The sequence below is a fragment of the Mycobacterium sp. 852002-30065_SCH5024008 genome (genome assembly GCF_001665645.1).
Taxonomy (GTDB): Bacteria; Actinomycetota; Actinomycetes; order Mycobacteriales; family Mycobacteriaceae; genus Mycobacterium; species Mycobacterium paraffinicum.
Map to the genome: position 1 here is coordinate 57672 of NZ_LZSZ01000087.1, position 57671 is coordinate 115342.

Annotated in this window: 55 protein-coding genes (2 of these 55 cut by a window edge); 40 read left to right on the plus strand and 15 right to left on the minus strand. The window is 69.3% G+C overall.

All coding sequences use genetic code 11. The annotated features are described in order from the left end of the window. Positions 1-81 carry the start of an acyl-CoA carboxylase subunit beta gene (locus A5781_RS11510; RefSeq protein WP_067205248.1) on the minus strand. Its footprint begins 1560 nt before the window's first position, so 81 of the gene's 1641 nt are visible here — the first part of the coding sequence; it begins with the start codon at positions 79-81; its stop codon lies beyond the left edge, outside the window. A 35-nt stretch (positions 82-116) separates the two neighbouring features. Here A5781_RS11510 and A5781_RS11515 point away from each other — a divergent pair, with 35 nt between their 5' ends. From A5781_RS11515 to A5781_RS11525, 3 genes are read left to right on the plus strand one after another with little or no spacing between them, the layout of a single operon-like run. Continuing rightward, entirely contained in the window at positions 117-1682 is a 1566-nt protein-coding gene (locus A5781_RS11515) for an FAD-binding protein (RefSeq protein WP_067205253.1), read from the plus strand. 17 nt (positions 1683-1699) lie between these two features. Further along, a complete protein-coding gene (locus A5781_RS11520; RefSeq protein ID WP_067205258.1) occupies positions 1700-2512 on the plus strand; it encodes a biotin--[acetyl-CoA-carboxylase] ligase in 813 nt (270 codons plus the stop codon). 33 nt (positions 2513-2545) lie between these two features. After that, a complete protein-coding gene (locus A5781_RS11525; RefSeq protein ID WP_066949936.1) occupies positions 2546-3064 on the plus strand; it encodes a PH domain-containing protein in 519 nt (172 codons plus the stop codon). Here A5781_RS11525 and A5781_RS11530 read toward each other — a convergent pair. Continuing rightward, positions 3019-3678 carry a GtrA family protein gene (locus A5781_RS11530; RefSeq protein ID WP_067205262.1) on the minus strand — a complete coding sequence of 220 codons (660 nt, stop codon included), beginning with the start codon at positions 3676-3678 and terminating at the stop codon, positions 3019-3021. The two genes, A5781_RS11525 and A5781_RS11530, sit on opposite strands and share 46 nt — an antisense overlap. Positions 3679-3775: 97 nt before the next feature. On the opposite strand from A5781_RS11530, the gene A5781_RS11535 reads away from it, so the two are divergent. The 6 genes from A5781_RS11535 to A5781_RS11560 all read left to right on the plus strand — a co-directional run bounded on the left by A5781_RS11535 (position 3776) and on the right by A5781_RS11560 (position 10125). Continuing rightward, the gene (locus tag A5781_RS11535; protein WP_082939305.1) at positions 3776-5068 is read left to right on the plus strand and encodes a 5-(carboxyamino)imidazole ribonucleotide synthase; all 1293 of its coding nucleotides are present in this window, start codon (positions 3776-3778) and stop codon (positions 5066-5068) included. Further along, positions 5055-5576, plus strand: coding sequence for a 5-(carboxyamino)imidazole ribonucleotide mutase (gene purE / locus A5781_RS11540; protein ID WP_067205273.1), 522 nt, complete (start codon positions 5055-5057; stop codon positions 5574-5576). Before A5781_RS11535 ends, purE begins: the two co-directional genes overlap by 14 nt. Before the next feature lie 14 nt (positions 5577-5590). Then, positions 5591-6760, plus strand: coding sequence for an acyl-CoA dehydrogenase (locus tag A5781_RS11545; RefSeq protein WP_067205276.1), 1170 nt, complete (start codon positions 5591-5593; stop codon positions 6758-6760). A 136-nt stretch (positions 6761-6896) separates the two neighbouring features. Then, positions 6897-8090, plus strand: a complete 1194-nt coding sequence (locus A5781_RS11550; RefSeq protein ID WP_067205280.1) for a PP2C family protein-serine/threonine phosphatase — start codon at positions 6897-6899, stop codon at positions 8088-8090. Between the two features lie 71 nt (positions 8091-8161). Continuing rightward, complete coding sequence (locus A5781_RS11555; protein ID WP_082939311.1) at positions 8162-9688, plus strand: CHASE3 domain-containing protein; 1527 nt, start codon at positions 8162-8164, stop codon at positions 9686-9688. Then, complete coding sequence (locus A5781_RS11560) at positions 9685-10125, plus strand: response regulator (protein ID WP_067205287.1); 441 nt, start codon at positions 9685-9687, stop codon at positions 10123-10125. Before A5781_RS11555 ends, A5781_RS11560 begins: the two co-directional genes overlap by 4 nt. Before the next feature lie 2 nt (positions 10126-10127). On the opposite strand, the gene A5781_RS11565 is transcribed toward A5781_RS11560, so the two are convergent. Both A5781_RS11565 and A5781_RS11570 read right to left on the minus strand, forming a co-directional pair. Beyond that, positions 10128-11309: a CoA transferase gene (locus A5781_RS11565; RefSeq protein WP_067205290.1), complete on the minus strand. Its 1182-nt coding sequence runs from the start codon at positions 11307-11309 to the stop codon at positions 10128-10130. Positions 11310-11322: 13 nt separating this feature from the next. Further along, positions 11323-12237, minus strand: coding sequence for a class I SAM-dependent methyltransferase (locus A5781_RS11570; RefSeq protein ID WP_067205599.1), 915 nt, complete (start codon positions 12235-12237; stop codon positions 11323-11325). Positions 12238-12351: 114 nt separating this feature from the next. Between A5781_RS11570 and A5781_RS11575 the strand changes: the two genes are divergently transcribed. After that, on the plus strand, positions 12352-13956 hold the full coding sequence (locus A5781_RS11575) for an AMP-binding protein (protein WP_067205293.1): 1605 nt from the start codon (positions 12352-12354) through the stop codon (positions 13954-13956). 65 nt (positions 13957-14021) lie between these two features. Further along, positions 14022-14681, plus strand: a complete 660-nt coding sequence (locus tag A5781_RS11580; protein WP_067205296.1) for a cation transporter — start codon at positions 14022-14024, stop codon at positions 14679-14681. Positions 14682-14868: 187 nt separating this feature from the next. Here A5781_RS11580 and ctpC read toward each other — a convergent pair whose 3' ends face one another. The 4 genes from ctpC to A5781_RS11600 form a co-directional block, all read right to left on the minus strand. Next, positions 14869-17043, minus strand: coding sequence for a manganese-exporting P-type ATPase CtpC (gene ctpC, locus A5781_RS11585; protein WP_067205299.1), 2175 nt, complete (start codon positions 17041-17043; stop codon positions 14869-14871). An 11-nt stretch (positions 17044-17054) separates the two neighbouring features. Next, the gene (locus A5781_RS11590) at positions 17055-17336 is read right to left on the minus strand and encodes a DUF1490 family protein (RefSeq protein ID WP_066949897.1); all 282 of its coding nucleotides are present in this window, start codon (positions 17334-17336) and stop codon (positions 17055-17057) included. Between the two features lie 90 nt (positions 17337-17426). Further along, positions 17427-18152, minus strand: a complete 726-nt coding sequence (locus tag A5781_RS11595) for a TIGR03089 family protein (protein WP_197503795.1) — start codon at positions 18150-18152, stop codon at positions 17427-17429. Beyond that, positions 18140-19612 (minus strand): LCP family protein, encoded by a 1473-nt coding sequence (locus tag A5781_RS11600; RefSeq protein ID WP_067205302.1) that lies wholly within the window; start codon positions 19610-19612, stop codon positions 18140-18142. The genes A5781_RS11595 and A5781_RS11600 overlap by 13 nt, the downstream gene beginning before the upstream one ends. Before the next feature lie 99 nt (positions 19613-19711). On the opposite strand from A5781_RS11600, the gene rfbD reads away from it, so the two are divergent. Genes rfbD through A5781_RS11615 form a run of 3 tightly spaced genes read left to right on the plus strand, consistent with a single transcriptional unit; the run spans position 19712 to position 22569 of the window. Next, positions 19712-20596: a dTDP-4-dehydrorhamnose reductase gene (rfbD, locus tag A5781_RS11605; protein WP_067205306.1), complete on the plus strand. Its 885-nt coding sequence runs from the start codon at positions 19712-19714 to the stop codon at positions 20594-20596. After that, positions 20589-21488, plus strand: coding sequence for a glycosyltransferase family 2 protein (locus A5781_RS11610; protein ID WP_067205309.1), 900 nt, complete (start codon positions 20589-20591; stop codon positions 21486-21488). Before rfbD ends, A5781_RS11610 begins: the two co-directional genes overlap by 8 nt. A gap of 1 nt (position 21489) precedes the next feature. After that, positions 21490-22569, plus strand: coding sequence for a sugar phosphate nucleotidyltransferase (locus tag A5781_RS11615; protein ID WP_067205312.1), 1080 nt, complete (start codon positions 21490-21492; stop codon positions 22567-22569). A 19-nt stretch (positions 22570-22588) separates the two neighbouring features. Here the strand turns inward: A5781_RS11615 and A5781_RS11620 are convergent, their stop codons facing one another. From A5781_RS11620 to cofD, 4 genes are read right to left on the minus strand one after another with little or no spacing between them, the layout of a single operon-like run. After that, the gene (locus A5781_RS11620; RefSeq protein WP_067205316.1) at positions 22589-23125 is read right to left on the minus strand and encodes an NUDIX hydrolase; all 537 of its coding nucleotides are present in this window, start codon (positions 23123-23125) and stop codon (positions 22589-22591) included. Beyond that, a complete protein-coding gene (locus tag A5781_RS11625; RefSeq protein WP_067205319.1) occupies positions 23122-24699 on the minus strand; it encodes a class I SAM-dependent methyltransferase in 1578 nt (525 codons plus the stop codon). The genes A5781_RS11620 and A5781_RS11625 overlap by 4 nt, the downstream gene beginning before the upstream one ends. A 10-nt stretch (positions 24700-24709) precedes the next feature. After that, positions 24710-26050, minus strand: a complete 1341-nt coding sequence (locus tag A5781_RS11630) for a coenzyme F420-0:L-glutamate ligase (protein ID WP_067205323.1) — start codon at positions 26048-26050, stop codon at positions 24710-24712. Beyond that, positions 26047-27048, minus strand: coding sequence for a 2-phospho-L-lactate transferase (gene cofD, locus A5781_RS11635; protein ID WP_067205327.1), 1002 nt, complete (start codon positions 27046-27048; stop codon positions 26047-26049). The genes A5781_RS11630 and cofD overlap by 4 nt, the downstream gene beginning before the upstream one ends. 352 nt (positions 27049-27400) lie before the next feature. Here cofD and A5781_RS11640 point away from each other — a divergent pair, with 352 nt between their 5' ends. Continuing rightward, a complete protein-coding gene (locus tag A5781_RS11640) occupies positions 27401-27739 on the plus strand; it encodes a WhiB family transcriptional regulator (RefSeq protein ID WP_067205331.1) in 339 nt (112 codons plus the stop codon). A 27-nt stretch (positions 27740-27766) separates the two neighbouring features. Here the strand turns inward: A5781_RS11640 and A5781_RS11645 are convergent, their stop codons facing one another. Beyond that, the gene (locus A5781_RS11645; protein WP_007168084.1) at positions 27767-28189 is read right to left on the minus strand and encodes a metallopeptidase family protein; all 423 of its coding nucleotides are present in this window, start codon (positions 28187-28189) and stop codon (positions 27767-27769) included. A 172-nt stretch (positions 28190-28361) separates the two neighbouring features. Here A5781_RS11645 and A5781_RS11650 point away from each other — a divergent pair, with 172 nt between their 5' ends. The 4 genes from A5781_RS11650 to manA all read left to right on the plus strand — a co-directional run bounded on the left by A5781_RS11650 (position 28362) and on the right by manA (position 32656). Continuing rightward, positions 28362-28805, plus strand: a complete 444-nt coding sequence (locus A5781_RS11650; RefSeq protein ID WP_082939306.1) for a DUF3499 domain-containing protein — start codon at positions 28362-28364, stop codon at positions 28803-28805. A gap of 121 nt (positions 28806-28926) precedes the next feature. Next, positions 28927-30324 carry a phosphomannomutase/phosphoglucomutase gene (locus A5781_RS11655; RefSeq protein WP_067205337.1) on the plus strand — a complete coding sequence of 466 codons (1398 nt, stop codon included), beginning with the start codon at positions 28927-28929 and terminating at the stop codon, positions 30322-30324. Next, on the plus strand, positions 30321-31421 hold the full coding sequence (locus A5781_RS11660) for a TobH protein (protein ID WP_067205340.1): 1101 nt from the start codon (positions 30321-30323) through the stop codon (positions 31419-31421). Before A5781_RS11655 ends, A5781_RS11660 begins: the two co-directional genes overlap by 4 nt. A gap of 8 nt (positions 31422-31429) precedes the next feature. After that, the gene (gene manA, locus A5781_RS11665) at positions 31430-32656 is read left to right on the plus strand and encodes a mannose-6-phosphate isomerase, class I (RefSeq protein ID WP_067205343.1); all 1227 of its coding nucleotides are present in this window, start codon (positions 31430-31432) and stop codon (positions 32654-32656) included. Here manA and A5781_RS11670 read toward each other — a convergent pair. Further along, positions 32634-34010, minus strand: a complete 1377-nt coding sequence (locus A5781_RS11670; protein ID WP_156624573.1) for an NAD(P)/FAD-dependent oxidoreductase — start codon at positions 34008-34010, stop codon at positions 32634-32636. The genes manA and A5781_RS11670 overlap by 23 nt on opposite strands. Positions 34011-34109: 99 nt before the next feature. On the opposite strand from A5781_RS11670, the gene A5781_RS11675 reads away from it, so the two are divergent. The 18 genes from A5781_RS11675 to A5781_RS11760 all read left to right on the plus strand — a co-directional run bounded on the left by A5781_RS11675 (position 34110) and on the right by A5781_RS11760 (position 54265). Next, positions 34110-35618 (plus strand): APC family permease, encoded by a 1509-nt coding sequence (locus A5781_RS11675; protein WP_067205349.1) that lies wholly within the window; start codon positions 34110-34112, stop codon positions 35616-35618. 101 nt (positions 35619-35719) lie between these two features. Continuing rightward, positions 35720-36961, plus strand: coding sequence for an alkane 1-monooxygenase (locus A5781_RS11680; RefSeq protein ID WP_067205352.1), 1242 nt, complete (start codon positions 35720-35722; stop codon positions 36959-36961). After that, on the plus strand, positions 36958-37131 hold the full coding sequence (locus A5781_RS11685; protein WP_067205356.1) for a rubredoxin: 174 nt from the start codon (positions 36958-36960) through the stop codon (positions 37129-37131). Before A5781_RS11680 ends, A5781_RS11685 begins: the two co-directional genes overlap by 4 nt. Next, positions 37128-37310 (plus strand): rubredoxin, encoded by a 183-nt coding sequence (locus A5781_RS11690; RefSeq protein WP_066956259.1) that lies wholly within the window; start codon positions 37128-37130, stop codon positions 37308-37310. The genes A5781_RS11685 and A5781_RS11690 overlap by 4 nt, the downstream gene beginning before the upstream one ends. A gap of 68 nt (positions 37311-37378) precedes the next feature. Further along, positions 37379-37975, plus strand: coding sequence for a TetR family transcriptional regulator (locus A5781_RS11695; RefSeq protein ID WP_156622693.1), 597 nt, complete (start codon positions 37379-37381; stop codon positions 37973-37975). 99 nt (positions 37976-38074) lie between these two features. Further along, positions 38075-39547, plus strand: coding sequence for an adenosylhomocysteinase (ahcY, locus tag A5781_RS11700; RefSeq protein WP_067205360.1), 1473 nt, complete (start codon positions 38075-38077; stop codon positions 39545-39547). A 92-nt stretch (positions 39548-39639) separates the two neighbouring features. Beyond that, a complete protein-coding gene (locus A5781_RS11705) occupies positions 39640-40329 on the plus strand; it encodes a dTMP kinase (protein ID WP_067205363.1) in 690 nt (229 codons plus the stop codon). A gap of 80 nt (positions 40330-40409) precedes the next feature. Next, positions 40410-41096, plus strand: coding sequence for a two-component system response regulator MtrA (gene mtrA / locus A5781_RS11710; RefSeq protein ID WP_067205366.1), 687 nt, complete (start codon positions 40410-40412; stop codon positions 41094-41096). Positions 41097-41142: 46 nt separating this feature from the next. Next, the gene (mtrB, locus tag A5781_RS11715) at positions 41143-42828 is read left to right on the plus strand and encodes an MtrAB system histidine kinase MtrB (protein ID WP_082939307.1); all 1686 of its coding nucleotides are present in this window, start codon (positions 41143-41145) and stop codon (positions 42826-42828) included. Beyond that, on the plus strand, positions 42828-44585 hold the full coding sequence (gene lpqB, locus A5781_RS11720; protein ID WP_197503797.1) for an MtrAB system accessory lipoprotein LpqB: 1758 nt from the start codon (positions 42828-42830) through the stop codon (positions 44583-44585). Before mtrB ends, lpqB begins: the two co-directional genes overlap by 1 nt. 65 nt (positions 44586-44650) lie before the next feature. Next, the gene (locus A5781_RS11725) at positions 44651-45283 is read left to right on the plus strand and encodes a ComF family protein (protein ID WP_067205376.1); all 633 of its coding nucleotides are present in this window, start codon (positions 44651-44653) and stop codon (positions 45281-45283) included. A 323-nt stretch (positions 45284-45606) separates the two neighbouring features. After that, complete coding sequence (hpf, locus tag A5781_RS11730; protein ID WP_067205379.1) at positions 45607-46275, plus strand: ribosome hibernation-promoting factor, HPF/YfiA family; 669 nt, start codon at positions 45607-45609, stop codon at positions 46273-46275. 192 nt (positions 46276-46467) lie between these two features. After that, a complete protein-coding gene (gene secA / locus A5781_RS11735; protein ID WP_067205383.1) occupies positions 46468-49290 on the plus strand; it encodes a preprotein translocase subunit SecA in 2823 nt (940 codons plus the stop codon). A 103-nt stretch (positions 49291-49393) separates the two neighbouring features. After that, positions 49394-50140, plus strand: coding sequence for a hypothetical protein (locus A5781_RS11740; RefSeq protein ID WP_067205386.1), 747 nt, complete (start codon positions 49394-49396; stop codon positions 50138-50140). A gap of 32 nt (positions 50141-50172) precedes the next feature. Continuing rightward, the gene (locus A5781_RS11745; RefSeq protein WP_067205388.1) at positions 50173-51723 is read left to right on the plus strand and encodes an HD domain-containing phosphohydrolase; all 1551 of its coding nucleotides are present in this window, start codon (positions 50173-50175) and stop codon (positions 51721-51723) included. Between the two features lie 70 nt (positions 51724-51793). Further along, complete coding sequence (mddA, locus tag A5781_RS11750; RefSeq protein ID WP_067205391.1) at positions 51794-52549, plus strand: methanethiol S-methyltransferase; 756 nt, start codon at positions 51794-51796, stop codon at positions 52547-52549. A 71-nt stretch (positions 52550-52620) separates the two neighbouring features. Next, positions 52621-53103 (plus strand): cation:proton antiporter regulatory subunit, encoded by a 483-nt coding sequence (locus A5781_RS11755; protein WP_067205395.1) that lies wholly within the window; start codon positions 52621-52623, stop codon positions 53101-53103. A gap of 4 nt (positions 53104-53107) precedes the next feature. Then, complete coding sequence (locus A5781_RS11760; RefSeq protein WP_067205397.1) at positions 53108-54265, plus strand: cation:proton antiporter; 1158 nt, start codon at positions 53108-53110, stop codon at positions 54263-54265. A 6-nt stretch (positions 54266-54271) separates the two neighbouring features. On the opposite strand, the gene A5781_RS11765 is transcribed toward A5781_RS11760, so the two are convergent. Next, positions 54272-54820, minus strand: a complete 549-nt coding sequence (locus A5781_RS11765; RefSeq protein ID WP_067205401.1) for an Rv3235 family protein — start codon at positions 54818-54820, stop codon at positions 54272-54274. A 186-nt stretch (positions 54821-55006) separates the two neighbouring features. On the opposite strand from A5781_RS11765, the gene A5781_RS11770 reads away from it, so the two are divergent. The 3 genes in view from A5781_RS11770 to A5781_RS11780 are tightly spaced (at most 41 nt apart) and all read left to right on the plus strand, a layout consistent with a single transcriptional unit that may run on beyond the window. Beyond that, entirely contained in the window at positions 55007-56428 is a 1422-nt protein-coding gene (locus tag A5781_RS11770) for a wax ester/triacylglycerol synthase family O-acyltransferase (protein WP_067205404.1), read from the plus strand. Between the two features lie 41 nt (positions 56429-56469). Next, the gene (gene ppk2, locus A5781_RS11775; protein WP_067205407.1) at positions 56470-57336 is read left to right on the plus strand and encodes a polyphosphate kinase 2; all 867 of its coding nucleotides are present in this window, start codon (positions 56470-56472) and stop codon (positions 57334-57336) included. 33 nt (positions 57337-57369) lie between these two features. Then, on the plus strand, positions 57370-57671 hold the 5' portion of the coding sequence (locus A5781_RS11780; protein ID WP_067205410.1) for a hypothetical protein. The gene runs 178 nt beyond the window's last position; only the first 302 of its 480 coding nucleotides appear in the window; the start codon lies at positions 57370-57372; its stop codon lies off the right edge, out of view.

Below are 57671 nucleotides of genomic sequence, written 5' to 3' on the forward strand. Positions count from 1 at the left end.
GGCCAGCTTGCCTGCGGTGGTGTGGATGTCGATGGTGTGCTCAGCGGCCGGCTCCGCGGTGTGGTCGGTAACGCTTGTCATGGGATCCGAGCTTAGCGGCGGGCTAGTCTCCGCTGATGGACTGGGCGACCGAATGCGATGTGCTGGTCGCGGGATCGGGCGGTGGCGGCGTCACCGGTGCCTACACCGCGGCGCGCGAAGGTCTGGACGTGTTGCTGGTAGAGGCGACGTCTAAATTCGGCGGGACCACCGCCTACTCCGGTGGGGGCGGCGTCTGGTTCCCGTGCAACCCGGTGCTGGTGCGGGCCGGGGGCCCTGGCTCGTTTGACGACACCATCGAGGACGCGCTCACCTACTACCACGCCGTCGTCGGTGACCGCACCCCCCGTGAACTGCAGGAAACCTATGTCCGCGGCGGCGCCCGGCTGATCGAGTACCTGGAAGCCGACCCCCTGCTGAAGTTCGTGCCGTTGCCCTGGCCGGACTACTACGGCAAAGCACCGAAGGCGCGGCTGGACGGCCAGCGCCACATCGCCGCGAAGCCCTGGAAGGTGGCCGCCGCCCCCGAACTGCGGCAGGTGATCCGCGGGCCGCTGGACACCGACCGGCTCGGCGCGGAACCGCCCTCCGACTACTACCTCGGGGGTCGGGCGCTGATCGCGCGGTTCCTCAAGGCGATTGAGCAGTATCCGACGGCCTCGCTACGGCGTAATACCGCCCTGGTCGAGTTGGTGATGTCGGAAGGGGCGGTGACGGGCGCGATCGTCGAGAGCGACGGTGAGCGCCGCGCGATCCGGAGCCGGCTGGGGGTGCTGCTGGCCGCCGGCGGCTTCGAGAACAACGAGGAGTTGCGGCGCGAATACGGGGTGCCGGGCGCGGCCCGGGACACCATGGGCGGCCCGGGGAGTCGGGGGCTGGCGCTGCAGGCCGGCATCGCCGCGGGCGCCGACACCGACCTGCTGGATCAGGCGTGGTGGTCGCCGGGCATGACCCACCCGGACGGCCGGTCCGCGTTCGCGCTGTGGTTCACCGGTGGCATCTTCGTGAACCAGGACGGCAACCGGTTCGTCAACGAGTCCCGCGCGTACGACCGGGCCGGCCGCGAGATCATCGCGCAACTGCAGGACGGGTCAATCACGTTGCCGTACTGGATGATCTACGACGACAGGGAGGGCGAAGTGCCTCCGGTGAAGGCGGCCAACGTCCCCATCGTCGAGACGGAGCGCTACGTCGCCGCCGGCCTGTGGCACTCGGCGGACACCCTGGAGGAACTGGCCGACAAGATCGGTGTCCCGGGCCGCCAGCTGGCGGCAACGGTGGCCCGGTTCAACGGTTTTGCCGCGTCCGGCGTCGACGAGGACTTCGGCAGGGGCGACGAGGCTTTCGACCGCGCGTTCTCGGGGGGCGCTTCGCCACTGGTGCCCATCGATCGCCCGCCGTATCACGCCGCGGCTTTCGGCATTTCGGATCTGGGCACCAAGGGCGGCCTGCGCACCGACACCGCCGCCCGGGTGCTCGACACGTCCGGCAACCCCATTCCCGGTTTGTACGCCGCCGGCAACACGATGGCCGCGCCCAGCGGCACCGCCTACCCCGGGGGCGGCAACCCGATCGGAACCAGCATGCTGTTCAGCCACCTGGCCGTCCTGGACATGCGAGACGCGAGCCGCCGGCGCCGGTGAGTTCTAGGCTGGGTCCAGTGACAGACCGAGATCAGCTCAGGGCACCGCTGGACCAGGCCGCGCTGCGCGCCGAACTGATCGGCACCGGACTGGGCTGGCGCCGACTCGACGTCGTCGAACAGACCGGCTCCACGAACGCCGACCTGCTCGCGCGAGCGGCGTCGGGGACCGACGTGGCCGGGGCGGTGCTGATCGCCGAGCACCAGACGGCGGGCCGCGGGCGGCACGGCCGCACCTGGTCGGCCACCCCGCGGACCCAGATCACGATGTCGGTTGGCATCAGCATCGTCGACGTGCCGACCGCCGGCTGGGGCTGGTTGCCCCTGGCCACCGGGGTGGCGGTGGTCGACACGGTGGCTCCACTGCTCGGCGGGGTTCCGGTGGGGCTCAAGTGGCCCAACGACGTGCTGGCGGGCGCCCCCGAATCCCCCGGCAAGCTGGCCGGCATCCTCGCCGAGGTGGCCCGGCCGGTGGTGGTGATCGGCTTGGGGCTCAACGTGTTTCAGGCGCCCGACGGCGTCGAGGGGGCCACCTCGCTGCTCGACCTCGGTGTGCAGGCTCCCGACCGCACCCTGCTGGTGAGCGGGCTGTTGTCCGAGCTCGGCCGGCGGATCGTGGCGTGGCGCGCCGCGCGCGGGGCGGACTGGGCGCTGGCAGCCGACTACCGGGCGCGCAGCCTGACCATCGGCCACCGGGTGCGGGCCCACCTGCCCGGCGGCAAGGAAGTGGTCGGGGACGCGACCGCCGTCGACGACCAGGGCAGGCTGTGCATCGACACCGGGGGAGAGACCGTCGTCGTCTCGGCGGGCGACGTGGTGCATTTGCGCTAGTTGTCCGGCCCCGCGCGGCTAATGTCGGCGGGCATGAGCTACCCGGATAACGTCCTGGCCGCGGGCGAGCAGGTTATCGTCCACCGCCACCCGCATTGGAAGCGGTTGATCTGGCCCGTCGTGGCCCTGCTGCTGGCGACCGCGCTGGCGGCGTTCGGGTCGGGCTACCTGAACTCGACGCATTGGGGGCAGCTGGCCAAGAACATCATTTACGGCGTCATCTGGGGCATCTGGCTGGTGATCGTCGGCTGGCTGACGCTGTGGCCGTTTCTGAGCTGGCTGACCACTCATTTCGTCGTGACGAACCGGCGGGTGATGTTTCGGCACGGGGTGCTGACCCGCACCGGAATCGATATCCCTCTGGCGCGGATCAACAGCGTGGAATTCCGCGATCGGATCACCGAGCGAATGTTTCGCACCGGCACGCTGATTATTGAATCGGCGTCACAGGATCCGTTGGAGTTCTACGACATTCCGCGCCTGCGCGAGGTGCACGCGCTGCTGTATCACGAAGTTTTCGACACCCTGGGTTCGGAGGAGTCGCCCAGCTGACCCCGCCGGCCGGCCCGGTTGCGCCAGGTGCGCAGCGGAGTGACGTTTCCGCCCTCGATCTCGTCCTCGAGCATCTCGGCGATGCCGCCGGCGGTGAGGGCGGATTCCAGTGCCTTGTCGGGGTTGCGCGCGAACTCGTCGGGGAACACCCAGCGCCGGAACGCCCAGAAGCGGAAGGCCATCTGCAGCAGGTTGCCGATGATGTAGGCCGAGATGAAGTCGGCGATGTTCTCCACGGTCAGCGAGACCATCGGCTCCCGCAGTTGCAGGACGTAGCTGGAGAACCACAGCGGCGCCATGGACAGCAGCACCCCCACACCGCTGAAGGCGAAGAACAGCAGCGCCTCGTGGTGACGTTCCCGGCCGCCGCGATCGCGGAAGCTCCACTCGCGGTTCAACACGTAGGACGCGATCACCGCGACGATGCCGGCGATGACCTTCGCGGTGACCGGCTTGGAGTCCAGAATTGTCAGTTTCAGCGTGTAGAAAATCGCCGAGTCGATCACGAACGTGGTTCCGCCGACGATGGCGAATTTGATCAGTTCGTGGTGGCGCAGCAAATAGGGCTGAATAAACCCGGGCATGCGTTCGATTGCGGCGTCGGCGAAGGGCACAAGTGGTCAGTGTACGGACGGACACAAAATCGACGCAAAATCGTACATAACGATTCGGTGTCACCGCCGGTCAACACGCCGCCCGCGCCGTGACACCATGATGGCCGTGCCGAGTACACGCCCGCCCAGGGCCGCCCCCGCAGTAGCGCCGTTGGTCGCCATGGTCGGCGGCGGCCAGCTCGCCCGGATGACCCATCAGGCCGCGATCGCCCTGGGGCAGACGCTGCGGGTGCTGGCGACCGCCGCCGACGAGCCGGCCGCGCAGGTCACCCCCGACGTCGTGATCGGTTCGCACACCGAGCTGGAAGACCTGCGCCGGGTCGCCGCCGGGGCCCATGTCCTGACGTTCGACCACGAGCATGTGCCGGGCGAGCTGCTGGACAAGCTGGTCGCCGAGGGCGTCAACGTCGCCCCGCCGCCGCAGGCGCTGGTGCACGCCCAGGACAAGCTGGTCATGCGGCGGCGGCTGGAGTCGCTGGGCGTTCCCGTGCCCAGCTACGCCGAAATCCGGAGCGTCGACGAACTCGATGCCTTCGCGCGGCGCATCGCCGGCCCCGTGGTCGTGAAAGCGGTGCGCGGCGGCTACGACGGGCGCGGGGTGCGGATGGCACGCGACCCTCTGCATGCGAGAGAGATCGCGGCCGACTTCCTGGCCGATGAGGTGCCGGTGATGGCCGAGGAGCAGGTGAGTCTGCGCCGCGAACTGTCGGCGCTGGTGGCGCGCTCACCGTTCGGCCAGGGCGCGGCGTGGCCGGTCGTCGAGACGGTGCAACGGGACGGGATCTGCGTCCAGGTGATCGCGCCCGCGCCCGGGCTGCCCGACAACGTCGCCGCCGCGGCCCAGCAGCTGGCGTTGCGCCTGGCCGCCGAGCTGGGCGTGGTCGGGGTGTTCGCGGTCGAGCTGTTCGAGACCACCGACGGAGAGCTGCTCGTCAACGAGCTGGCGATGCGGCCGCACAACTCCGGGCACTGGACCATGGACGGGGCGCGCACCAGTCAATTCGAACAGCACGTGCGCGCGGTACTGGACTATCCGCTGGGCGACACCGACGCCATCGCGCCGGTGACGGTGATGGCCAACGTGCTCGGCGCCGCGGAGCGGCCCGCGATGACGATCGACGAGCGGTTGCACCACCTGTTCGCGCGGATGCCCGACGCCCGGGTGCACCTCTACGGCAAGGAGGAACGGCCCGGTCGCAAGGTCGGCCACGTCAATTTCCTGGGCACCGACATGGCGGAGGTGGCCGCGCTGCGGACGCGCGCCGAGTTGGCGGCACACTGGTTGTCGCACGGGCAGTGGACGGACGGATGGGATCCGCATGCCGGCGACGATAAACAGAGCAGTGCGATAGGAAAAGGCGGGAGAAGCGGCATAAATGGCCATGAGTGAGCAACCCCGCGTCGGGGTCATCATGGGCAGCGACAGCGACTGGTCGGTGATGTCCGACGCCGCGGCGGCGCTGGCCGAGTTCGACGTACCGGCCGAGGTTCGGGTGGTCTCGGCGCATCGCACGCCCCAGGCGATGTTCGACTACGCGCGCGGCGCGGCCGACCGCGGCATCGAGGTGATCATCGCTGGAGCCGGCGGCGCCGCCCACCTGCCCGGGATGGTCGCGTCGGCGACGCCGCTGCCGGTGATCGGGGTGCCGGTGCCGCTGGCGCGGCTGGACGGCCTCGACTCGTTGCTGTCGATCGTGCAGATGCCCGCGGGCGTCCCGGTGGCCACGGTCTCGATCGGCGGCGCGCGCAACGCGGGGCTGCTCGCGGTGCGCATCCTCGGCTCGTCCGATCCGGCGCTGCGTGCCCGCCTCGTCGAGTTCCAAGGCCAGCTGGCCGAGAGCGTGCGCGCCAAGGATGAGGCGCTACAGCAGCTGCACGGTAAAGTTACCGGTGAGTAGCAAGGAGGCTTGAGATGGCTGGTTGGGCCGGAGACCCGTCGTTCGATTTGTTCCAGTTGCCCGAGGAGCACCAGGAGCTGAGGGCGGCGATCCGCGCGCTGGCGGAGAAGGAGATCGCCCCGCACGCCGCCGACGTGGACGAGAATTCGCGCTTTCCGGACGAGGCGCTGGAGGCGCTGAACGCGTCCGGCTTCAACGCGGTCCACGTCCCCGAGGAGTTCGGCGGCCAGGGCGCGGATTCCGTCGCGGCGTGCATCGTGATCGAGGAGGTCGCCCGCGTCGACGCTTCTGCGTCGCTGATCCCCGCGGTGAACAAGCTGGGCACCATGGGGCTGATCCTGCGCGGCTCCGACGAGCTGAAGAAGCAGGTGCTGCCGTCCATCGCCGACGGCACCGCGATGGCGTCCTACGCGTTGAGCGAGCGGGAAGCCGGCAGCGACGCGGCAGCCATGCGCACGCGGGCCAAGGCCGACGGCGACGACTGGATTCTCAACGGCGCCAAGTGCTGGATCACCAACGGCGGCAAGTCGAGCTGGTACACCGTCATGGCCGTCACCGACCCGGACAAGGGCGCCAACGGCATCTCCTCGTTCATGGTGCACGCCGACGACGAGGGGTTCACCGTCGGGCCCAAAGAGAAGAAGCTCGGCATCAAGGGCTCCCCGACCACCGAGCTGTACTTCGAGAACTGCCGCATCCCGGGCGACCGGATCATCGGTGAGCCAGGCACCGGCTTCAAGACCGCGCTGGCGACGCTGGACCACACCCGCCCCACCATCGGCGCCCAGGCGGTCGGCATCGCGCAGGGCGCGCTGGACGCCGCCATCGCCTACACCAAGGACCGCAAGCAGTTCGGCCGCCCCGTCAGCGACAACCAGGGTGTGCAGTTCATGCTCGCCGACATGGCCATGAAGCTGGAGTCGGCCCGGCTGATGGTCTACCACGCGGCCGCCCGCGCGGAACGCGGCGAATCCAACCTGGGCTTCATCTCCGCGGCGTCCAAGTGCTGGGCCTCCGACGTCGCGATGGAGGTGACCACCGACGCGGTGCAGCTCTTCGGCGGCGCCGGCTACACCGTCGACTTCCCGGTCGAGCGGATGATGCGCGACGCCAAGATCACCCAGATCTACGAGGGCACGAATCAGATTCAGCGCGTTGTCATGTCGCGGGCGCTGCTGCGCTGAACGCGACGCTAGGATCTCTCAGGGCAGCCATTCGGGGTGGTGGGGCCACACGTAGAGTCGTGCGAATGGGTCTGACCGTGGGGGTCTCAGTGAACGGCGTGGCGTCGTCTGCGCACGCCGGGATGACCGGCAATTGATGCCCGTGCGCGCTCCAGTGACCCCGGCGGCGAATTGGCAGTCGTTGTCTTTGCTGTTGGTCGAGGACGACCGCGCCGACGCGGTGCTGGTGGAAGACCTGATCGCCGATGCGGTCGCCGATATCCGGGTGGTGTGGGCGCAGTCGATGGCCCACGCCGAGCGTGAGCTCGCCTCCGCCCGGCCCGACTGCGTGCTGCTGGACCTGCACCTGCCCGACGCCAACGGCATCGACGCGCTGGACCGCATCGCCAAGCGCGACGCCACGGTTCCCATCGTCGTGCTGACCGGACTGAACGACGAATACTTCGGCGCCTCGGCGGTCGCCGCGGGCGCCCAGGATTACCTGGTGAAGGGCCGTGTCGAGCCCGAGATGCTGCGGCGCGCGCTGCTGTACGCGATCGAGCGCAAGCGCGCCGAGCTGATCGCCGCCGACCTGCACGCGACCCAGCTGAGAGCCCGTGAGAACGCCCTGCTGGAGCGCGGCCTGCTGCCCTCCCCGCTGCTGCTGGACAACCCGGGCGTAGACATCGTCGCCCGGTACCGGCCGAGCCGCGAGGACGCGCTGCTGTGCGGGGACTTCTACGACGTGGTCCAGACGCCCGACCGGGTCGTTCACGTCCTGATCGGCGACGTCGCGGGGCACGGGCCCCACGAGGCCGCCCTGGGCGCGGCGCTGCGCATCGCCTTCCGCGCGCTCACCTTCGCCGGCGTGCACGGGGTCGAGCTGATGCGGCAGCTCGAGCGGGTGCTGCACTCCGAGCGAACGGGCATAGGCGTTTTCGCGACCGTGCTCAGTCTGGAGATCCCGGCCGACAGTCCGCGCATCACCGTCATCCGCGCCGGTCACCCCGGGATGCTGTTGCAGCGCGACGGCACGGTGGAATGGGTGGAGCCGCCCGGCGGTCCCGCGCTGGGCCTGCGCGCCGACGACGACTGGCCGCGCTATGAGATGGAGTTTCCCGCGGGTCATGGCCTGCTGCTGCTGACCGACGGCCTGTTCGAGGGATATTCGGGACAAGGCACCCAGCGCCTCGGCGAGGACGGTCTGCTCGAGCTGGCCCGGTCGCACGCGAACCGACCGGGTCCGGAGTTCGTCGACGCGCTCATCGACGGCGCCCAGGAACTCGCCCAGTCGCACGGCGGGCTCACCGACGACATCGCCGTGCTGCGGGTCGAAAGGACCACCCCGTGACCCCGAGGTCGCGCCGCCTGCCCCTGTCGCAGCTCACGGTACGTGGCTGGCACGCCCTCGTCCTGGTCAGCATGGGCGTTATGGTGCTCGCCGGCGCACTCGTCGGCGGGCTGTTGCTGGACCGCACCGACCAGATGACGCGCGACCTCCTTGACAACATCCAGCCGGCGCGCGTGGCGGCCTTCCAGCTGCAGGCCGCGCTGCGCGACCAGGAGACGGGCATCCGGGGCTACCTGATCGCCGGGGACCGGCAATTCCTCACGCCGTACTACGACGGGCAGCACGCCGAACACGCTGCGGTGGACGAGATCCGGCGCCGCCTGAGCGAGCGTCCGGACCTCATCGGCGACCTGGACGCGATCGAGAACGCCGCGGCCAAGTGGCGGGCGAGCTATGCCGAACCGGTCATCGGCACCGTGATGCCGAACGGCAAGAACGTCACGAGCAAACCGTCGGCGGAGCGCGGCAAAGCCGAATTCGACCATTTGCGAATGCTTTTCGATAGCCAGAACGCGAATCTGTCGGCCGCGCGGACGACCGCCGCGAACGAACTCAAACGCGTCGATGCCTGGCGCGACAGGGCGTTCGGCGCCATGGTGTTGCTGTTCTTCGTCACGGCCGGGCTGCTGGGGTTCCTGATCCGAGACACGGTCGCGCGCCCACTCGCCGCGCTGGCCGCGGCGTGCCGGCGGATCACCGAGGGCAACTTCGAGCAAAGCATCGCGGCGCCGAAGCGGCCCAAAGACATCCGCGACATGGCGATCAACGTGGAGAACATGCGCAAGCGCATGGTCGACGAGCTCGAGACGTCGCGTACGGCCCAGGTGCAGCTGGACGAGCAGGCGGCCGAATTGCGCCGGTCCAACACCGAACTCGAGCAGTTCGCCTACGTCGCATCGCACGACCTGCAGGAGCCGCTGCGCAAGGTCGCCTCGTTCTGCCAGCTGCTGGAGCGGCGATACGGCGACAAGCTCGACGAGCGCGGTATCGAATACATCGGATTCGCGGTCGACGGGGCCAAACGGATGCAGGCGCTGATCAACGACCTGCTCACCTTCTCGCGCGTCGGCCGGCTGGGCGCCACGGAGACCGACGTGGACCTCGACACGGCGCTGGACTCCGGCCTGGCCAACCTGTCCACCGCCATCGAAGAGTCGGACGCCGAAATCGTGCGCCCCGACGCGCTGCCGCGGATCAAGGGCGACCCCATGTTGCTGACGATGCTGTGGCAGAACCTCATCGGCAACGCGGTGAAGTTCCGGCACAAAGATCGCCGGCCCCGCGTCGTCATCGAGTGCGCGCCGGGCACCGGCATCCATGACGGCGAATGGTTGATCACCTTGTCGGACAACGGTATCGGCATCCCGCCCGAGTTCGCCGACAAGGTCTTCGTCATCTTCCAGCGCCTGCACGGTCGCGACGTGTACGCCGGGACCGGCGTCGGCCTCGCGTTGGTCAAGAAGATCGTCGAGCACCACGGCGGCACCATCCGGATCGACCCGACCCGCACCGAGGGGACGCGGTTCGAGTTCACGCTGCCCATGCCCGAGGCCGTAGCCGAAGCAGACTCAGACGCTTTGGAAGGAGCGCACCAATGACATCAGAAGGCAGAGCGATCGACATCCTGCTCGTCGAGGACGACCCGGGTGACGAGCTCATCACGCGAGAAGCCTTCGAGCACAACAAACTCAAGAACCGGCTCCACGTGGCGCACGACGGGGAGGAAGGCCTCGACTACCTCTACCAGCGCGGCAAGTTCGAGGATGCGCCGCGGCCCGACCTCATCCTGCTGGACCTGAACCTGCCCAAGTACGACGGCCGCCAGCTGCTGGAGAAGATCAAGTCCGACCCGGACCTGGCCCGCATCCCGGTCGTCGTGCTCACCACCTCCTCGGCCGAGGAGGACATCCTGCGCAGCTACAAGCTGCACGCCAACGCCTATGTCACCAAGCCGGTCGACCTGGACCAGTTCATGAAGGCGGTCCGGCAGATCGACGAGTTCTTCGTCCAGGTGGTGCGCCTGCCCAGCCTGTAAGGCTATGGCGCGGTGAGGAACTCGTCGTTGTGCTGTCCGGGCGCGGGCGGGGGATCGGTGACCACAGCGTCGAAGCTCGCGTAGCGCGCCGGCATGCGGACCACCGTGACCGCGTCGCCGCCGGTGCCCACCGGAAGGGCGAGCTCGTTCTCCCCGAAGAGCGGGGTGTCCACCACCTGCTTCCAGGTGTAGGCCAGGCAGGCCATCAGGCCGCCTTCCTGAAGCAGCTCAACCCATTCGGCCGCCGTCTTGGCGGCCAGCGCCGACTCGAGTTCCTCGGTCAACTCGTGGTAATTCATTGCCCGCGAACGCTGATCGACGAACCGCTCGTCGGTCAGCAGGTCCGGCCGCCCGATGATCTGGCACAGCTTCGCCCAATGCTTGGGCACATACGCGCTGATCACCAGGTACCCGTCGGCGGCCTTGAACGCGTCGGACGGTTGGGTGGCGAAGCCAACTCCCTTGCGCTTCTTGGGCTTCGGTGTGGCGTCGGGCTTGGCCGCCGCGCTGGGCTTGTTCAGATGGATCGTGAGCTGGCTGGCCTGCAAGTTGACCGCTACGTCGTACATGGCGACGCGCACCACGTCGGCCACGCCATGGCGCTCCCGGTTGAGCAGGGCGGCCAGCACCGCCTGGGCCAGCACGTGACCGCTGGCGGCGTCGACGAGCTGGAAGGGGATGATCTGCGGTTTGCCGGTCGGCGTCGGCATCCCGGTCGTCATGCCCGACTCGGCCGCAACCATCAGATCGACGCCCGGCCTGCTGCCGTGCGGGCCGTTGCCGCCGTAGGCCGACAGCCGCGCATAGACGAGCCGGGGGTTGCGGGCGCGCAACTCGTCGGGGCCCAGGCCCATCCGCTCCATCACGCCGGGGCGGAACCCTTCCAGCACGACGTCGGCGGTGTCGACCAGCCGCAGGATCTGTTGCTTGGCTTCGTCGTTCGTGAGGTCGACCGCCACCGACTTCTTGCCCCGGTTGTGCGGCAGAAACAGCGTGGGCAGCGGCGGACGCCCGGGCAGGACCGCGGTGATCTGCCGGGCCGCCTCACCCAGGGGCGCCTCGACCTTGATCACCTCGGCGCCCAGGTCGGCCAGCACCTGGCCGGCCAGCGGCCCGGCGATGTTCTGGGTGAAATCGAGTACCCGGAACCCGTCAAGCGGCTTGGCGTGCGTGCTGTCTGCCATGGGTGGCCTTCCGTCAACGGGCCGTGTGCAACTCCGCGATGCAGTAGTAGTTCTCGGCGAACGGCGCACCGGCTTCGGTGCGCTGCAAAGGTAACCCGTTGTCGGCCAACAACTGATTCAGGGGTGTGCGAACCGGACGCCAGCCCCGCCGTTCCAGATACGTCGCCGCGTCGTTGCGTTCGCCGGGGAACCCCAGGTCGCCGAGCGCAATGTCCAGGCCGTTCTCCCGCCACTTCTCGCTGGCGGCGTTCAGGGCGTCCCCGTTGTCGCCGGAGTTGCTGAAGACCTCGGCCACCAGCCGGCTCCCGTCGGCGCTGAGCGCGGTGATGTCGTCGAGCAACCGGTCCTGCGCCTCGGGCGGCAGGAAGCCGAGCAGGCCCTCGGCCGCCCAGGCGGCCGGCCGCTTGGTGTCGAAGCCGGCCTCGCGCAGCGCCGACGGCCAATCGTGGCGCAGGTCGATCGGGACGGCCCGAACCTCGGCGGTGGGTTGGGCGCCCAGCTCGGCGATGGTTGCCGTCTTGAATTCGATGACTTGCGGCTGGTCGATCTCGAACACCGTGGTGCCCGCCGCCCACGGCAGCCGGTAGGCGCGCGCGTCCAGGCCGGAGGCCAGGATGACGACCTGCCGGACGCCCGTTGCACCCGCCTCGGCGAAGAACGCGTCGATGTAGCGCGTGCGGGCGGCCAGCATGTCGGTCATGCGTTGCATGCCCCACGGGGCGCCGGGTTCGTCGACGTCGGCCGAGCTCAATTCGCCGGCGGCCCATCGCGTCATGAAATCGACGCCGACGGCGCGCACCAGCGGCTCGGCGAACGGGTCGTCGATCAGCGCGTCGCGGGTGGCCCGGGCCCGTCCGGCCGCCACCATGGTGGCGGTGGCCCCCACGCTCGTGGCCAGGTCCCAGCTGTCGTTGTCGGTGCGTGTCATCGGCACTGCCCTTTCCGTCTAGTCGTTAACCAGAGTAACGATGGTGACGAAAGACCCCTGTTGGAGTGGCGTTGCGCCCTTATCCGAGGCGAGGGCCGGCGGCAGCATCGAGGTGTGGAACTTTTCCGGCGCGCGGGTTTGGAAGCCCGGTCGCTGTTTCTCTATGCGCGGTCCGGCGGATTGGGGTGGCTACCGCCCGGGCGGATCGTGCCGGTGCTGCGTGCCCTCGATCGCTACGGGCTGCTGGGGGCGGCGCCGGCGATCGCCGCCGGGCGAAACCGTGACGGGGTGGCGCTGATCGACGAGCGCGGGCCCCTGACGTTCGGTGAGCTGGAGGAGCGGACCAACGCGTTGGCCAACGAGTGGCGGCTGCGCGGGCTCGGCCCGGGCGCCGGCGTGGCCATCCTGGCCGGCAATCACCGGGGCTTTCTCGAGGCCGTCTTCGCCGCCGGCAAGTGCGGCGCATTCGTCCTGCTGCTCAACACCGGCTTCGGGCGCACGCAGTTCGCCGAGACGCTGGCCCGCGAGGGCGCGGACCTCCTGGTCTACGACGAGGAGTACAGCGCCGTCGTCGGGGACGTCCGGCCGAGGTTGGGCCGGATCCGGGCCTGGACGGATACGCCCGCTCCCGACACCCTGGACGCGCTGATCGAACGCGGGGATCCCCGTCCGCCGCCCTCGTCGGGTGGGCGACCCAAGATCGTCATCTCGACCAGTGGGACGACGGGAACACCGAAGGGCGCCGCGCGTTCCGAGCCCCACTCGCTGATACCGGTGGGCGGTCTGCTCGGCAAGGTGCCGTTCCGCGGCCGGGAAGTCACGGAATGCTGTGTGCCACTTCTTCATTCGATGGGTTTCAGCCACGCGATGTATGCGATGGTGCTGGGCTCGACCCTGGTGCTGCGCCGCCAATTCGATGCCCGAGAGACGCTGGCCAGCGTGGCCGCGCACCGGGCCAGCGCCATGATCGTCGTGCCGATCATGTTGCGGCGCATTCTTGATCTGGGGCCGGCGGCCCTGGCCGAGCACGACCTGTCGTCCCTGCGCATCGTGTTCATCGGCGGTTCCCAGCTCGGTGGCGCTCTGGCCACCCGGGCGCTCGAGGCGCTCGGCCCCGTGGTCTACAACATGTACGGATCAACCGAGGTCGCCTACGCCACCATCGCCACGCCCGCCGACCTGACCGCCGCGCCCGGCTGCGTGGGTGCGGTGGTCCCGGGCTCGGTCGTCAAGATCTTCGGCGATGACGGCCGCGAGGTCCCGCCGGCGACGCCGGGGCGGATCTTCGTCGGCAACGTGCTGACCTTCGAGGGATACACCGATGGCGGCACCAAGGAGTCGGTTCAGGGACTGATGTCCACCGGCGACATCGGTCATTTCGATTCCGACGGCAGGCTCTTCATCGACGGGCGCGACGACGAGATGATCGTCTCCGGCGGGGAGAACGTCTACCCCGGCGAGGTCGAAGAGGCGCTTGTGCAGCATCCCGGCATCCTCGACGCCGCCGTCGTCGGCGTCGACGACGAGGAGTTCGGGCAGCGGTTGCGCGCCTACCTCGTGCTCCGGCCGGGCGCGACGCTGACCGAGCACGACGTCCGGGAATACGTGCGAAACCGGCTGGCGCGCTTCAAGATTCCGCGCGACGTGGTGTTCGTCGACGAGCTGCCGCGCAACGCCGGCGGCAAGGTGCTCAAGCGGGTGCTGACCAGTCGGGTTTGACACGGTTGTGTTACTAGCGGGTGTCTGGGCCCGCGAGCGTGTGCGATCACCGCTAGCCTCGCGCAATGACCACTTCCTCTGTCATCGCCGATGAGTGCACCATCGCAGCGACGCGGGACGCCGGTTGGCAGCGCGACGCCGAGTGGGCGCGGCGGCTGGCCTGGGTCAGCCTGGCCGCGGTGCTCGTCGAGGGCGGCATCGGCCTGTGGCAGGGGCTGGCCGTCGGGTCTGTGGCCCTCACCGGGTGGGCCCTCGGCGGCGTGTCCGAGGCGCTCGCCAGCGCGATGGTGGTGTGGCGGTTCAGCGGGGCGCGGACGTTTGCCCCGAACGCCGAGCGGCGCGCGCAACGCGGTGTCGCGGTGTCGTTCTGGCTGACCGCCCCCTACGTTGCCGCCGAGTCCCTTCGCGAGCTGATGGGCGAACGCCACGCCGAGGTCTCGCTGATCGGCATCGCGCTGACGGCCACCGGTTTGCTGCTGATGCCGATCCTCGGCCGGGCCAACCGCCGGCTCGGCCTGCGGCTGGACTCGGGAGCCACCGAGGCCGAGGGAATCCAGAACTACCTGTGTGCCGCCCAGGCGGCCGGGGTGCTCGTTGGGCTCGCCGCGACGGCGTCGTGGTCGGGCGGATGGTGGATCGACCCGGCGGTCGGACTCGGGATCGCCGGCGTCGCCGCCTGGCAGGGCGTCCGCGCCTGGCGCGGCCACGACTGCGGCTGCTGCTGAGTTTTTCTGCGGCGCCGACCCGTCCCCCGCAAGCGGGAGGTGCCCCCATCGCCCGGCTTCGCCGCGCTCGCGATCGCCACTATTGTTGCGTGCCGACCCGCTTCGCCCGGCTTCGCCGCGCTCGCGATCGCCACTATTGTTGCGCGCCGACCCGCTTCGCCCGGCTTCGCCGCGCTCGCGATCGCCACTAGTCCAGCCGGTAGCGGATCAGCCGGGAGCTGTTGGCCACCACCGCGACTGACGACGCGTTGTGCAGGATCGCGGCCAGCACGGGGGACAGCGCGCCCCCGGCCCCGATGATCAGCCCGGCGGCGTTGACGGCGATGGACATGCCGTAGTTCTCCCGGATGACGTCGACGGCCCGGGCACCCAGGTCGCGCACGTCGAGCAGCCGGTGCAGGTCGTCGTTGGCCAGTGCCACGTCGGCGGTCTCGACGGCGACGTCGGTTCCGGCCAGGCCCATGGCGATCCCGATGTCGGCGGCCGCCAGCGCCGGGGCGTCGTTGATGCCGTCGCCGACCATGCCGACCACGTAGCCGTCGTTCTGCAGTCCGCGCACTACCTCGAGCTTGTCCTCCGGCATCACCTCGGCGCGCCACTCGTCGATGCCCAGCTCCTCGGCAACCACCTGGGCGATGTCCGGGTGGTCGCCGGTGAGCATGACGATGCGGCGGATGCCGTTGTCCCGCAGCTGCTTCAGCACCTCGACCGCCTCGGTCCGCACCTCGTCGCGCAGGCTGATCAACCCCACCAGCTTGCCGTCGACCGCGAGCAGCAGCGGGGTCTCGGCCTGGCGGCGCAGCCTGTCCACCCACTCCGACGCCTTCTTCGAAACCCGCACCTTTTCGGCGCGCAGCAGCCCGGGGCTGCCCAGCAGCAGGGTGCGGCCGTCGGCCCAGGTGCGCATGCCCAGGCCCACCAGGACCTCGCACTCCTCGTGCGGCGGGATGGTGATGTGGCGTTCCTCGGTAGAGCGGATCACCGCCTCGGCCAGCGGATGGCGGGAGTGGATCTCCGAGCTGGCCGCGTAGGCCAGTACCTGCTCGGGTTCCCAATCCTTGTGCAGAGCAATGATATTGGTGACGACGGGGCGGCCGACGGTGAGCGTTCCGGTCTTGTCGAACACGATCGCGTCGACCCGGCCGGCCTGTTCGAGGTGAGAGCCGCCCTTGATCAGGATGCCGCGGCGCGCGCCGTTGCCGATCGCGGCGCTGATCGCCGTCGGGGTGGACAGGCCCACCGCGCAGGGGCACGCGATCAACAGCATGGTCATCGCGCGGCGCACATCGCCGGTGACCGCCAGGGTGAGGGCCGACACGATGAACGAGGTGGGAACGAAACGGCGGGAGAAGTTTTCGCCCACGGTCTGGATGGGCGCGCGGTCGTGCTGGGCCTCCTCGACCCGGGTGATGATGCGGCCGATCGCCGTCTGGTTGCCGACGGCCTGCGCGCGCACCACCAGGCGCCCGCGCACCACGACCGACCCGGCGTGCACGTGCGCGCCGACCAAGACGGAGACGGGCAGGTTCTCGCCGGTGATCGCGGACTGGTTGACGATCGCCTCGCCGTCGACCACCTCGCCGTCCACCGGTATCGCGACGTGATCGTGGATGATCACCTCGTCGCCGATCTGGACGGTGTCGATGGGGACCTGGACTTCGGCCCCGTCGGTCAGCCGGATCCACGCCGTGTCCTGGCTGCCGCGCAGCAATTCGGAAATGGCCCGGCGGGTCCGGCGCAGGGTGAGGTCTTGGAGGTACTCGCCGATGTTGAGCAGCCACAGCACCGTCAGCGCCACCACGTTCTCGCGCAGCACCAGGCTCGCCACCGTCGCCGCCGACACCAGGGCGTCGGTGCCGGCCCGGCCGGAGCGCAACGAGCGCAGCGCGCCGCGCAGGAACGGGTAGCCGGTGAAGATGGTGACGGCGGTGGCCAGAACCCGGCCGTTCGGGCCGAGCAGCGGCGGCCGGGCGAACACGTAGCGGCGCACGCCGAGCAGGGCCAGCGCGGCACCGCCGACGACCATCCGCAGCACGTCGGTGTTGCGGATCTCCTCCGAATGCGGCGCGCGTGCGGGAATCAGCTCGGCGGCGACATGCGCGGCGGAGCTGATCGCGGCCAGCACCGCGGCGCGGTCACAGCGCCGGGGCGAATACCAGACGACGACGGATCCGGTGCGCGGGTAGGCGTGCACCACGCGCACGCCGTCCTCGTTGGCGACGGCCTCCTCGACCGCCACCGCGCGCCGGGAGTCGCACCGCAGCCAGTCGACGGAAACCCGCATGCGCCCGGCCGCATCCGAAAGGATCTGCAGCGCGGGGTCTTTAGGGCGGACCGGCTCCAGGGCGGTGGCGAGCGCCATCTGCGCGGGGATCAGTGGTCGTGCTGGTGGACGTCGGCGACGGCCGGTGTGGGCGCTTCCTCGCCGATGCGCTCGCGGGCTTCGGCCATGACGTCTGCGATCTTCAGCCGGGCGGACTCGGCGGCTTCCTCGGCCTTGCGCGTCCCGCGCAACCCCAGCTCGGCCGCCGACACCGCGGTCTCGTGCAGCGGCGCCTTGGCCACGGCCTTGCGCACCACCTCGTAGGCCGTCACGCCGACCAGGCCGGTGACCACCGTCGATGCCGCCTTTGCCAAGAGCGCGTACCCCGCCATTACCCGGACCTCCCTGTCGTCGCGGCGCCAGCTGATGCTCGCTCGACGTTAACATTGAAATATTGCGATATCAATATGTATCCGCCGCGCCTAGAGCACCCGGGTGACCTTTTCGGTCTCGATCCTGCGCTGCAGCGCCGACGGGTCGGGATTGGCCACCTGCACCAGCGACCCGCCCACGGCCAGGATCGCCAGCAGGCCGTCCACCAGCTCGCCGGGTTCCGACCACGCGACGGTGGACAGCACCCGGTCGGCATCCGTCAATTCCCTTGCGGCGGCTGCACTTTGGCAGTCGGTGAGGACCTCGTCGACCGATCGGCCGGCGAGGGCCGGACCGGGATGGGATTCGGCGACGATCTGGTCGCCGTGCACCCGCACGGCGGTCGCGTAGTCGGTAACGCCGATCGGCAGGTCGGGCGCCGGGCGGCCGAACGGGTCCAGCGACAGCACCGCCACCTCACTAGCCCCGGTCTCGTCCGCCTCGTCCAGCCGCTCGGCGGTGCACATGGCTACGTCTATTGCGGCCCCTGGGCCCGACGCGAGCACGGCCTCGGCGCCGATCCACCAAACCCCGAACAGCACGGCCGCGGTCTGCCAGTGCGCCGGCAGCAGGATCGCGACCCGGCTGCCCGGTCCGGCGCCGAGCTCGTCGCGTAACAGGTTGCCGGTCTTGGCCGCCCAGTTGGCCAGTGTCGCCGCCGACAACTCGATGCGCTCGCCGGTCGCGTCGTCGTAGTAGGTGATGCGCGGGCCGACCGGATCGGTCCGCAGCATCGGGTCGAGGATGGCGCCGGAGAGCGTGCTCAGTTGATGCACTCGGGTTTGTCGGAACCGGCGGTCAGGATCGGCGAGGGCGCCGGGACGTTCGGGTCGGCCGCCACCGCACCGACGTTGGACACCCGGGCGGGCATCACCGACGCGGTGCCGGAAAGTCCGGAGCCGGGGCCGGTGTAGTCGTTGCCCAGCACCACCTTGACCGAGCCCGCCGCGACGGATGGATCGGCGACCACCGGCAGCCCGCCGAGCTCCTTGGCCACCTCCTGGGCCCCCAGGTCGTCGCTCTTGGCGGCCCGGACCTGGCTGCCCTTGACGTGGCCACCGTCGTTGTTGCCGACCGCACCAGCGCCAAATCCCTTGGCGGTCAACACCTGTGAGACCGCCGATGCTAGGCCGTTGATGTCGGTGTCGTTGACCACGCTGGCGGTGGTCTTCGCCGGGGTGTAGGCGATCTCCTCGGTCTTGCCCTGCTCCTGCTCGTGCAGCAGCCCGTTGACCCAGTCCTGTACCTGATGCGGGTCCACCCGCACCACGCTCTGCATGCCGTCGTCACTCCAGCCGGCCCCGTCCAGCACCGGGATGGTGGCGAACGCGACATTGCCGCCGGCGAGCTTCTGCATCTGCTGGACGAAATCCATTACGTCCCAACCCTGCGAGATCACCACCGAGCGTTGCACCGCGGCCTCCAGCCGTCGCACGGTGGCGGGGCTGGACAGCGTCTTGCCGGAGATGACCCGGTGGGCAAGTGAGGCCATCACCACCTGCTGACGCACCACCCGGTCCAGGTCGCCGCGCGGCAACTCGTGGCGCTGACGGACGAAGCTGAGCGCCTCCGACCCGTCCAGGCTTTGCGGGCCGGCCGGGAAGTCGGCGCCCGAAAGGGGTTCGAACACCGGCTCTTTGAGGCAGACGTCCACGCCACCGAGCGCGTCGGTGATCAACGAGAAGCCGAGCAGCCCGATCTCGGCGTAGTGGTCGACGGTGACGCCGGTGAGGTCGGCGACGGTCTTGATCAGGGCCTCGCGCCCGGCCTCGGTGCCCTGCGCCGCGGCGTCCTCGGCCGAATCGCCGGCCTTGACCAGGCTGGTGCGCTTGGCCTCGCGCGTCTGGCCGTAGACGCCGTTGATCTTCGTCTTGCCCAGGCCGGGGGCCGCGACGTAGGAGTCGCGGGGGATCGAGATGGCGGTCGCCGACTTCCCGTTGTTGGGGATCCGGATCAGGATGATCGTGTCGGTGTTGGTCGCTTCCTCGTCGCCGGCCCGCAGGCTGGCCAGCTCCTCTTGGGACAGCGGGTTGCCGTGCGCGTCCGTGCGGCTGTCGAGGCCGACCAGCAGGATGTCGATCGCGCCGTCGTCGCCACCCTTGCCGAGCGAGGGTGCGGACATGTGGAAGATGCCGTCCTCGAAGGACCGGACGTTGCTCCACGCGAGCCCGGTGCCGAGGACCACCACGAGCGTGAGCGCAGTGGCAATCACACGAACCACACGTTGCACAGGCATCCCACTAGGTTACTTGCGGCACACCCGCTTCGCGGGTAGCGAGCCCCCGCGCGCCCCGGGCGTTCGCCCGGGCTTTCCCGGGCATGCCAGACTCAAACCATGTCGAGCAGGATCGTGATCGCCGGTGCCGGGGGGCAGCTGGGCAGCTATTTGCGCTCGCTGGCGGCCAGTCAGGGCCGCGACGTGGTGGCGCTGACCTCGTCGGAATGGGACATCACCGACCCCGCCGCCGCCGAACGGATCATCGAGCGCGGCGACGTTGCGATCAATTGCGCGGCGTACACCGACGTCGATGGCGCCGAGAGCGACGAGGCCGGCGCCTACGCCGTCAACGCCACCGGCCCGGAGAACATCGCCCGGGCCTGCGCGCGCGCCGGCGCCCGGTTCATCCACGTCTCCACCGACTACGTCTTCAACGGAGACTTCGGCGGCGCCGACCCGCGGCCCTACGAGCCCAGCGATCAAACCGCCCCGGCGGGCGTGTACGGGCGCAGCAAGCATGCCGGGGAGGAGGCCGTCCTGGCGGCGCTGCCGGACGCCGTCATCGTCCGCACCGCCTGGGTCTACACCGGCGGTGATGGCAAGGACTTCGTCGCCGTCATGCGCCGGCTGGCCGCGGGGGAAGGCCCGGTGAAGGTCGTCGACGACCAGGTCGGGTCACCGACGTATGTGGGCGACCTGGCGGAGGCCCTGCTGCAGATCGCCGACGACCACGTGCCCGGGCCGATCCTGCACGCCGCCAACGAGGGCGCGGTGTCCCGCTTCGAGCAGACCCGCGCGATCTTCTCCGAATGCGGCGCCGACCCCGAGCGCGTGCGCCCGGTCAGCACCGCGGAGTTTCCCCGCCCCGCGCCGCGGCCGACCTACTCCGCGCTGTCGGGCCGCGAGTCCGCCGCGGCGGGCCTGCGGCCGCTAAGGCCCTGGCGCGCTGCGCTTGTCGCGGCGCTTGCCGCCGATCTACCGTTACCCTCTACGCGTGACTGACGTCCTGCCGGTCGTGACGGTGACCTACTCACCGGGCCCACACCTCGAGCGATTCCTGGCCTCGCTGTCGCTGGCGACCGAGCGGCCCGTGTGTGTGCTGATGGCCGACAACGGCTCCACCGACGGAACCCCGCAGGCCGCCGTCGAGCGCTACCCGAACGTGCGGCTGTTCCACACCGGCGCCAACCTCGGGTACGGCACCGCGATCAATCGCGCGGTCGCGCAGCTCGCCGAGACGCCGGACGTCGACGACGACTGGGTGATCGTGGCCAACCCCGACGTTCAGTGGGGCCCGGGCAGCATCGACGCCCTGCTGGACGCCGCCACCCGCTGGCCGCGCGCCGGCGCCCTGGGCCCGCTCATCCGCGACCCCGACGGCTCGGTGTACCCGTCGGCGCGCCACCTGCCCAGCCTCATCCGCGGCGGCATGCACGCGGTCGTCGGCCCGATCTGGAAGCGCAATCCGTGGACGGCGGCCTACCGCCAGGAGCGGCTGGAACCCACCGAACGCCCCGTGGGCTGGCTGTCGGGGTCGTGCCTGCTGGTGCGCCGGTCCGCCTTCGGCCAAGTCGGCGGGTTCGACGAGCGCTACTTCATGTATATGGAAGACGTCGACCTCGGGGACCGGCTCGGCCGGGCCGGTTGGCTGAACGTCTACGTGCCGTCGGCCGAGGTGCTGCACCACAAGGGCCACTCCACCGGGGACGACCCGGCGAGCCACCTGGCGGCGCATCACGAGAGCACCTACATGTTCCTGGCCGACCGGCATTCGGGGTGGCGGCGCGCGCCGCTGCGCTGGACGCTGCGGGCCTCGCTGGCACTGCGGTCCCGCCTGATGGTGCGTGGCGCGCTGCGCAGTCGGCGACGGAAACTGGCGGAAGGGCGGCGCTGAGATGGCTAACCCGCAAGTAGATGCCGTAATTCTGGTCGGCGGCAAGGGCACCCGGCTGCGGCCGCTGACGCTGTCGGCGCCCAAGCCGATGCTGCCCACCGCCGGGCTGCCGTTCTTGACCCACTTGCTGTCGAGGATCGCGGCGGCGGGCATCGAGCACGTCATCCTGAGCACCTCGTATCAGGCCGCGGTGTTCGAGGCGGAGTTCGGCGACGGGTCCAAGCTCGGCCTGCAGATCGACTACGTCACCGAGGACCGGCCCCTGGGGACCGGCGGCGGCATCGCCAACGTGGCCGGCCACCTGCGTCACGGCACCGTGATGGTGTTCAACGGCGACGTGCTCTCGGGTTCCGACCTCAATCAGATGATCGACTTCCACCGCGCGCAGCAGGCCGACGTCACCCTGCACCTGGTGCGGGTGGGCGACCCGCGGGCCTTCGGCTGCGTCACCACCGACGAGAACGGCAGGGTCACCGCCTTCGTGGAGAAGACGCAGGATCCGCCCACCGATCAGATCAACGCCGGCTGTTACGTCTTCGAGCGCGGCATCATCGACCGCATCCCGCGGGGCCGCGAGGTGTCGGTCGAACGCGAGGTGTTTCCCGCGCTGCTGTCCGACCCGGACGTCAAGGTGTGCGGTTACGTCGACGCCACCTACTGGCGGGACATGGGCACACCTGAAGACTTCGTGCGCGGATCGGCGGACCTGGTGCGCGGGATCGCGCCGTCGCCGGCCCTGCACGGCCACCGCGGCGAGCAGCTGGTGCACGACGGCGCGGCGGTGTCGCCGGGCGCGGTGCTGGTCGGCGGCACCGTCGTCGGGCGGGGCGCCGAGATCGGCCCCGGCGTCCGGCTGGACGGCGCCGTGATCTTCGACGGCGTCAAGGTCGAGGCCGGCAGCGTGATCGAGCGGTCCATCATCGGCTTCGGCGCGCGCATCGGCCCGCGGGCGCTGATCCGCGACGGCGTGATCGGCGACGGCGCCGACATCGGTGCGCGCTGCGAGCTGCTGCGCGGCGCCCGGGTGTGGCCCGGCGTCTCGATTCCCGACGGCGGGATCCGCTACTCGTCCGACGTCTGAGGCCTTCACCCCTCGGCGGCTAGGGGCGGGACGCCCGCCTTACCAGGTACGCCAGCGCGTGGTCGGTGCCGTCCGGCAACGCGTCGGCGGGCCACCACCGCAGGTCGTCGGACTCGTCGCTGATCGCGATCTGCGCGCCGGCCGGCGCGTGCGCGACGAACTGCAGATCCAGGTGGTGGGTGGGCACGCCCAACGAACAGGTGAGCGCGTGGACGTGGATCGCGGCCAGCCGGGGCTCGATGCGCAAACCGTCGACGCCGGATTCCTCGGTGGCCTCGCGCAGCGCGGCGGCGACGATGTCGCCGTCGTCCTCGTCGCAGTGGCCGCCGAGCTGCACCCAGCGGCCAACGCGGGGATGCAACGTCAGCAGCACCCGGCCGCCGGTGTCGTCGAGCACCAGCGCCGAGGCGGTGACATGGCCCGGCACGCACTCGCGGCGGCAGGCGTCGGGGCGGGCGAGCACGAACGCCAGGACCGCGTGCCGCAACGCATCCTGCGCCGCGTCGGGCGCCTGCCACTCGGACAGCAGCGAGATCGCCGACTCCCGCACGCTCACCGGGAACCCCGTCGTTTCCGGCGGTCCCGCAGCGCGACCCAGGCCGCGCGGGAGTGCGTCACCACGTCGGGTGCCAACCCCAGCCCGTCGATCAGGACGTGGCGGTCGACGAGGTCGAGCGCCTTCTCGATCTCGTTGGCCTTCAACAGCAGATCGACGTCGCAGGCGAGCCCGGGGCCGGCGAGCGCCGGCGGGGGAATGGGCAACTGCTCGGCTTCGCGTGGTTCCAGCTCCAAGATCCCCCCGCCGTAACTGCGGCCGATGATCTCGGCGAAGGCGAACGTCACGCTGTTGTGGAACACCGCGGCCAGCCCGGCCGGGTCGACACCGGCGGCGACCCGGACCCGGTGCACCGTGTCGGTGCTCGTCGCCGCGGCGGCGTTGACGGTCAGCCGCGGCGACAGGTGGATCTGGCGAAGCAGGAACAGGTCCGGGATCCACAGCGACGGCGTGCTCCACCACGGCTTGCGGATCGAGCACTTGAAGCCCCGATCCACGCCGGCGGCCGCACCGGCAGCGATGTGCGCGAGCAGGGCGGGGTCGACGGGGTCGCGCGGCGCGTCGAGCAGCCAGCCGCGGTGCCCGGCGGCGACATCGCTTGCCCGGCAGTCGGTGTCGTATACCAACCCGGACAACTGCGCGCTGCGCGAGACGAGCGGGACGCAGTGGGGGAGCAGCCCGAGCTCGCGGGCCTGCGCGTCGGTGAACGTGAAGAAGCTGTTGCGGCCCGTCACGATCCCCACGTCCACGTCGGCGACCGACCCGAGCCGGGTCAGCGTCGTCGACCCCTTGAGCGTTCGCAGCAGCCGGATCGCGGCCGGGTCCAGAAAGTACTTGGTCCACTTCTCGTTCTCGTGCAACAGCGCGGGCGCCCATTCGGCGTCCAGGTCCGCGTGCGCGAGGGCATCGGCGTCGGTGAGGTGGACCGTGCGGATCCGGGCGGGCCCGGGGCCGGCGACCCCGCAGAACAACACCACCTCCTGCATGACGCCGTCGAACACCAATCGCTCGAACGTCACCAGCGTGATGTCACTGAACCGGCTCAACAGGAACTCGCGCAGCTGTGCGGCGTAGGTGACCTGGAGTAACTCGGCGGGCAGCACCAGGCCCACCCGGCCGCCGCCGCGCACCAAGATCGAGCTCGCCACCACGAAGGGGACCCAGGCGTTGGTCAGCCGGGTGGGCCGCAATCCCTCGCGCCGCATCAGCTCCAGGGCGGGGTCGCGCTGCTCGGACGCCCAGTTGCCGAACCGGATGTAGGGCGGATTCCCCGCGACCCCGTCCCAGCCGCCGGGCGAGGCGGTGGCGAGCCAGGCGAACAGATTCGCGGCGTCGACGGGCGCGAATTCCCGTGCCTTGGCCGCCTCTTCGGCGACGAGCTCGACGCCACGCACCCGCCCGCCGAGGGCGGCCAGCTCGCGCAGGATCGCACCGTCACCGCAGGAGGGTTCGACGATGCGCGGTCCGGCGTCGCGCACCCAGCGGGCCAGGAACCGGGCGACGGGCGCCGGTGTGTAGTAGCCGCCGCGGGCCTTGTCGGCGGACGCCGCCGCCTTGCCCGCGAACGTTTTCATGAGGCCAGTATCACTTGCGGATCAACAAATCCCCGGCGCCCGCGGCGTCCCGCGGCCCGGCGGGTTCCTCGGGGTAGCCGATCGCGATGGCGCCCAACGGCTCCCAATCGCCCGGCAAGTCGAGCTCGGCGCGCACCAGGTCGGCGGCGAAGATCGTCGAGCCGATCCAGCAGCTGCCCACCCCCCGCACGGCCAACGCGACCAGCAGGGCCTGCACGGCCGCCCCGACCGCGACGGTGAACATGGTGTGCTCGGCGTCGGTGCGGGCGGCGTCGGGATAGATGTGCGCGCCGTCGGGAACCAGCATCGGGACGACGACCTCGGGTGCGTCGTAGAGAATCTGGCCGCGGGCCAGCCGCCGCTCCACCGAGTCGGTGGGCCGGCCGTCACCGGCGAGGTCCGACCGCCACTTGTCCTTCATCCGGTCCAGCAGCCGCGTCCGAACCTCGGGGGTCTGCAGCCAGACGAACCGGACCGGCCGGGTGTGGTGCGGGGCCGGCGCGGTGAGCGCCTCGGCGACGGCGGCTTCGATCAGCTCGGCCGCGACCGGCTCGGCGCTGAACCGGCGCACCGACCGGCGCAACAGCTGCGCCTGCCGGCGCCCCATGTCGAGGGCCTCGGCGGTGCCCAGCCAGAACAGGTCTTCCTCGCCGGGCCGTAACAGCTGCCGGGCGGTCGAGCCGTCGTCGGCCACCGCCAGGCCGCGCACCACGGCCACCGGCACGGCGGTCAATTTGCCCTTCACCAGGTCGGCCGCCGCCGCGACCTCGTCGGCGACCGCGATCTCGGTGACCACCAGCTCGTTGCCGTGGCGGTCGACGGCCCCCGAATAGCCGTGCAGCACAGCCAGACCGGCCGACCCCACCGCCGCGTCGATCTGGCCGTTGCGCCACGCGCGGCCCATCGTGTCGGTGATGACCACGGCGACGTCGACGCCGAGCCGATCCGCCAGCCCGGCGCGCAGGGCCGCGGCGCTGCCGTCCGGGTCGACCGGCAGCAGCGCCAGTTCGTCGCGGCCGACGTTGGATCCGTCCACGCCCGCGGCGGCCTGAATCAGGCCGATGCGGTTCTCGGTGATCAGGGTGCGGCCCTTGCGCGCCAGCACCCGCACCGCCTCGGCCTCGACCAGCCTGCGCCGTAGTTGGTCGCGCTCCTCGGCGTCCTGCGGCGCCGGCACCAGCCGGCCCTCGCACTTGGACACCACCTTGCTCGTCACCACCACGACGTCGCCGTCGCGCAGCCAGGGCGCGGCCGCGGCCAGGGCCGCGCTCAGGTCGTCGCCGGGCCGGAATTCGGGCAGCCCGGCGACGGGCAGGATCTCGATCGCCGCGCCGGTGCCGTGTTCGGTCACGGCTTCACGCCCGCGAGGTCGAGCCCGGCGCTCACCATCTCGGCCGTCGCCTTCGGGTCGGTCATCAACAGCGGCGCGGCCGTCACCGCCACGCCGTCGATGTCCGCGTGGTCGCCCTCGTGCACCAGCCAGCAATCCAGGATCCCGGTGCCACGGCGCGGCCCGTAGTGCCGCCCGACCGCCTCCGCGGTGGAGTCCACCCCGATCACCGACAGGCACGCATCGGCCATGCCGCGCAATGGTTTTCCACCGATGATGGGCGAGTAGCCGACGACCGGGGCGGTCGCCGAGCGCAAGGCCGCCCGGATGCCGGGGACGGCCAAGATGGCGCCGACGCTCACCACCGGGTTGGACGGCGCCAGCAGGATGACGTCGGCGTCGGCGATGGCCGCGACAGCATCACTTGTGGCGGTGGCCTTTTCGGCGCCGACGAACGCGAAGCTGTGCGTGGGCACGTCGGCGCGGTAGCGCACCCACCACTCCTGGAAGTGAATCGCCCGCCTGGTGCCGTCGTCCGGATCGGTGATCACCACGTGCGTCTCGCAGCGGTCGTCGCTCGCCGGCAGCAGTCGGGCGCCGGGTTGCCAGCGATCGCACAGCGCCGTGGTGATCTGCGAGAGCGGGTAGCCGGCGTTGAGCATCTGGGTGCGCACCAGGTGGGTGGCGATATCCCGATCGCCGAGCCCGAACCAATCCGGCTGCACGCCGTAGCGCGCCAATTCCTCTTTGGCGTGCCAGGTTTCGTCGCGGTGACCCCACCCTCGCTCCGGGTCTACCCCTCCACCTAAGGTGTACATGCAGGTGTCCAAATCCGGGCAGACCCGCAGTCCATGAATCCAGGCGTCGTCGCCGATGTTGACGATTGCATTAAGTTCGTGGTTGCCGGTTCCCGCGTCTGGGTGCTGTTGCGTTTCGAACTGTCCCAGCCCGAGCAACTGTTGAATCCCCAGCAGGAAGCGGGCGCCGCCAACCCCACCGACCAGAACGGTGACCTTCACGTGGACGACAGTACTGCCCGACGACTGTGCGGTGGCGGGGCCGTTACGCGGCCCTTAAGCGTAGTCGCGCGCGGTGTGATCGACACGCCGAATGCGCAAAACAACGGAAACGCCGTAATTCGGTCACGAGATGGTATGGAAATGCGCCGTAATGCTTGACCCGGCAGATTAACCCGTGTCTAATCACAACAGTGTCATTTCCCGGTTGGCCGGCCGGTTCCGGTGTCGCAGACCGAGATTCGATCACTTGTTCGAATTGTCGGTACACATCAGAAAAGTGGGAACCACTCACTCTCCCAATCAAACTGAGGAGGCGGACGACCGTATGTCTTACGAACATCTTCGAGGAGTCATGGCGAGCACGCCGCACACCCCTATCGTCTCAGCGCCGGTCCAACCCGTTCGGCCGCACCTGACCGTGGTTCCTGATGCGCCAGTCGCATTCGAGCCCGAGCCGATGCTGGCGCCCGTCGCGGACCAGTGGCAGGACCGGGCGCTTTGCGCCCAAACGGATCCCGAGGCGTTCTTCCCGGAGAAGGGCGGCTCCACCCGCGAGGCGAAGAAGATCTGCCTGGGGTGCGAGGTACGCCACGAGTGCCTGGAGTACGCCCTGGAGCATGACGAGCGCTTCGGCATTTGGGGCGGGCTCTCCGAGCGCGAGCGCCGCCGCCTCAAGCGCGGCATCATCTAAGGCGCCGAAGGCGCCTGAACGTCAGGGTCATTCGTCGTCGATCGTCGGGTCGATGACCGACGGCTCTACATCAAGGTAGATGGCCACCTGGGCCACCAAGATTTCGTGCAGCAAATCACCGAGCTCGACGGTGTCCTTGGCCCGTCGCTCAATCGGCTTGCGGAACAGGACAATTCGTGCCCGCGTGGCGTTGCCGCGGACGTCGACGCCGGCCGGGATCAATCGCGCCAGCGGGATCGGCCCGTCGGCGATCACCTCCGGCGGCCACTGCACGCTGTCGGGATCCTTGGCCGCAATGCGCGGAATCTCGTCGACCGCCACGTCGAGGTCGGCCAGGCGGGCCTGCCAATGCCGCTCGATGGGTTCATAGGCCTCCAGCACCGCCATGTCGAATCGCTCGGCCCGGCTGCGCCACCCGGGCACCGTCGGCGGTAGCAGCGGGCCGCGCACATCGCGGCCCCGTCGGGAGGACCGATGGGAAGCGAATCGGCCCTGGGGCCGATCCCTCCGCGGGGAGCTGCGCGAATCGCCCACGCGAAGATGGTAACGGTTGCACATCGGGGGTCGGCCGGTTGCGCGTGTCCGGCGCTTCGACGACGTTTTCGCACGATAGCCTTTCGGCGTGAACGTTCCCCGTCGCTGTTGCCGGCCCGGGTGCCCGCACTACGCCGTGGCGACCCTGACGTTCGTCTACTCGGACTCGACGGCAGTCGTCGGCCCGTTGGCGACCGCGCGGGAACCGCATTCCTGGGACCTGTGCGTCGGCCATGCCGGCCGGATCACCGCGCCCCGCGGGTGGGATCTGGTGCGCCACGCCGGCTCCCTCGTTTCTGAGCCCACCCACCCCGACGAGGACGACCTGGTCGCCCTGGCCGACGCGGTGCGCGAGGGTGGCGATCGCGGCGTGCCGTACGCCGCAACGCCGGTGAACGGTTTCGCCGACCCGCACATTCATCACGGCGGGTCGCAGGCCACCGCCCCCAGCAGCAGTGTGCTCGCGCCGCCCGAGCATCGATCCGGCCGGCGCCGCGGGCATCTGCGGGTGTTGCCCGACCCCAGTGACTAGCCGTTCCGGCGTCGCGCGCGTTCCTCGCGCACCGCTGCGGTCGGTATTTCCCGGGGGCCGATAGGCTGGCGGCCAACAGGCGAAGGAACGAAGCACTTTCAAGGCGTCAGGAGGCCCCGGCATGTCTCGGCTCGCCGCGACCGTGTACCGCGTCGTCAAGGCTTATGACGTACGCGGGCTGGTCGGCGAGGAGCTGGACGAGCCGCTGGTCACCGCTTTGGGGGCGGCCTTCGCCAAGCTGATGCGCGGCGAGGGTGCCCGGCAGGTGGTGATCGGCCACGACATGCGCGACAGTTCGCCCACGCTGGCCGCGGCTTTCGCGTCCGGCGTGACGGGCCAGGGCCTGGACGTGGTGCGGATCGGCTTGTCCTCCACCGACCAGCTGTACTTCGCCTCCGGGTCGCTGGACTGCCCGGGCGCGATGTTCACCGCGAGCCACAACCCGGCGGCCTACAACGGCATCAAGCTGTGCCGGGCGGCCGCCAAGCCGGTCGGCGCCGAAAGCGGCCTGCGCAACATCAGCGAGGACGTGATCGCCGGGGTCGAGCGCTATGACGGACCACCAGGAACCGTCACCGACCGCGACGTGCTGGACGACTACGGGACGTTCCTGCGTTCGCTGGTGAGCACCTCGGGGCTGCGTCCCTTGCGGGTGGCCGTGGACGCCGGCAACGGCATGGCCGGGCTCACCGCGCCCGCGGTGCTCGGCGCGATCGGCTCGATCACCTTGCTGCCGTTGTACTTCGAGCTCGACGGCTCGTTTCCCAATCACGAAGCCAACCCGCTCGACCCGGCCAACCTGGTCGACCTGCAGGCGCACGTCCGCGACAGCGGCGCCGATATCGGGCTGGCCTTCGACGGGGACGCCGACCGCTGCTTCGTCGTCGACGAACGCGGCCGGCCGGTGTCGCCCTCGACGGTGACCAGTCTGGTGGCCGCCCGCGAGCTGGGCCGCGAGATCGGCGCCACCATCATCCACAACGTGATCACCTCGCGGGCGGTGCCCGAGCTGGTCACCGAACGCGGCGGCACGCCGCTGCGTTCGCGCGTCGGACACTCCTATATCAAGGCGATGATGGCCGACACCGGCGCCATCTTCGGCGGCGAACACTCGGCGCACTATTACTTCCGCGACTTCTGGGGCGCGGACTCCGGAATGCTGGCCGCGCTGCACGTGCTGGCCGCCCTCGGCGAGCAGGACCGGCCGTTGTCGGAGTTGACCGCCGACTACCAGCGCTACGAATCGTCCGGCGAGATCAACTTCACGGTGGCGGACGCCGCGCTGTGCACGGAGGCGGTGCTGAAGTCCTTCGGCACCCGGATCCACTCCATCGACCACGTGGATGGGGTGACGGTGGACCTGGGCGACGGCAGCTGGTTCAACCTGCGCAGCTCCAACACCGAGCCGTTGCTGCGGCTCAACGTGGAGGCGCGCAGCACCGAGGACGTCGACGCGGTGGTAGCCCAGATCAGCGAGCAGATCCACGCGCAGTCGGCGCCCGCCGGGGCCGCGCCGTGAGCGTGGTCCGGGCGATCGATCTGGAGGACACCGAGGGCCTGCTGGCCGCCGACCGGGACGGCCTGCTGCGCTCGGCCTCGTCGGGCGGCGCGCAGGTGCGCGCGATTGCCGCCGCCGTCGACGAGGGCGCGCTGGATTCACTGCGGGCCGACGACCGACCGCGCAGCCTGATCTGGGTCGCCGGCCGCGGGGCCGCCGAAAACGCCGGCGCGATGGTGGCCGCGACGGTGGGCGGTGCGGCTTCCGAGCCGATCGTGCAGACCACCGAGGTTCCGCCGTGGATCGGGCCGCTCGATGTGCTGATCGTCGCGGGTGACGATCCCGGGGATCCCGTGCTGGTCGCCGCCGCCGCGACCGGGGTGCGCCGCGGTGCGCGGGTTGTCGTCACCGCACCGAACGAGGGTCCGCTGCGGGACGCCACGGCCGGCCGGGCGGCGGTGTTGGCGCCACGGCTTCCGCTTCCCGACGAGTTCGGGTTGTGCCGCTACCTGGCCGCCGGCCTCGCCGTTGTGCAAAGCGTTGACCAGCGACCCAGCATCGATCTGGGCGCGCTGGCCGACCAGTTGGACGCCGAGGCGCTGCGCAACAGCGCGAGCCGCGAGCTGTTCACGAACCCGGCCAAGACAATTGCCGCGCGCATCGCCGACCGCCAGGTGGCGCTGGCCGGCGACTGCGCCGCGACGCTGGCGCTGGCCCGGCATGGCAGTTCGGTCCTGCTGCGGATCGCCCACCAGGTCGTCGGCGCCACGGGGCTGTCGGACGCCGTCGTCGCGCTGCGGGCCGGGATCTCCGGCGGCCTCCGGGACCCCGCCGATGCGCTCTTCCACGACGAACAGATCGACGGGCCGCTGGCGCCGCGCCCGCTGGTGCTGGCCCTCACCTTGTCCGCCGAACAGCCGATCGTGGCGGCCCGGACCGCCGGGCTCGACGACGTGTATCTGCTCGCCGCCGAAGATGTGCCCGACGGGCCCGGCGGCTCTGCCGGCTCGACGGTTGCGCCGGCGTTGGGTGGCGCCATCAGCGCCGAGCAGCAACTGGCAGTATTGGCCGTTCGACTGGAGATGGCCGCGGTTTACGCGCGACTGGTGCGGGGATAGATAGAACAGTGGAACTGCTTCGCGGAGCCTTGAGGACCTACGCCTGGGGATCGCGTACCGCCTTAGCGGAATTCACCGGGCGTTCGGTTCCGGCCGCCCACCCGGAGGCCGAGCTCTGGTTCGGCGCGCACCCGGGCGACCCGGCCTGGCTGGAAACCGACACAGGCGAGATCTCGTTGATGGACGTGCTGGTCGCCGACCCGGAGGGGCAGCTCGGCCCGGGGGCGCGCGCCCGGTTCGGTGACGTGCTGCCGTTCATGGTCAAGGTCCTCGCGGCCGACGAGCCGCTGTCCCTGCAGGCCCACCCGAGCGCGGCGCAGGCGGCCGAGGGTTACCTGCGTGAGGAGCGGCTGGGCATTCCGCTGTCCTCCCCGGTGCGCAACTACCGCGACACCTCGCACAAACCCGAGTTGCTGGTGGCGCTGCAGCCGTTCGAGGCGCTGGCCGGATTCCGGCAGGCCTCCCGCACCGTCGAGCTGCTGCGGGCCCTGGCCGTCTCCGACCTCGACCCCTTCATCGACTTGCTCAACGACCAGTCCGACGCCGACGGCCTGCGCGCGCTGTTCACCACCTGGATCACCGCACCGCAGCCCGACATCGACGTGCTGGTGCCGGCCGTGTTGGACGGTGCCATCCAGTACATCAGCTCCGGTGCAACGGAATTCGCCGGCGAGGTCAAGACGGTGCTGGAGCTCGGGGAACGCTATCCGGGCGATGCCGGGGTGCTGGCGGCCCTGTTGCTGAACCGCATCACCCTGGCCCCGGGCGAGGCGATCTTTGTGTCGGCCGGCAGCCTGCACACATACCTGCGGGGTTTCGCCGTCGAGGTCATGGCCAACTCCGACAACGTGTTACGCGGTGGCCTGACCCCCAAGCACGTCGACGTCCCCGAGCTGCTGCGGGTGCTCGACTTCACGCCGACCACCGAGGCGGAGGTGCGGCCCCACATCCGCCGCGAGGGCTTCGGCCTGATCTACGAGACCCCGGCCGACGAGTTCGCGGTCGCGCTGCTGGAACTCGACGGCGACTATCTGGGCCACGAGGTCGACGCCTCGTGCAGCCACGAGGGCCCGCAGATCCTGCTGTGCACGGAGGGCTGCACGACCGTGCACGGCAAGTCCGGGTCGCTGACGCTGCACCGGGGGATGGCCGCCTGGGTGGCGGCCGACGACGCCCCGATCCGGCTGGTCGCGCGCGAGCCCACCAAGCTGTTCAGGGCGACTGTAGGGCTGTAACGGGCCGCCGGTCCTTCGCGGCCTGATGGCGCTCGCCCAGCCACAGCCGCAGGTTGTGCGCGATGGTGCGCCCGACGATGCGCGGCGGCGGAACCATGTAGAGGCTGTCGAGCAGCGAGAAGCGGCGCAAAAACCATTCCGCCAGAACCGGATCGGTTTCGGCGGCCCCCAGGAACTGGTCGAACAGCGCACCGGTGGGCCGCCACCACCAGGGGATGGGCCCCTTGGTGCCGGCGTGGTGGAAGGTGACGTCGCCGATGGCGTTCATCGTCCACACCGGAAAGGTGGTCTTGGCGGTCGCTCGGTTCAATGCGGCGGCGACCTCGTCGTCCGGCAACTGCAGGGCGCGGCGCAGGTGACCCGCCTGCAGCGAGGTCATCGTCATCCCCTGCCCGAAGGTGGGGTTGAAGCTGGCGACGGCGTCGCCGAAGGGGATGATGCCTGCCGGTAAGCGGTCCAGCTTGTCGTAGCGGCGCCACTTGCTGGCCGGGAAGGCGTGGAAAGCCGGCTCCCCGATGGGGTCGGCCTGCTTCAGCGCCGCGTTGACATGGGTCGGGACCAGCTCTTCGGCCAGTCCCAGCATCTCGGAAAAGGTCTGCGGCGGTTTGACGTTGGCCACCCCGAAGGTGGTCAGCACCCAGGTCCCGTCCTCGTAACACAGCATGCCCAGCCCCAGCGACTTGTCGTGTGAGGCGCCGGCGACCACCACCTTCTCGGCGATCAGGCCTTCGGGGATGCGGAACTGCTGGGTGGCGTAGTAGATGCCGATGTCGAGGAGGTCTTCCCTCGGGCGCTCGTACCCCCACTGCTCCAGCCACACCGGCAGTCGGGTGCCCCGCCCGGCCGAGTCGACGACGAGGTCGGCCGCAACGAATTCCGGGTCCCCGCCGTCGGCGGGATCCAACAGCACCCCGGTCACCCGCTGGTGCGCCGGATCGAACCGCGGTTCGGTCACCGAGCGGCGCACCATCGTGACGTTGTCCGTGTTCTGGACTCGTTTGCGCAACTGCCACTCCAGATGCGGGCGGCTAGGCACGTACGCGGTGAATTCGTCGCGCAGGGTGTGCGCCGTCCCGAGCACGTGGCCCGCGGCGCCGAGGTGGATGCAATCGGGCCTGTTCTCCAGAATCGGCACGCCGGCGGCCACCATGTCTTCCAGCAGCCCGGGGAACAGGCTCTCGAACTCCATTGCGCCGCGGGCCATCAGCATGTGCAGGTGCCGGTCCTGCGGGACCGTCGCCCGGTTCGACGGTGTGCTCGGCAAGTCGTCGCGTTCGTAGACGGTGACGTGTGAATACGCATCCGAGAGCACCCGCGCGGCGCACAGGCCGGCGATGCTGCCCCCGATGACCACCGCATGGTCCCTGGTGTTTGCTTTGGTGTCCGGCATCTCGGCAGAGTACCCAGTACTGTCACGGACCAATGGGTCCCAGTGAATGGGAAAGGGCGGCGGATGGCCAACCGATGGCGCACGAAGTCGGTCGAACAATCGATCGCCGACACCGACGAGCCAGACACCCGGCTACGCAAGGAGCTCACCTGGTTCGACCTGGTCGTTTTCGGGGTCGCTGTGGTGATCGGCGCCGGGATCTTCACGGTGACCGCGTCGACGACCGGCGACATCACCGGCCCGGCGATCTGGATTTCGTTCGTCATCGCGGCGGTCACCTGCGCGCTGGCGGCATTGTGCTACGCCGAGTTCGCCTCGACGCTGCCCGTCGCGGGCAGCGCCTACACCTTCTCGTATGCCACCTTTGGGGAGTTCCTGGCCTGGATCATCGGCTGGAACCTGCTGCTGGAGCTGGCGATCGGCGCGGCGGTCGTGGCCAAGGGTTGGTCGAGCTACCTGGGTAACGTGTTCGGATTCGCCGGCGGCACCACCAGCCTCGGGTCTTTCGATGTGGACTGGGGCGCGCTGCTGATCGTCGCGGGGGTGTCCACCCTGATCGCCCTGGGGACCAAGCTGTCGTCGAGGTTCTCCGCCATCATCACCGGCATCAAGGTGTCGGTGGTGCTGCTGGTGGTCGTGGTCGGCGCCTTCTATATCAAGCGCTCCAACTATTCGCCGTTCATCCCCAAGCCCGAGGCGGGGCGCGAGGCGTCGGGCGTCAACCAGTCGGTGTTGTCGCTGCTGACCGGGGCGCACAGCAGCCACTACGGCTGGTACGGCGTGCTGGCGGGCGCGTCGATCGTGTTCTTCGCGTTCATCGGGTTCGACATCGTCGCGACCATGGCCGAGGAGACCAAGCGTCCCCAGCGCGACGTGCCCCGGGGAATCCTGGCGTCGCTGGCGATCGTCACCGTGCTCTACGTGGCGGTCTCGGTGGTGCTGTCCGGGATGGTCTCCTACACCCAGCTCAAGACCGTCCCCGGCCACAAGCCGGCCAACCTCGCGACGGCGTTCACGGCGAACGGCATCCATTGGGCCAGCAAGATCATCGCGATCGGAGCGCTGGCCGGACTGACCACCGTGGTGATGGTTCTAATGCTCGGCCAGTGCCGCGTCCTGTTCGCGATGGCGCGCGACGGTTTGCTGCCGCGGCAGCTGGCGAAGACCGGCTCGCGCGGCACCCCGGTCCGGATCACCGTGCTCGTCGCGGTGGTGGTGGCCGCCACGGCGTCGGTGTTCCCGATCGCCAAGCTCGAGGAGATGGTCAACGTCGGAACGCTGTTCGCGTTCATCCTGGTCTCGGCCGGCGTCATGGTGCTGCGCCGCACCCGACCCGACCTGGAGCGCGGCTTCCGCGCCCCCTGGGTTCCGGTCCTGCCGATCGCCTCGATCTGCGCGTGCGTGTGGCTGATGGTCAACCTCACCGCGCTGACCTGGGTGCGGTTCGGCGTCTGGCTGGTGGTGGGAACCGCGATCTACGCCGGCTACGGATACCGGCACTCGGTGCAGGGCAGCCGGGAGTCGGAGGGGGTCGAAGCGCCCGTGGGTGCCGAACCCGACGCCGTGCCCTAGACCATCCGCTTTACAAAATGGTGTCTGGTGTCTAGACACGAGACGCATATGGCGATATTGTCAATCTCCAACGTGGTGTGACTCACAAGGAGGTTTGGCATATGACCACATTGGAACCGCAGGTGACACCGGAAGCGGCAGAGGCGCCAGTCTGGCGCGACAAGAAGCGGCACTTCTGGCTGATGGGGCTGATCGCGCCGACGGCATTGTTCGTGATGCTGCCGATCGTCTGGGGGCTCAACAAGCTCGGCTGGCACGCCGCCGCGCAGGTGCCGCTGTGGATCGGGCCGATCCTGCTGTACGTCCTGCTGCCGATCCTCGACCTGCGGTTCGGGCCCGACGGGCAGAATCCGCCCGATGAGGTGATGGAGCAGCTGGAGAATGACAAGTACTACCGCTACTGCACCTATATCTACGTTCCGTTCCAGTACCTCAGCGTGGTCATGGGTGCCTATCTGTTCACCGCTTCGGACCTGCACTGGCTCGGCTTTGACGGCGGGCTGGGCTGGGTAGGCAAGCTGGGCGTGGCGCTGTCGGTCGGCGTGCTCGGCGGCGTCGGCATCAACACCGCCCACGAGATGGGCCACAAGAAGGACGCGCTGGAACGGTGGCTGTCCAAGATCACCCTGGCGCAGACCTGCTACGGCCACTTCTACATCGAGCACAACCGCGGCCACCACGTGCGCGTCTCGACCCCGGAGGACCCGGCGTCGGCCCGCTTCGGTGAGACCTTCTGGGAGTTCTTGCCGCGCAGCGTCTTCGGCAGCCTGAGCTCCTCGCTACGGCTGGAGGCCCAGCGGCTGCGACGGCAGGACAAGAACCCGTGGAACCCGGCGACGTACCTGTCCAACGACGTGCTCAACGCCTGGCTGCTGTCGATCGTGTTGTGGGGTGTGCTGATCGGGTTCTTCGGCCCGGCGCTCATCGGATTCGTGATCATCCAGGCCGTCTTCGGCTTCAGCCTGCTCGAGGCCGTCAACTACCTGGAGCACTACGGCCTGCTGCGACAGAAGAACGCCAACGGCCGATACGAGCGCTGCGCGCCGGTGCACAGCTGGAACTCCGACCACATCGTCACCAACCTGTTCCTGTACCACCTGCAACGGCACAGCGATCACCACGCCAACCCCACGCGCCGCTACCAGACGCTGCGCAGCATGGAGGGTGCGCCCAACCTGCCGAGCGGGTATGCGTCGATGATCTCGCTGACCTACATCCCGCCGCTGTGGCGCAAGGTGATGGACCACCGGGTGCTGGAGCACTACGACGGCGACATCACCAAGGTCAACATCCACCCGCGGATGCGCGGCAAGGTGCTGGCGCGCTACGGGGCGCCCGCATGATCGCCTACCGCTGCCCGGGTTGCGACTACATCTACGACGAAGCGAAAGGCGCCCCGCGGGAAGGCTTTCCCGCGGGCACGTCCTTCAGTGACATCCCCGACGACTGGTGCTGCCCCGATTGCGCGGTGCGCGAGAAGGCCGACTTCCAGGAGATAGGAGTGAAACAGTGACCGACTACAAGCTCTTCATCTGCGTGCAGTGCGGGTTCGAGTACGACGAGGCCAAGGGCTGGCCGGAAGACGGCATCGCGCCCGGGACCCGCTGGGACGACATCCCGGAGGACTGGAGCTGCCCGGATTGCGGCGCCGCGAAATCCGACTTCGAGATGGTGGAGATCGCCCGTTCGTGATCGTCACGAACACGGTTGAAGAAGCGGAAACGGTCGCGAAAGCAGCTATTGTCGCGCCTGTGAAGCGGATGCCGTACCCCGAGGCGTCGCGCGCCCTCCTGCGCGACTCGGTGCTGGACGCCATGCGCGAGCTGCTGGGCACCCGGGACTGGTCCGCCATCACGCTCTCGGACGTGGCCCGCGCCGCGGGCATCAGCCGGCAGACCATCTACAACGAGTTCGGCTCGCGGCAGGGCCTGGCGCAGGGTTACGCCCTGCGCCTGGCCGATCGCCTGGTCGACGCAGTCGGAGGCGCGATCGACGCCCACGTCGGCAACATCTACGAAGCGTTCCTGCAGGGCTTTCGCGCCTTCTTCGCGGAGTCGGCGGCCGACCCGCTGGTGATCTCGCTGCTGACCGGTGTCGCCAAGCCGGACCTGCTGCAAATCATCACCACCGACAGCGGACCCATCATCACGCGCGCGTCGGAACGGCTGAGTACGGCATTCACCCAAAGCTGGGTGGCCACCAGTGACGAGGACGCCGGCGTGCTCGCGCGCGCCATCGTGCGGCTGGCGATGAGCTACGTGTCGATGCCGCCGGAGGCCGACCACGACGTCGCGGCGGACCTGGCGCGGCTGATGACGCCGTTCGCGGAACGTCACGGCGTCGTCAACGTGCCCTGACGCCTGCTGCCCCCGCGGCCGCCGACTACAGTGGCGCAAGAGCGCATACCTAAGCTAAGTAATCCTCTTGGACCCTAATCCGCAGAAGGAATGAGATTTATGACGACGACCGAAAGTTCGCTGACCGCCGACGTCCGCAACGGCATCGATTTCAAGGTCGCCGACCTGTCGTTGGCGGACTATGGTCGCCGGGACATCGAGCTCTCCGAGCAGGAGATGCCGGGTCTGATGTCGCTGCGCCGCGAGTACGCCGAAGTGCAACCACTCAAGGGGGCGCGGATCTCGGGCTCGCTGCACATGACGGTGCAGACCGCGGTCCTCATCGAGACCCTCGTCTCCCTGGGCGCGCAGGTGCGGTGGGCGTCGTGCAACATCTTCTCCACCCAGGACCACGCCGCCGCCGCGGTGGTCGTCGGCCCGCACGGCACGCCCGAGGAGCCCAAGGGCGTCCCGGTGTTCGCCTGGAAAGGCGAGACGCTGGAGGAGTACTGGTGGGCGGCCGAGCAGATGCTCACCTGGCCGGACGAGCCGGCCAACATGATCCTCGACGACGGCGGCGACGCCACCATGCTGGTGCTGCGCGGCGCGCAGTACGAGAAGGCCGGCGTGGTGCCCCCGGCGGAGGACGACGACCCCAGCGAGTGGAAGGTCTTCCTGGAGCTGCTGCGCAAGCGCTTCGAGACCGACAAGGACAAGTGGACCAAGATCTCCGAGTCGGTCAAGGGCGTCACCGAGGAGACCACCACCGGCGTGCTGCGCCTGTACCAGTTCGCCGCGGCCGGTGATTTGGCCTTCCCGGCGATCAACGTCAATGACTCGGTGACCAAGTCCAAGTTCGACAACAAGTACGGCTGCCGGCACTCCCTGATCGACGGGATCAACCGCGGCACCGACGTTCTCATCGGCGGCAAGAAGGTGCTGGTCTGCGGCTACGGCGACGTGGGCAAGGGCTGCGCCGAGTCGGTCAAGGGCCAGGGGGCGCGCGTCGTCGTCACCGAGATCGACCCGATCAACGCCCTGCAGGCCCTGATGGAGGGCTACGACGTCGAGACGGTCGAGGACGCGATCGGCGAGGCGGACATCGTTATCACCGCCACCGGTAACAAGGACATCATCACCCTCGACCACATGAAGGCGATGAAAGACTATGCGGTGCTGGGCAACATCGGGCACTTCGACAACGAGATCCAGGTCGCCCAACTGGAGCGCTCGGGCGCGACCAAGACGAACATCCGGCCGCAGGTCGACGTGTGGACGTTCAAAGACAGCGGCAAGTCGATCATTCTGCTCTCCGAGGGGCGGCTGCTGAACCTGGGTAACGCCACCGGCCACCCGTCGTTCGTCATGAGCAACAGCTTCTCCAACCAGGTGATCGCCCAGATCGAGCTGTGGACCAAGAACGACGAGTACGACAACGAGGTCTACCGGCTGCCCAAGCACCTCGACGAGAAGGTGGCCCGCATCCACGTCGAGGCGCTCGGCGGCAAGCTGACCAAGCTCACCAAGGAGCAGGCCGAGTACATCGGCGTCGATGTCGACGGCCCCTACAAGGCCGACCACTACCGCTACTGAGATTGGCGCTCTCGCCGAATGCCCGGCCAACCGGGGGTTCGGCACCGAGTGCCCGGCCCGCCGGGCCCTCGACGCGCCGATAGGCTGGCGCCGTGCTGATCGCGATCGAAGGGGTTGACGGCGCGGGCAAGCGGACGCTGTCCGACGGCTTGCGCAGGGCCTTCGAGACGGCCGGGAAGTCGGTGGCGATCGTGGCGTTCCCGCGCTACGGGAAATCGGTGACCGCCGACGTCGCGGCCGAGGCCCTGCACGGACAGCACGGCGATCTCGCGTCGTCGGTGTATGCGATGGCGTTGCTGTTCGCGCTCGACCGGGCGGGCGCCGTCGAGGACATAGAGGCCCTGCGCCGCGACCACGACGTGGTCATCATGGATCGCTACGTCGCATCCAACGCGGCCTACAGCGCCGCGCGCCTGCACGAGGACGCGGGCGGGGCGGCGGCCGCCTGGGTGCTCGAGCTGGAGTACCGGCGGCTCGGGCTGCCCGCCCCCGACTGGCAGGTGCTGCTAGCGGTGCCGGCCGAGCTCGCCGGGCAGCGCGCCCGCAGCCGGGCGCAGTCCGACCCGGGCCGGGCGCGCGACAGCTACGAACGCGACCACGAACTGCAGCTGCGCACGGGCGCGGTCTACGCCGAGCTGGCCGCCGCGGGCTGGGGCGGACCCTGGCTGGTCGCCGACGCGGAGGTCGATCCGGACCGGCTGGCCGCCACCCTCATCGGCGCCAAAGAGGTCCCCGCAACCGCCCGGGAGGGCACGCCGGGGGCGTCGAGCACGCGAATTTGACCGAATTTGCCTCCATATTTGCGGCTCGGCGCAAGAAACGCCCGTGTGGCGCGCCGGGTTTGTCCCGATCTGGTGACACCATGGACTTCATGAGGCAAAGGATTTTGGTCGTCGACGACGACGCTTCGCTAGCCGAGATGCTCACCATCGTGTTGCGTGGGGAGGGTTTCGACACCGCGGTCATCGGTGACGGCACCCAGGCCCTGACTGCGGTGCGCGAACTGCGCCCCGATCTAGTGTTGTTGGACCTGATGCTGCCGGGCATGAACGGCATCGACGTCTGTCGCGTGCTGCGCTCCGATTCGGGCGTGCCGATCGTGATGCTCACCGCCAAGACCGACACCGTCGACGTGGTCCTCGGCCTCGAGTCGGGCGCCGACGACTACATCATGAAGCCGTTCAAGCCCAAGGAGCTGGTGGCCCGGGTGCGGGCGCGGCTGCGGCGCAATGACGACGAGCCGGCCGAGATGCTGTCCATCGCCGACGTCGAGATCGACGTGCCGGCGCACAAGGTGACCCGCAACGGCGAGCAGATCTCCCTGACGCCGCTGGAATTCGACCTGCTGGTCGCGTTGGCGCGCAAACCGCGGCAGGTGTTTACTCGTGATGTGCTGCTCGAACAGGTGTGGGGCTACCGTCACCCAGCGGACACCCGCTTGGTGAACGTGCACGTCCAGCGTCTGCGGGCCAAGGTTGAGAAAGACCCTGAGAACCCGACCGTGGTGTTGACCGTTCGAGGAGTGGGTTACAAGGCCGGACCTCCGTGATCCGCGCCGGCGACCATGAACAGCGTCGCGGGGGAGGACGCCTGCGGTGATCTGGGGCTCCCGGCGACGCACTCGGAGCCGTTGGGGGCGCTCCGGCCCCATGACCCGCGGCATGGGTGCGGTGAGTCGAGCCGTTGCTGTTGCGTGGCGCCGGTCATTGCAGCTGCGTGTCGTGGCGCTGACGCTCGGGTTGTCCCTGGCGGTGATCTTGGCGCTCGGCTTCGTCTTGACCAGCCAGGTCACCAATCGGGTTCTCGACGTCAAGGTCAAGGCCGGCATCGAACAGATCGAGCGCGCGCGCACCACCGTCGGCGGGATCGTTAGCGGCGAGGAGACGCGCTCGCTGGACAGCAGCCTGCAGCTGGCCCGCAACACGTTGACGTCCAAGACCGACCCCGCGTCGGGCGCCGGCCTGGCCGGCGCGTTCGACGCGGTGCTGATCGTGCCGGGCGACGGGCCGCGCGCGGCGACCACGGCCGGGCCCGTCGACCAGGTGCCGAATTCCCTGCGCGGCTTCGTCAAGGCCGGGCAGGCGTCGTACCAGTACGCCACCGTGCACACCGACGGCTTCTCCGGTCCGGCGCTGATCATGGGCACGCCGGCGTCGTCCCAGGTGGCCAACCTGGAGCTGTACCTGATCTTCCCGTTGAAAAACGAGCAGGCCACCATCACGCTGGTGCGCGGCACCATGATCACCGGCGGCGCCGTCCTGCTGGTGCTGCTCGCCGGGATCGCGCTGCTGGTCTCGCGCCAGGTGGTGGTGCCGGTGCGATCTGCGTCGCGGATCGCCGAAAGCTTCGCCGAGGGGCACCTGTCCGAACGGATGCCGGTGCGCGGCGAAGACGACATGGCCCGGCTGGCGGTTTCGTTCAACGACATGGCCGAGAGCTTGTCCCGCCAGATCACCCAGCTCGAGGAATTCGGCAACCTGCAGCGCCGGTTCACCTCCGACGTCAGCCACGAACTGCGCACCCCGCTGACCACCGTGCGGATGGCCGCCGACCTCATCTATGACCACAGCGCCGACCTCGACCCCACGCTGGCGCGGTCCACCGAGCTGATGGTGAACGAGCTGGACCGGTTCGAGTCGCTGCTCAACGACCTCTTGGAAATCTCCCGGCACGACGCCGGTGTGGCCGAGTTGTCCGTCGAGGCGGTGGATATGCGCACCACCGTGCAGAGCGCGCTCAGCAACGTGGGCCACCTGGCCGAAGAGGCCGGCATCGAGCTGCTCGTCGACCTGCCCGACGAGGAGGTGATCGCCGAGGTCGACACCAGGCGGGTGGAGCGGATCCTGCGCAACCTGATCGCCAACGCCATCGACCACGCGGAACACAAGCCCGTGCAGATCCGGATGGGCGCCGACGAGGACACCGTCGCCGTCACCGTCCGCGACTACGGGGTGGGGCTGCGGCCCGGCGAGGAGAAGCTGGTGTTCAGCCGATTCTGGCGCGCCGACCCGTCGCGGGTGCGCCGGTCCGGCGGCACCGGGCTCGGCCTGGCGATCAGCGTGGAGGATGCGCGCCTGCACCAGGGCCGGCTGGAGGCGTGGGGCGAGCCGGGCGAGGGTTCGTGCTTCCGGCTGACGCTTCCGCTGGTTCGCGGGCACAAGGTCACCACCAGCCCGCTGCCCATGAAGCCCGTTCCGCCGACCGCCGGCACGAATCCGCCGGGGCCGCCAACCGCGAAAGACCGTTCGCGCCAACGTGAACACGCCGAGAGGAGCGGGTGATGCGGCGCCTGCTCGGGTTGTTGCTGGTGGCGGTGCTGCTGGGCGGCTGCGCGGGGGTGCCCAGCTCGTCGGCCCCCCAAGCCATCGGCACCGTCGAACGGCCGGCCCCGTCGAACCTGCCCAAGCCGACGCCGGGCATGGACCCCGACGTGTTGCTGCGCGAATTCCTCAAGGCCACAGCAGATCCCGCGAACCGGCATCTGGCGGCCCGGCAGTTCCTCACCCAGTCGGCATCCAACGCGTGGGACGACGCCGGTAGCGCGCTGCTGATCGACCACGTGGTGTTTGTGGAAACCCGTGCCGCCGAACGGGTTTCGGCGACCATGCGGGCCGACATCCTGGGATCGCTGTCGGACATGGGAGTGTTCGAAACCGCCGAGGGGGTGCTGCCCGACCCGGGCCCGATCGAGTTGGTGAAGACCTCGGGCGGGTGGCGGATCGACCGCCTGCCCAACGGAGTCTTCCTGGACTGGCAGCAGTTTCAGTCCACCTACAAGCGCAACACCCTGTACTTCGCCGACCCGACCGGCAAGACCGTGGTCCCCGATCCGCGCTACGTCGCGGTCGCCGACCACGATCAGTTGGCCACCGAGTTGGTGTCCAAGATGATCGCCGGGCCGCGGCCGGAGATGGCCCACACGGTCCGCAACCTGCTCGCCCCGCCGCTGCGGCTGCGCGGACCGGTGACCCGGGCCGACGGCGGCAAGAACGGGATCGGGCGCGGTTACGGCGGTGCGCGCATCGATCTGGAGAAGCTGTCCACCACCGATCCGCACAGCCGGCAATTGCTTGCCGCGCAGATCATTTGGACACTGGCCAGGGCCGATATCCGGGGGCCCTACGTCATCAACGCCGACGGCGCGCCGCTGGACGACCGGTTCGCCGAGGGGTGGACGACCTCCGATGTCGCCGCCACCGACCCGGGCGTTGCGGACGGCGCGGGCGCCGGATTGCATGCCCTGGTGAACGGCTCGCTGGTCGGCCTGGACGGGCAGCGCATCAGCAACGTGCCGGGGGCCTTCGGGCGAATGGGGGATCAGACCGGCGCCGCGCTGTCGCGCAGCGGGCGGCAGGTGGCGTCCGTCGTCACGCTGCACCGCGGCGCCCCGGACGAGGCGGCGTCGCTGTGGATCGGTGACCTCGGCGGCGAAGCGGTCCAGTCCGCCGACGGGCACAGCCTGTCGCGGCCGAGTTGGTCATTGGACGACGCGGTGTGGGTGGTGGTGGACGGCAACAACGTGCTGCGCGCGATCCAGGAGCCGGCGTCGGGGCAACCCGCCCGCATCCCAGTCGATTCCGTCGCGGTGTCCACCCGGTTCCCGGGGCCGATCACCGACCTGCAGCTGTCCCGCGACAGCGCGCGCGCCGCGATGGTGATCGGCGGCCAGGTGATCCTGGCCAGCGTCGAGCAGACCCAGGCCGGCCAGTACGCGCTGACCTACCCGCGGCGGCTCGGCTTCGGGTTGGGCAACTCGGTGGTGTCGCTGTCCTGGCGAACCGGCGACGACATCGTGGTGACCCGGACTGACGCCAGCCATCCGGTGTCGTACGTCAACCTCGACGGGGTGAACTCCGACGCGCCCGCCCGGGGCCTGCAGATGCCGGTGATCACGGTCGCGGCCAACCCGTCCACGGTCTACGTGGGCGCTCCCCAAGGGGTGCTGCAGTATTCGGCGTCGGCGGCCGAAAGCCAGCAGGGCTGGTCGGAGGTGCCGGGGTTGACGGTGTTCGGCGCGGCGCCGGTGCTGCCGGGCTAGTTGCGGCCCGACGCCAGAACACCGCAGCCGCCCGGGTTGTCGGTCCAGCCCGCGACACTGGCCCCATGCTCGACCTCATCCTGCCGCTGCAGTGCGGCGGCTGCGGGGCGCCGTCGACCCGCTGGTGTGACGCGTGCACGCACGAGCTGGCGGTGGCCGCGGACCAACCGCACGTCGTGAACCCCCGGATTGACCCGCAGGTGCCGGTGTTCGCGCTCGGCCGCTACGCCGGCGCGCGCCGGCAAGCGATCCTGGCGCTCAAGGAGCAGGGCCGCGCCGATCTCGTCGGGCCGTTGGCGGTTGCGCTGGCCACCGGCGTGCACCGGCTGCTGTCGTGGGGAATCGTGCAGACCCCGCTGACCGTCGTGCCGGCGCCGACGCGTCGTTCGGCGGCGCGCAGGCGCGGCGGCGACCCGGTCACCCGGCTGGCGCGCGCCGCGGTGGCCGGCCACCCGGCCATCGCCGTCGCCACTGCGCTGCGGATGCGGGCCCTGGTTCGCGACTCCGTCGGCCTGGGCACGGCCGCCCGCGAGCGCAACGTCGCGGGCCGGGTGCTGCTGCACGGAACACGGCCGCGCACCGAGGTCTTGATCGTCGACGACATCGTCACCACCGGGGCGACGGCACGCGAGTCGGTGCGAGTGCTGGACGCCGCCGGCGTCCGGGTGACCGCCGTGCTGGCGCTCGCGGTCGCGTGAGGCTGTGCGGTCGCCAAGAGTATGTGAAGAACTCGCAACAGCTCCGCGAAATCAGTGGCATGGCGAGGCGAACAAGAGCTAACGTCGAGAACAACGTTAATCAACTCACTGGTCTGCCTCACTGGTCGCGACATTCCCAAGTTGAGACCCCACTCGCGGGAAGGGGTGAGTATTCGACACCTTGCATCGGCGAGCACTCTGCGGCGGTGACTTCCCCAAAGGACCGCTCTCCCCACCTCGTCGGCGCGTCGTTAGCAAGCCGGGCACGCAGGGCGCGTGCGACGTGAAAGAGAAACGAGTTGTCACGTATGTCAAGGCTATCCGTGGATTCCGGTCAGATTCTCGACCAACCGCCGACGCAAACCGACGGCCAACCCCAACCGACGACCACCGCCGAAGTCGTTTTCAAGGGCCGCAATGTAGAAATTCCCGACCACTACCGTCTGTACGTCTCCCAGAAACTTGCCCGCCTCGAGCGGTTCGATCGCTCCATCTATCTCTTCGATGTCGAGCTCAAACACGCGCCGAACCGGCGCCAGCGCAAATCGTGTCAACGCGTGGAGATCACCGCCCGCGGCCGCGGGCCGGTCAGCCGGGCGGAGGCCTGCGCCGACAGCTTCTATGCGGCGTTCGAGTCCGCGGTGGACAAACTGGAGAACCGGCTGCGCCGTGTCAAGGACCGCCGCAAGGTCCACTACGGCGACAAGACGCCGGTGTCGCTGGCCGCCGCCACCGCGGTCGTTCCGCCGCAGCGGCAGGAACGCATACTGGAGCCGCCGGCCGACCATGACGGCGCCGACGCCGGCCACGAGCCCGGGCGGATCGTGCGGACCAAGGAACACCCGGCCACGCCGATGACGGTCGACGACGCGCTCTACGAGATGGAGCTCGTCGGGCACGACTTCTTCTTGTTCCACGACAAGCAGACCGAACGGCCGTGCGTGGTCTACCGCCGGCACGCCTACGACTACGGGCTGATCAGGCTCTCCTGACGAGGTCTTCGGGCGGCGACCCGCAGCGCCCGGCGGTGCCGCGCTTGCGATCGCCGCTGGGTCTGTAGGCGACAACCCGCAGCGCCCGGCGGTGCCGCGCTTGCGATCGCCGCCACGACGGCCTTTGGGGGGTTGTCACCTACCATGGGAGTCGCTTAAGAGAAGAGACTCCTACCAACAGGGGACATAGCTGTGCTGTCGAAGTTGCTGCGCGTCGGCGAAGGCCGCATGCTCAAGCGTCTCAAGCGGGTGTCTGACTACGTCAACACCTTGTCCGACGAGGTCGAAAAGCTGACCGACGCGGAGCTGCGGGCCAAGACCGACGAGTTCAAGAAGCGGCACGCCGACGGTGAAAGCCTCGACGACCTGCTGCCCGAGGCGTTCGCGGTGGCCCGCGAGGCGGCCTGGCGGGTGCTCGACCAGCGCCCGTTCGACGTGCAGGTGATGGGCGCTGCGGCGCTGCACTTCGGCAACGTCGCCGAGATGAAGACCGGTGAGGGCAAGACCCTGACCTCGGTGTTGCCGGCCTACCTCAACGGCATCGGCGGTAAGGGCGTGCACGTCGTCACGGTCAACGACTACCTGGCCAAACGCGACAGCGAGTGGATGGGCCGCGTGCACCGCTTCCTCGGCCTGGACGTCGGCGTGATCCTCGCCCAGATGACACCGGACGAGCGCCGCGTGGCGTATGCCGCCGACATCACCTACGGCACCAACAACGAGTTCGGCTTCGACTACCTGCGCGACAACATGGCCCACTCGCTCGACGACCTGGTGCAGCGCGGGCACAACTTCGCCATCGTCGACGAGGTCGACTCCATCCTGATCGACGAGGCCCGCACCCCACTGATCATCTCCGGGCCCGCCGACGGGGCCTCCAATTGGTACCTCGAGTTCGCCCGGCTGGCGCCGCTGATGGAAAAGGACGTCCACTACGAGGTCGACCTGCGCAAACGCACCGTCGGCGTGCACGAGCTGGGCGTCGAGTTCGTCGAGGACCAGCTCGGCATCGACAACCTGTACGAGGCCGCCAACTCGCCGCTGGTCAGCTACCTCAATAACGCGCTGAAGGCCAAGGAGCTGTTCAACCGCGACAAGGACTACATCGTCCGCGACGGCGAGGTCCTCATCGTCGACGAGTTCACCGGCCGCGTGCTTTACGGCCGCCGCTACAACGAGGGCATGCACCAGGCGATCGAGGCCAAGGAGCACGTCGAGATCAAGGCCGAGAACCAGACGCTGGCCACCATCACGCTGCAGAACTACTTCCGGCTCTACGAGAAGCTCGCCGGCATGACCGGTACCGCCCAGACCGAGGCGGCCGAGCTGCACGAGATCTACAAGCTGGGCGTGGTACCCATCCCGACCAACAAGCCGATGGTCCGCACCGACCAGTCCGACCTCATCTACAAGACGGAGGAGGCCAAGTACATCGCGGTGGTGGACGACGTCGTCGAGCGTTACGAGAAGGGCCAGCCCGTTCTGATCGGTACCACCAGCGTGGAGCGCTCGGAGTACCTGTCGCGGCAGTTCCAGAAGCGACGCGTCCCGCACAACGTGCTCAACGCCAAGTACCACGAGCAGGAGGCCGGCATCGTCGCCGTGGCGGGCCGCCGCGGCGGGGTCACGGTGGCCACCAACATGGCCGGTCGCGGTACCGACATCGTGCTGGGCGGCAACGTCGACTTCCTCACCGACCAGCGGCTGCGCGAACGCGGCCTCGATCCGGTCGAGACGCCCGACGAGTACGAGGCGGCCTGGCACGAGGAGCTGCCCGTAGTCAAGGAGGAGGCCGGCAAGGAGGCCGCCGAGGTGGTCGAGGCCGGCGGTCTGTACGTGCTGGGCACCGAGCGTCACGAGTCGCGACGTATCGACAACCAGCTGCGCGGCCGCTCCGGCCGGCAGGGCGACCCGGGCGAGTCGCGCTTCTACCTGTCGCTGGGCGACGAGCTCATGCGCCGGTTCAACGGCGCCGCGCTGGAGGCGATGCTGAACCGGCTGAACCTGCCCGACGACGTGCCGATCGAAGCCAAGATGGTCACCCGGGCGATCAAGAGCGCGCAGACCCAGGTCGAGCAGCAGAACTTCGAGGTCAGAAAGAACGTCCTCAAGTACGACGAGGTGATGAACCAGCAGCGCAAGGTGATCTACGCCGAGCGTCGCCGCATCCTGGAAGGCGAGAACGTCAAGGATCAGGCGCTGGGCATGGTCCGCGACGTGGTCACCGCGTACGTCAACGGCGCGACGGCCGAGGGCTACGCCGAGGATTGGGACCTGGAGGCGTTGTGGACGGCGCTCAAGACGCTGTACCCGGTCGGCATCGAGCACGAGCCGTTGATGCGCCTGGACGGTGACTCCGAGCGCGACGACCTCACCCGCGAGGAGTTGCTCGACGAGCTGCTCAAAGACGCCGAACGTGCTTATGCCGTAAGGGAAGCCGAGCTCGAGGAGCTCGCGGGCGAGGGCGCGATGCGCCAGCTGGAACGCAACGTGCTGCTCAACGTCATCGACCGCAAATGGCGCGAGCACCTCTACGAGATGGACTACCTCAAGGAGGGCATCGGGTTGCGCGCAATGGCGCAGCGCGATCCGCTGGTGGAGTACCAGCGCGAGGGCTACGACATGTTCATGGCCATGCTCGACGGCATGAAAGAGGAGTCGGTCGGCTTCCTGTTCAACGTCACCGTCGAGGCGGTGCCGTCCCCGCAGGTCGCGCCGGTGGAAACACCCGAGGGGCTCAAGGATCTGGGAACCGCCGCAGACCAGGGCGATACCGCAGCGCCCGTGCGCGAAGAGCCCCCAACTCAGTTGCGCGCCAAGGGCATTGACAACGAGGCGCCCGCTATGACCTACTCCGGCCCGTCGGAGGACGGCTCGGCGCAGGTGCAGCGCAACGGCGGCGACGGGAAGACCCCGGCCGGGGTTCCCGGCGGGGCGAGCCGGCGCGAGCGTCGGGAAGCCGCACGCCGGCAGGGCCGCGGCGCCAAGCCGCCCAAATCGGTGAAACGCCGCTAAACCCCCACCTTCTTCGCGAGTGTGCGGCTAGCTTCACACTCGGCCCCGGATTTGAGGCAGCCGCCCCATTCGGTATGGCCGTGCGGGCGCGCACGATTCACAAATGACCAAAGCACGCACCCCACTGGACGCCGCCACGGCCGTCCTGCAAAAGCCCGACCTGCCCGCGGGAGACGACGAACGATTCGTCGGCTTCGGTGTCATGGGCCTTCCGTTCGCCAGCGGCCACTATCTGGCGCTGCGGCACTTCCCGGCCACATCGTTCTCGCCCGGCTACCGGTCGGTGTGGCATCGCGCCCCCGACGGTGTGTGGACCTTCTACGCGACGACGCCGGGTCCGCAGAGCTGCGCACGCTTCTTCAGCGCGGCGACGCCCAACGACGCGGTGCAGTGCGACATCGACGTCGCCTGGGTCACCCCGTGGTCGCTGTTCGTGGAGATCCCGGGATTGCTTGCGTGGCAGATCGATATCGGTTCCACCCCGTCGACGCGACTGATGAGCGTGGTCGGCGCGCGGTTGCCGGCGCGCGCCTGGACGAACCGGGCGGTGCTGGCCGCGATGGGCCGAGCCGCCGGCCCGACCCTGCGCGCCGGCCGGGTCCGGCTCGCGGGAACGGCGCCCAACGGGCAGCGCTTCATGATCGCCCCCGCGCGGGTATGGGCGGTGGCGCAGTCGCGCGCGATATGGCGCGATGCGGACCTCGGGCCCGTCGGGCCGCTGCCGCGTCAACCGCGCCTGGCCGGCTTCCGGCCGCCGCAACGAGGCCTGTTCGTGGTGGGCTCGGGGCATTTCGAAACGTTCGACGCCGGCCGCCATCATGCCGTCGGGCGCACTGTGCCAATCGGCTGACCGCGGGCCGATGAGCTGGGCACAATGAGGCCATGTCGGAGCCCGAATTGCCGACCCGTGCGGAGCTGCTGGCGGCCCTGTCGGTGGCGATCGACCTCGGCCTGGGCCAGCCCGCCGAGCACATGCTGCGCGCGGCGCTGATCGCGACCAGACTTGCCGACCGGCTCGGGCTCGATGCGGAACAGCGGGACTGCACCTACTACACGACCTTGGTCATGTGGATCGGCTGTCACGCCGACTCCCATGAATACGCGCGGTGGTTCGGCGACGACATCGCCGTGCGCCACGACTCGTATCTCGTTGACTGGTCGGGCTTACCGTACTTGCGGTTCCTGGCCGGGAACGTGGGGCGCGGCCACCCGCTGGCGCACCGGTTGAGCGTAATGGCAACCCTTTTCACCAACGCGCGCGGCCACATCTCCCAGTTGATCCACTCGCATTGCACCTCGGCGGCCGTGCTGGCCGACCGAATCGGCCTGGGCCCCAACGTGCAGGCGGCAGTGTCGTTTGCGTTCGAGCGCTACGACGGCGGCGGGCTGCCCGCCGGCGCCCAGGGCGACAAGATCCCGATTCAGATGCGGATCGCCCAGCTGGCCGACATGGTCGAGGTGCACCACCGCACCTACGGCGTTGCGGGGGCCGTGGCCATGGTGCGCGACCGGCGCGGCGGACAATTCGATCCCCAGGTCGCCGACGCCTTCCTTCGCCATGCCGAGGAGATTCTGGCCGGGCCGCCGGCCGGCGACGCGTGGGCGGCGGCTCTGGCCGCGGCGCCCGATCGGCATCGGCGGCTTGACGACCAATCGCTGGACGCCCTGCTCGTCGCCCTCGGCGACTTCGTCGATCTGAAATGTCCGTTCACCCTTGGACATTCGCGCGCGGTGGCCCGGCTCGCCGGGGACGCCGCGCGGGCCGCGGGTCTCGACGCCCACGCGGTGGCCTTGACGCGGCGGGCGGGGCATGTACACGACCTGGGCCGCATCGGTGTGTCGAATCAGATCTGGTCCAGGCAAGGATCGTTGACCTCCTCGGAGTTCGAACGCGTTCGGCTGCACCCGTATCTGACCGTGCGCATCCTCAACCAGGTACCCGGCCTGCGGCAGCTTGCCGACGTCGCGGGCAATCACCATGAATGCCTTGACGGGTCGGGATATCCCCGCGGGCTCGGCGGGCCGGCGCTCGGCCCGCCGGACCGCATCCTGGCCGCCGCGGTCTGCTACCAGTCCGCCTGCGAGCCGAGGCCATATCGCGAACAGATGTCCCCGGATGCGGCGGCCCGGCGGCTGCGCGGGCGGGCGCAGGCCGGTGAACTCGAATCGGTCGCCGTCGAAGCGGTGCTGCACGCAGCGGGTCAGCCGGCGCAACGGCCCCACGTGCGGCCGGACGGGTTGACCCCCAGGGAGGTCGAGGTGCTGTGCCTGGTCGCGCGCGGCGCCTCGAACAAGGAGATCGCGGCGTCTCTGGTGATCAGCGAGAAAACGGCGCGGAACCACGTCGAACGGACGTACGCCAAGATCGGCGTATCGAACCGGATCGGCGCCAGCATGTACGCGCTGCGCCACGGACTAGTCAAGAATACCTAGGGCTCCGCTCGCCGAAGATGAGGCAAACGACCTATATCCGAACGTGCCTGGCCGGCGGACACTTAGCCCCATGAAGCGATACTTGACGCTTGGTTATGGCGCCGCGGCATACCTGCTCTTCCTCGCGGCCTTTCTGTATCTCATTGGTTTCGTGGGCAACCTCGCGGTGCCGCGAAGCGTCGACCGTGGGCTAGCCGCGTCCGTCGCCGCGGCGATACCGATCAACGCGGCGCTGGTCGCCTTGTTCGGCGTCCAGCACAGCGTGATGGCCCGGCCCGCGTTCAAGCGATGGTGGGTGCGGTTGGTGCCGTCGTCGATCGAGCGCAGCACATACGTGCTGCTGTCGAGTGTGGTGCTGGCCCTGCTGTACTGGCAGTGGCGAACGATGCCAACGGTCATCTGGGATGTGCGGATGCCGGCGGCCCGCGCGGTGCTGTGGGCGCTGTTCTGGCTCGGCTGGGCGATAGCGCTGCTGGCGACGTTCCTGATCAACCATTTCGATTTGTTCGGACTCCGGCAGGTGTATCTGGCGTCGCGCCAAAAGCCTTACACCAGCGTGGAATTCCGCGTACGGCTGCTCTACCGCGTGGTGCGTCACCCCCTGATGCTCGGGATGCTCATCGCGTTCTGGGCGGCGCCGACCATGACGGCGGGACACCTGCTGTTCTCCATTGGCATGACGGCCTACATCCTGATCGCCACGCAGCTCGAAGAGCGTGACCTGGTCGCGTCTCTCGGCCACCCGTACCGCGAGTACCGCCGCGAGGTGTCGATGCTGCTGCCGATTCCGCGCCGCCAGGCCACGGGCATCGCCCGGCAGGGCTGAATCTTTGTAATTCATTAGCAGCTCGGCGATCGGGTGACTGCGCCTCCGGCCAACCTGTCAGGATTGACGGTATGGATGTCAAGGAGGTGCTGCTACCGGGCGTCGGCCTTCGCTACGAATTCACTGATCACAAGGGCGACCGCATCGGCATCATCGCGCGGCGGAGCGGCGACTTCGAGGTCGTCGTCTATGCCCGGGAGGATCCGGACGAGGCCCGGCCGCTCCTGCACCTCAGCGACGAAGAGGCCGAGGCGGTGGCCCAGATCCTGGGGGCACCGCGCATCGCCGAGCGGTTCACCGAGCTGGCCCGCGAAATCCCCGGACTCGAGACGGGGCAGGTCCACATCCTGGCCGATAGCCCCTTCGTGGGCCGTCCCTTGGGCGACACCCAGGCCCGCACCCGCACCGGTGCCTCCATCGTCGCGATCGTGCGTAACGAGGAAGTGCTCGCCTCGCCGGGTCCGGCCGAAATGCTCTATGCCCGAGACGTTTTGATTGTCATCGGCACCCAGGACGGCATCGCCGGCGTCGAACAGATCATCGACAAGGGCTGAGCCGGTGCAAGTTTCGTGGGCGCTGCTGTTACAACTCGGCGCCCTCCTAGCCACGCTGGCCGTAGTGGGCGGCATCGCGCGCCGATTCGCCTTGTCTCCGATCCCGGTGTATCTGCTGGCGGGCCTGTCGCTGGGCAAGGGCGGGATCCTGCCGCTGGACGCCGGTGGCCAGTTCATCACGACGAGCGCGCCCATCGGCGTCGTGCTGCTGCTGCTCACCCTGGGCCTGGAATTCTCCGCGGCCGAGTTCGCCGCCAGCCTGCGCCACCACCTGCCGTCGGCGGGGGTCGACATCGTCCTCAACGCGGCGCCCGGTGCGGTCGCCGGCTGGCTGCTGGGATTGGACGGTGTGGCGATCCTGTGCCTGGCCGGCGTCACCTACATCTCCTCCTCGGGTGTCATCGCGCGGCTGCTGGAGGACTTGCACCGGCTCGGCAACCGGGAGACGCCGGCGGTGCTCTCCGTGCTGGTCCTCGAGGACTTCGCGATGGCGGCCTACCTGCCGCTGTTCGCCGTCCTGGCATCCGGCGGCGGTTGGCTGCACGCCGTCGTCGGCATGGTGGTGGCGGTGGCCGCGCTGTTGGCGGCGTTCGCCGCGTCCTACCGCTGGGGCCACCATGTCGGCCGACTGGTCGAGCACGCCGACTCCGAACAGCTGCTGCTGCGGGTGCTGGGCATCACCTTGATCGTGGCGGCGATGGCCGAATCCCTGCACGCGTCGGCCGCCGTCGGCGCGTTCCTGGTGGGGCTGACGCTGACCGGGGAAACGGCGGACCGCGCGCGCAGGGTGCTGGGCCCGTTGCGGGATCTGTTCGCCGCCATCTTCTTCCTGGCTATCGGCTTCTCGGTCGATCCGCACGCGCTGATCCCGATGCTTCCCGCAGCGCTGATACTGGCCGCGGTGACCGCGGCGACCAAGGTGGCCACCGGGATCTTCGCCGCCCGGCGCGACGGAGTCGCGCGGCGCGGGCAACTGCGCGCGGGCACCGCGCTGGTCGCCAGGGGCGAGTTCTCGCTGATCATCATCGGATTGGCCGGCACGTCGATCCCCGCGGTCGCCGCGCTGGCGACGGCGTACGTGTTCATCATGGCGATCGTCGGGCCGGTGCTGACCCGCTACACGGGCGGCCCGCTGGCGCCGACCGCCGGGCCGCCACACTAGCCCCGATCAACCGATGTGCAGGGCCACCACCAGCCAGCGGGCGCCGGCGCCGGCGGACACCCGCTCGACGCGGCAGGCGATGGCGTGGATCCGGTTGCCGCGGCTGTACGAGCCGGAAACCTCGGCCGCGGCCTCGGGGTCCCGACCGGCCGGCTGCAGACGCAGCCGCCGAAGCACCGCCGCGCCCTGCTGACCGGCGGCCGCATGGCCCACCGAGACGACGGAGTCCACCAGGCTTGGCGTCAGCAACGGGCGCAGCTGGGCGGCGGGGCGGCGGCGGTCGATGACCTCCAGCACCCGGCGCAGCGCCGCGTCGGCGAATATCGCGGCCTGCCGCATCGGCCCCGACATCGCGGTCCGCGGCTCGTCGGCAGGCTGCCTGCCGGGCGGGCAGGGCCGGTGCGGCGCGTGGGCGCTGCGCCTGCGCAATGGTGCGCGCGACGACGGCAGGCAGGAAGGGACGCTCCGTGGTACGTCTTGTGCCGGGGGCTCGTAGTCGACGACGGGTAGGACGGCGAAGGCGCCGGGCGGACCCGCGACAGGACTGATGTTCAACGCGCACTCTCCAACTCTTGGGTCGAACTCCCTCAAGCCCGCTGGAGAGTGGCAGGCAGTGGTCATCATGGCACAACTCGGGCCGGCGCGTACCCGCGCTCGGACGCTGCCCGGCCGGACGATTACCGTGGGCGGGACATCTCCTTCAGCAACAGGGCGATGATTCGGTGAGGAGGACAGCGCCCTATGGTGACCCGGCTGTCCCCATCGGACGCGTCGTTTTTTCGGCTGGAAAACACGGCCACCCCGATGTACGTCGGATCACTGTCGATCCTGCGCCGGCCGCGCGCCGGATTGAGCTACGAGACGCTGCTGGCCACCATCGAGCAGCGGCTGCCGCAGATTCCGCGCTATCGGCAAAAGGTCCGGGAGGTGCGGGTCGGATCGGCCCGGCCCGTCTGGGTTGACGACGGCGACTTCGACATCGCCTATCACGTCCGGCGCTCCGCCCTGCCCTCCCCGGGCAGCGACGAACAACTGCACGAGCTGATCGCCCGGCTGGCCGCCCGGCCGCTGGACAAGTCCCGGCCGCTGTGGGAGATGTATCTGGTCGAGGGCCTGTCCAAGAACCGCGTCGCCCTCTACACCAAGTCGCACCAAGCCCTCATCAACGGCATGACGGCGCTCGAGATCAACCACGTCATCGCCGATCGCACCAAACGCCCGCCGCCCTTCCCCGAAGACATTTGGGTGCCGGAACGCGACCCGGGCGACGCGCGGCTGATCTTCGGGGCGATCGGCGACTGGTTCGTGGGGCCGGGCACCCAGCTGCAGGCCGTCGGTTCGGCCATCGGCGGCCTGGTGACCAACCATGGCGAACTGCTCGCCGCCGGCCGCCGGGTGCTCGATTTCGCGCGCACCGTGGCGCGCGGCACCGCACCCAGCAGCCCGCTCAATGCCACCGTGTCGCGCCACCGGCGGTTCACGGTCGCGTGCGGCAACCTCGACGACTACCGCACCGTGCGCGCCCGGTACGACTGCGACGTCAACGACGTGGTGCTCGCGGTGATCGCCGGCGCCCTGGGCAGCTGGCTGATGTCACGCGGGGTGGCGGTGTCGGCGACCGCGACGGTGCGGGCCATGGCGCCGCTGTCCATCTACGCCGACGGTCAGCTCGATGCGACCGGCCCGGGTCAGGCCATCAGCCAGGTGATGCCGTTTTTGGTCGACCTGCCGGTGGGGGAGCCGAACGCGGTGGTGCGGCTGTCGCAGATCGCGCACGCCACCGAATCGAACCCGACGGCCGCCCGCCTGGTGGACGCCAGGACCATCGTCACGCTGTCGGGATTTGCGCCACCCACGCTGCACGCCATGGGTATCCGGGTCGCCACCAGCTTCCCCAGCTTTTCCAGGCGGACGTTCAACCTGCTGATCACCAACGCGCCCGGGGCCCAGTCGCAGATGTACATCGCCGGCACCAAGTTGCTGGAGACCTACGCCGTCCCGCCGCTGTTGCACAACCAGGCGCTGGCCATCAGCGTGACGTCGTATAACGGGATGCTGTACTTCGGCATCAATGCCGACCGCGAAGCGATGAGCGACGTCGAGCTGCTGCCGGGCCTGTTGAACCAAGCGCTCGAGGAATTGCTGGAAGCTTCTCGCTCGTAGTCGGAGGTGAACCTTGCTGCCTGGATCTATCATCCGTTGATATGAGCACCGCGACCAAAGACGGCGAGTCTGCGAAGGCACACACAAAGAAATCGGCTTCGCCGCCCGTGCAGAAGGTGCCCGACGATGTATATCGAGCTGAATTATTCCGGCTGCAAACGGAATTCGTCACGCTGCAGGAGTGGGTGCGGCACACCGGCGCCCGCGTCGTTGTCATCTTCGAAGGCCGCGACGGAGCGGGCAAGGGCGGAACCATCAAGCGGATCACCGAATACCTGAACCCACGGGCCGCCCGCATCGCGGCACTGCCCGCGCCGACGGAGCGGGAGCGCGGACAGTGGTACTACCAGCGCTATATCGCCCATTTGCCCGCCAAAGGGGAGATCGTGCTGTTCGATCGGTCGTGGTACAACCGCGCCGGTGTCGAGAAGGTCATGGGATTCTGCACGCCGCAGGAGTACGTGTTGTTTTTGCGGCAGACGCCCATCTTCGAGCAGTTGCTGATCGATGAGGGGATCCTGCTCCGCAAATATTGGTTCTCGGTTTCCGAGGCCGAACAGCTGCGCCGGTTCAGGGCGCGGCTGAATGACCCTGTGCGGCAATGGAAACTGTCCACCATGGACCTGCAATCGGTCTACCGGTGGGAAGAATATTCCCGCGCCAAGGACGAGATGATGGTGCACACCGATACCTCGTTCAGCCCTTGGTATGTAGTGGAATCGGATATCAAGAAGCACGCGCGGCTGAACATGATGGCCCATTTGTTGTCCACGATCGATTACCACGACGTGGAGCGGCCGAAGATCAAACTGCCGAAGCTTCCGCTGCCGGCTGTGAGTTACCAGCGTCCGCCGCGCGACCTGGCGACGTATGTCGACGACTTTGCGGCCACGTTGATCGGGGATTGAGCCATCCAGGTCTACATTCCGGCCACGCTGGCCATGTTGCAGGGGCTGGTCGCCGACGGCTCGTTGCGGCCCGTCAATGGCACCGCGTTCGCGCTGACGCCGAGGTTGCGCGAGGCGTACGCCGAGGGCGACGACGATGAGCTCGCCGAGGTCGCGCTGCGCGAGGCGGCGCTGGCGTCGCTGCGGCTGCTGGCCGACACGGAAGCCGAAGGGGCCGCCGGATCCCTGCCGCCGCGGCGCGCGGTGCTGGCCGCCGAGGTCGGCGACGTCAGCTTCCGTCCCGATCTCGACGACGCGGTGGTGAGACTCGGCGGGCCCGTCGCGCTGGAGGACGT

Coding starts and splice junctions, on each gene's coding strand:
- A5781_RS11515 (WP_067205253.1), top strand. CDS start 117: ATGGACTGGGCGACCGAATGCGATGTGCTGGTCGCGGGATCGGGCGGT.
- A5781_RS11525 (WP_066949936.1), top strand. CDS start 2,546: ATGAGCTACCCGGATAACGTCCTGGCCGCGGGCGAGCAGGTTATCGTC.
- A5781_RS11535 (WP_082939305.1), top strand. CDS start 3,776: ATGATGGCCGTGCCGAGTACACGCCCGCCCAGGGCCGCCCCCGCAGTA.
- purE (WP_067205273.1), top strand. CDS start 5,055: ATGGCCATGAGTGAGCAACCCCGCGTCGGGGTCATCATGGGCAGCGAC.
- A5781_RS11545 (WP_067205276.1), top strand. CDS start 5,591: ATGGCTGGTTGGGCCGGAGACCCGTCGTTCGATTTGTTCCAGTTGCCC.
- A5781_RS11550 (WP_067205280.1), top strand. CDS start 6,897: ATGCCCGTGCGCGCTCCAGTGACCCCGGCGGCGAATTGGCAGTCGTTG.
- A5781_RS11555 (WP_082939311.1), top strand. CDS start 8,162: ATGGGCGTTATGGTGCTCGCCGGCGCACTCGTCGGCGGGCTGTTGCTG.
- A5781_RS11560 (WP_067205287.1), top strand. CDS start 9,685: ATGACATCAGAAGGCAGAGCGATCGACATCCTGCTCGTCGAGGACGAC.
- A5781_RS11565 (WP_067205290.1), bottom strand. CDS start 11,309: ATGGCAGACAGCACGCACGCCAAGCCGCTTGACGGGTTCCGGGTACTC.
- A5781_RS11570 (WP_067205599.1), bottom strand. CDS start 12,237: ATGACACGCACCGACAACGACAGCTGGGACCTGGCCACGAGCGTGGGG.
- A5781_RS11580 (WP_067205296.1), top strand. CDS start 14,022: ATGACCACTTCCTCTGTCATCGCCGATGAGTGCACCATCGCAGCGACG.
- ctpC (WP_067205299.1), bottom strand. CDS start 17,043: ATGGCGCTCGCCACCGCCCTGGAGCCGGTCCGCCCTAAAGACCCCGCG.
- A5781_RS11590 (WP_066949897.1), bottom strand. CDS start 17,336: ATGGCGGGGTACGCGCTCTTGGCAAAGGCGGCATCGACGGTGGTCACC.
- A5781_RS11600 (WP_067205302.1), bottom strand. CDS start 19,612: ATGCCTGTGCAACGTGTGGTTCGTGTGATTGCCACTGCGCTCACGCTC.
- rfbD (WP_067205306.1), top strand. CDS start 19,712: ATGTCGAGCAGGATCGTGATCGCCGGTGCCGGGGGGCAGCTGGGCAGC.
- A5781_RS11615 (WP_067205312.1), top strand. CDS start 21,490: ATGGCTAACCCGCAAGTAGATGCCGTAATTCTGGTCGGCGGCAAGGGC.
- A5781_RS11625 (WP_067205319.1), bottom strand. CDS start 24,699: ATGAAAACGTTCGCGGGCAAGGCGGCGGCGTCCGCCGACAAGGCCCGC.
- A5781_RS11640 (WP_067205331.1), top strand. CDS start 27,401: ATGGCGAGCACGCCGCACACCCCTATCGTCTCAGCGCCGGTCCAACCC.
- A5781_RS11655 (WP_067205337.1), top strand. CDS start 28,927: ATGTCTCGGCTCGCCGCGACCGTGTACCGCGTCGTCAAGGCTTATGAC.
- A5781_RS11675 (WP_067205349.1), top strand. CDS start 34,110: ATGGCCAACCGATGGCGCACGAAGTCGGTCGAACAATCGATCGCCGAC.
- A5781_RS11680 (WP_067205352.1), top strand. CDS start 35,720: ATGACCACATTGGAACCGCAGGTGACACCGGAAGCGGCAGAGGCGCCA.
- A5781_RS11685 (WP_067205356.1), top strand. CDS start 36,958: ATGATCGCCTACCGCTGCCCGGGTTGCGACTACATCTACGACGAAGCG.
- A5781_RS11695 (WP_156622693.1), top strand. CDS start 37,379: ATGCCGTACCCCGAGGCGTCGCGCGCCCTCCTGCGCGACTCGGTGCTG.
- ahcY (WP_067205360.1), top strand. CDS start 38,075: ATGACGACGACCGAAAGTTCGCTGACCGCCGACGTCCGCAACGGCATC.
- mtrA (WP_067205366.1), top strand. CDS start 40,410: ATGGACTTCATGAGGCAAAGGATTTTGGTCGTCGACGACGACGCTTCG.
- lpqB (WP_197503797.1), top strand. CDS start 42,828: ATGCGGCGCCTGCTCGGGTTGTTGCTGGTGGCGGTGCTGCTGGGCGGC.
- A5781_RS11725 (WP_067205376.1), top strand. CDS start 44,651: ATGCTCGACCTCATCCTGCCGCTGCAGTGCGGCGGCTGCGGGGCGCCG.
- A5781_RS11740 (WP_067205386.1), top strand. CDS start 49,394: ATGACCAAAGCACGCACCCCACTGGACGCCGCCACGGCCGTCCTGCAA.
- A5781_RS11745 (WP_067205388.1), top strand. CDS start 50,173: ATGTCGGAGCCCGAATTGCCGACCCGTGCGGAGCTGCTGGCGGCCCTG.
- mddA (WP_067205391.1), top strand. CDS start 51,794: ATGAAGCGATACTTGACGCTTGGTTATGGCGCCGCGGCATACCTGCTC.
- A5781_RS11755 (WP_067205395.1), top strand. CDS start 52,621: ATGGATGTCAAGGAGGTGCTGCTACCGGGCGTCGGCCTTCGCTACGAA.
- A5781_RS11770 (WP_067205404.1), top strand. CDS start 55,007: ATGGTGACCCGGCTGTCCCCATCGGACGCGTCGTTTTTTCGGCTGGAA.
- ppk2 (WP_067205407.1), top strand. CDS start 56,470: ATGAGCACCGCGACCAAAGACGGCGAGTCTGCGAAGGCACACACAAAG.